Origin of the sequence: Microcoleus sp. S13_C3 (genome assembly GCF_036700905.1) — a bacterium.
GTDB lineage: Bacteria > Cyanobacteriota > Cyanobacteriia > Cyanobacteriales > Microcoleaceae > Microcoleus.
Window position 1 is genome coordinate 1 of sequence record NZ_JAUBPT010000067.1, and the last position, 40,708, is coordinate 40,708.

Annotated in this window: 36 protein-coding genes and 1 pseudogene; 21 read left to right on the top strand and 16 right to left on the bottom strand. The window is 43.7% G+C overall.

Annotation, left to right across the window (positions count from 1 at the left end; all coding sequences use genetic code 11):
- Positions 1 to 672: 672 nt before the first annotated feature.
- Positions 673 to 1,707 carry a histidine kinase gene (locus tag QUA16_RS18855; RefSeq protein WP_333105067.1) on the top strand — a complete coding sequence of 345 codons (1,035 nt, stop codon included), beginning with the start codon at positions 673 to 675 and terminating at the stop codon, positions 1,705 to 1,707.
- 482 nt (positions 1,708 to 2,189) lie between these two features.
- On the opposite strand, the gene QUA16_RS18860 is transcribed toward QUA16_RS18855, so the two are convergent.
- Both QUA16_RS18860 and holA read right to left on the bottom strand, forming a co-directional pair.
- Positions 2,190 to 3,227 (bottom strand): hypothetical protein, encoded by a 1,038-nt coding sequence (locus QUA16_RS18860; RefSeq protein ID WP_333105069.1) that lies wholly within the window; start codon positions 3,225 to 3,227, stop codon positions 2,190 to 2,192.
- Between the two features lie 230 nt (positions 3,228 to 3,457).
- Positions 3,458 to 4,435 (bottom strand): DNA polymerase III subunit delta, encoded by a 978-nt coding sequence (gene holA / locus QUA16_RS18865; RefSeq protein ID WP_333105071.1) that lies wholly within the window; start codon positions 4,433 to 4,435, stop codon positions 3,458 to 3,460.
- A 173-nt stretch (positions 4,436 to 4,608) separates the two neighbouring features.
- Between holA and QUA16_RS18870 the strand changes: the two genes are divergently transcribed.
- On the top strand, positions 4,609 to 5,349 hold the full coding sequence (locus tag QUA16_RS18870) for a DUF1868 domain-containing protein (RefSeq protein WP_333105120.1): 741 nt from the start codon (positions 4,609 to 4,611) through the stop codon (positions 5,347 to 5,349).
- Positions 5,350 to 5,605: 256 nt separating this feature from the next.
- Here QUA16_RS18870 and QUA16_RS18875 read toward each other — a convergent pair whose 3' ends face one another.
- The 3 genes from QUA16_RS18875 to QUA16_RS18885 all read right to left on the bottom strand — a co-directional run bounded on the left by QUA16_RS18875 (position 5,606) and on the right by QUA16_RS18885 (position 7,854).
- On the bottom strand, positions 5,606 to 6,727 hold the full coding sequence (locus QUA16_RS18875; protein ID WP_333105072.1) for a cellulase family glycosylhydrolase: 1,122 nt from the start codon (positions 6,725 to 6,727) through the stop codon (positions 5,606 to 5,608).
- Between the two features lie 198 nt (positions 6,728 to 6,925).
- Positions 6,926 to 7,339, bottom strand: a complete 414-nt coding sequence (locus QUA16_RS18880; RefSeq protein ID WP_333181293.1) for a DUF6006 family protein — start codon at positions 7,337 to 7,339, stop codon at positions 6,926 to 6,928.
- 308 nt (positions 7,340 to 7,647) lie between these two features.
- Positions 7,648 to 7,854 carry a hypothetical protein gene (locus tag QUA16_RS18885; protein WP_333105076.1) on the bottom strand — a complete coding sequence of 69 codons (207 nt, stop codon included), beginning with the start codon at positions 7,852 to 7,854 and terminating at the stop codon, positions 7,648 to 7,650.
- Positions 7,855 to 8,043: 189 nt separating this feature from the next.
- Between QUA16_RS18885 and QUA16_RS18890 the strand changes: the two genes are divergently transcribed.
- The 3 genes from QUA16_RS18890 (at position 8,044) to QUA16_RS18900 (ending at position 9,074) form a co-directional block, all read left to right on the top strand.
- A complete protein-coding gene (locus QUA16_RS18890; protein WP_333105077.1) occupies positions 8,044 to 8,211 on the top strand; it encodes a hypothetical protein in 168 nt (55 codons plus the stop codon).
- A 247-nt stretch (positions 8,212 to 8,458) separates the two neighbouring features.
- Positions 8,459 to 8,674, top strand: coding sequence for a hypothetical protein (locus QUA16_RS18895; RefSeq protein ID WP_333105078.1), 216 nt, complete (start codon positions 8,459 to 8,461; stop codon positions 8,672 to 8,674).
- Between the two features lie 10 nt (positions 8,675 to 8,684).
- Complete coding sequence (locus QUA16_RS18900; RefSeq protein ID WP_333105079.1) at positions 8,685 to 9,074, top strand: putative toxin-antitoxin system toxin component, PIN family; 390 nt, start codon at positions 8,685 to 8,687, stop codon at positions 9,072 to 9,074.
- A 520-nt stretch (positions 9,075 to 9,594) separates the two neighbouring features.
- Here the strand turns inward: QUA16_RS18900 and QUA16_RS18905 are convergent.
- From QUA16_RS18905 to QUA16_RS18920, 4 genes are all read right to left on the bottom strand, one after another.
- Positions 9,595 to 10,473, bottom strand: coding sequence for a peptidoglycan-binding protein (locus QUA16_RS18905; protein ID WP_333105080.1), 879 nt, complete (start codon positions 10,471 to 10,473; stop codon positions 9,595 to 9,597).
- A gap of 220 nt (positions 10,474 to 10,693) precedes the next feature.
- Positions 10,694 to 11,284 carry a C39 family peptidase gene (locus QUA16_RS18910; RefSeq protein WP_333105081.1) on the bottom strand — a complete coding sequence of 197 codons (591 nt, stop codon included), beginning with the start codon at positions 11,282 to 11,284 and terminating at the stop codon, positions 10,694 to 10,696.
- A 153-nt stretch (positions 11,285 to 11,437) separates the two neighbouring features.
- Positions 11,438 to 11,977, bottom strand: coding sequence for a hypothetical protein (locus tag QUA16_RS18915; protein ID WP_333105083.1), 540 nt, complete (start codon positions 11,975 to 11,977; stop codon positions 11,438 to 11,440).
- 238 nt (positions 11,978 to 12,215) lie between these two features.
- Complete coding sequence (locus tag QUA16_RS18920; protein WP_333105085.1) at positions 12,216 to 12,872, bottom strand: hypothetical protein; 657 nt, start codon at positions 12,870 to 12,872, stop codon at positions 12,216 to 12,218.
- Positions 12,873 to 13,260: 388 nt separating this feature from the next.
- Here QUA16_RS18920 and QUA16_RS18925 point away from each other — a divergent pair, with 388 nt between their 5' ends.
- The 6 genes from QUA16_RS18925 to QUA16_RS18950 all read left to right on the top strand — a co-directional run bounded on the left by QUA16_RS18925 (position 13,261) and on the right by QUA16_RS18950 (position 26,557).
- Entirely contained in the window at positions 13,261 to 14,604 is a 1,344-nt protein-coding gene (locus QUA16_RS18925; RefSeq protein ID WP_333105086.1) for an AAA-like domain-containing protein, read from the top strand.
- Between the two features lie 29 nt (positions 14,605 to 14,633).
- Positions 14,634 to 18,152 carry a WD40 domain-containing protein gene (locus tag QUA16_RS18930; RefSeq protein WP_333105087.1) on the top strand — a complete coding sequence of 1,173 codons (3,519 nt, stop codon included), beginning with the start codon at positions 14,634 to 14,636 and terminating at the stop codon, positions 18,150 to 18,152.
- A 213-nt stretch (positions 18,153 to 18,365) separates the two neighbouring features.
- Positions 18,366 to 19,679, top strand: coding sequence for a precorrin-6y C5,15-methyltransferase (decarboxylating) subunit CbiE (gene cbiE / locus QUA16_RS18935; RefSeq protein WP_333105088.1), 1,314 nt, complete (start codon positions 18,366 to 18,368; stop codon positions 19,677 to 19,679).
- A 274-nt stretch (positions 19,680 to 19,953) separates the two neighbouring features.
- Entirely contained in the window at positions 19,954 to 20,652 is a 699-nt protein-coding gene (locus tag QUA16_RS18940; protein ID WP_333181294.1) for a hypothetical protein, read from the top strand.
- A gap of 3 nt (positions 20,653 to 20,655) precedes the next feature.
- Positions 20,656 to 21,498 (top strand): DUF1822 family protein, encoded by an 843-nt coding sequence (locus tag QUA16_RS18945; protein WP_333105091.1) that lies wholly within the window; start codon positions 20,656 to 20,658, stop codon positions 21,496 to 21,498.
- Positions 21,499 to 21,799: 301 nt separating this feature from the next.
- Complete coding sequence (locus tag QUA16_RS18950) at positions 21,800 to 26,557, top strand: CHAT domain-containing protein (protein ID WP_333105093.1); 4,758 nt, start codon at positions 21,800 to 21,802, stop codon at positions 26,555 to 26,557.
- A 9-nt stretch (positions 26,558 to 26,566) separates the two neighbouring features.
- Here QUA16_RS18950 and QUA16_RS18955 read toward each other — a convergent pair whose 3' ends face one another.
- Positions 26,567 to 28,345 carry an SWIM zinc finger domain-containing protein gene (locus QUA16_RS18955; protein WP_333105096.1) on the bottom strand — a complete coding sequence of 593 codons (1,779 nt, stop codon included), beginning with the start codon at positions 28,343 to 28,345 and terminating at the stop codon, positions 26,567 to 26,569.
- 392 nt (positions 28,346 to 28,737) lie between these two features.
- Here QUA16_RS18955 and QUA16_RS18960 point away from each other — a divergent pair, with 392 nt between their 5' ends.
- The gene (locus QUA16_RS18960; RefSeq protein WP_333105099.1) at positions 28,738 to 28,935 is read left to right on the top strand and encodes a hypothetical protein; all 198 of its coding nucleotides are present in this window, start codon (positions 28,738 to 28,740) and stop codon (positions 28,933 to 28,935) included.
- 105 nt (positions 28,936 to 29,040) lie between these two features.
- On the opposite strand, the gene QUA16_RS18965 is transcribed toward QUA16_RS18960, so the two are convergent.
- Positions 29,041 to 31,023, bottom strand: a complete 1,983-nt coding sequence (locus QUA16_RS18965) for an NB-ARC domain-containing protein (protein ID WP_333105100.1) — start codon at positions 31,021 to 31,023, stop codon at positions 29,041 to 29,043.
- Between the two features lie 693 nt (positions 31,024 to 31,716).
- Between QUA16_RS18965 and QUA16_RS18970 the strand changes: the two genes are divergently transcribed.
- The 4 genes from QUA16_RS18970 (at position 31,717) to QUA16_RS18985 (ending at position 33,698) form a co-directional block, all read left to right on the top strand.
- The gene (locus QUA16_RS18970) at positions 31,717 to 32,226 is read left to right on the top strand and encodes a hypothetical protein (RefSeq protein WP_333105102.1); all 510 of its coding nucleotides are present in this window, start codon (positions 31,717 to 31,719) and stop codon (positions 32,224 to 32,226) included.
- A gap of 173 nt (positions 32,227 to 32,399) precedes the next feature.
- Positions 32,400 to 32,738 carry a hypothetical protein gene (locus tag QUA16_RS18975; protein WP_333105103.1) on the top strand — a complete coding sequence of 113 codons (339 nt, stop codon included), beginning with the start codon at positions 32,400 to 32,402 and terminating at the stop codon, positions 32,736 to 32,738.
- 84 nt (positions 32,739 to 32,822) lie between these two features.
- On the top strand, positions 32,823 to 33,185 hold the full coding sequence (locus tag QUA16_RS18980) for a hypothetical protein (protein ID WP_333105105.1): 363 nt from the start codon (positions 32,823 to 32,825) through the stop codon (positions 33,183 to 33,185).
- Between the two features lie 54 nt (positions 33,186 to 33,239).
- Entirely contained in the window at positions 33,240 to 33,698 is a 459-nt protein-coding gene (locus QUA16_RS18985) for a hypothetical protein (protein ID WP_333105107.1), read from the top strand.
- Positions 33,699 to 33,813: 115 nt separating this feature from the next.
- Here the strand turns inward: QUA16_RS18985 and QUA16_RS18990 are convergent, their stop codons facing one another.
- From QUA16_RS18990 to QUA16_RS19010, 5 genes are all read right to left on the bottom strand, one after another.
- Positions 33,814 to 34,059: a hypothetical protein gene (locus tag QUA16_RS18990; protein ID WP_333105109.1), complete on the bottom strand. Its 246-nt coding sequence runs from the start codon at positions 34,057 to 34,059 to the stop codon at positions 33,814 to 33,816.
- Positions 34,060 to 34,110: 51 nt separating this feature from the next.
- Positions 34,111 to 34,974: a CPBP family glutamic-type intramembrane protease gene (locus QUA16_RS18995; protein ID WP_333105110.1), complete on the bottom strand. Its 864-nt coding sequence runs from the start codon at positions 34,972 to 34,974 to the stop codon at positions 34,111 to 34,113.
- A gap of 57 nt (positions 34,975 to 35,031) precedes the next feature.
- Positions 35,032 to 36,072, bottom strand: coding sequence for a UDP-3-O-(3-hydroxymyristoyl)glucosamine N-acyltransferase (gene lpxD, locus QUA16_RS19000; RefSeq protein ID WP_333105111.1), 1,041 nt, complete (start codon positions 36,070 to 36,072; stop codon positions 35,032 to 35,034).
- 146 nt (positions 36,073 to 36,218) lie between these two features.
- Entirely contained in the window at positions 36,219 to 36,533 is a 315-nt protein-coding gene (locus QUA16_RS19005) for a YkvA family protein (protein WP_333105113.1), read from the bottom strand.
- A 561-nt stretch (positions 36,534 to 37,094) separates the two neighbouring features.
- Entirely contained in the window at positions 37,095 to 38,339 is a 1,245-nt protein-coding gene (locus QUA16_RS19010) for an SPFH domain-containing protein (RefSeq protein ID WP_333105114.1), read from the bottom strand.
- Positions 38,340 to 38,527: 188 nt separating this feature from the next.
- Here QUA16_RS19010 and QUA16_RS19015 point away from each other — a divergent pair, with 188 nt between their 5' ends.
- From QUA16_RS19015 to QUA16_RS19030, 5 genes and pseudogenes are all read left to right on the top strand, one after another.
- Entirely contained in the window at positions 38,528 to 39,007 is a 480-nt protein-coding gene (locus QUA16_RS19015; protein ID WP_333105115.1) for a hypothetical protein, read from the top strand.
- A gap of 70 nt (positions 39,008 to 39,077) precedes the next feature.
- Positions 39,078 to 39,167 (top strand): annotated as a pseudogene (locus QUA16_RS36980) (DUF7689 domain-containing protein); the annotation flags it as partial.
- Between the two features lie 193 nt (positions 39,168 to 39,360).
- Positions 39,361 to 39,636 (top strand): hypothetical protein, encoded by a 276-nt coding sequence (locus tag QUA16_RS19020; RefSeq protein ID WP_333105116.1) that lies wholly within the window; start codon positions 39,361 to 39,363, stop codon positions 39,634 to 39,636.
- Positions 39,637 to 39,679: 43 nt separating this feature from the next.
- The gene (locus tag QUA16_RS19025; protein ID WP_333105118.1) at positions 39,680 to 40,045 is read left to right on the top strand and encodes a papain fold toxin domain-containing protein; all 366 of its coding nucleotides are present in this window, start codon (positions 39,680 to 39,682) and stop codon (positions 40,043 to 40,045) included.
- An 18-nt stretch (positions 40,046 to 40,063) separates the two neighbouring features.
- Entirely contained in the window at positions 40,064 to 40,438 is a 375-nt protein-coding gene (locus QUA16_RS19030; RefSeq protein ID WP_333105119.1) for a hypothetical protein, read from the top strand.
- The last annotated feature ends 270 nt before the right edge of the window (positions 40,439 to 40,708 follow it).

Here is a 40,708-nt window from a genome sequence, read left to right on the forward strand (position 1 = left end):
ATAGGGCATAGGGCATAGGGCATAGGGCATAGGGCATAGGGCATAGGGCATACCTCACTTTTTTGAGAACCGCTATACTTACCAATACCTCAAAAACCGGGTTGTTTCTCTGTAAGCAAACCCGGTTTTTGCGTCCAAGACTGAGGAAATTGTACCAATTTTTGATTAATCGGCGTGCGATCGCCACAAAAATTGCAGCTTGAGTTTCAAGGATTTCTGTGAAGATGGCTTACCCAGAAACCGACTTTTATCTACGAAAATGCCCAGTAAAACGCGAGGCATATCCGGTGCAAAACCCCGTTTCTTTTGCTTTGGGGGAGTGATATAAAAAAGCGTTTTTTAAATTATACATCGCCTTTTGTGTCCTTGTGGCCTACCCTAGGGGATAGATTTTTTCTGTAATCTTAATTTCTGTATCCTGCCATACAACCGCTGCATTTGGCGGGCAAATTTTCTACATATTTTAACTAATATCGTTTCCGGTTGTATCGGAATGATTTAACCGCAGAGGGCGCAGAGAACGCAGAGGGAGAGAATACAGAGAGGAATAATTCCGATGCTACCGGATTTGATATAACACTTTGTTGAAAACTCTCCCTAGGATTCCGGATGGCTTAGCGGCCTTAACGATAAATGAAAAAGAGTGTTTGATCTCTGGGAGAGCGTTTTTTAATGTACGATATTACCCTATTTACCCAGCAAGACATGGCGAAATGCAGCTTAGTCCTGCGCCATTTAGGTAGAAATACTCCTAGTATGGAAGCCAGCAGCCAGAAGATTGTTAACTATATTTACAGACATTTTTGCGATTCGCAAACTGGAGAAAATACCTGTGCCTTAGTGCGTTTGTTCAAAACTCATCCCTACGGGGAATTAGAAGACTCATTGCAACAATCCGCGCGCCGCTTGATGAAGGGCAATTCCCCCGCCGCCGACATGAAATGTTGGACTCTGCTAGCAGCCGCAGGCACAGAACCTCAGTGGAATTCTCGGCACACAGCAGCAGAAAATACAGCTATTCCATTAGTTAGCCCAAAATTAGTGGCTCAACTGCCGGCGATTTCGGAAATAATCCGGCAGTTCGGTTTAGACATTCCTACCTTCCTCGGAATTGAGCGAGAAAGGTTCCTGCAATTAGAACCCGCAGTATTAAATATTTTTCACGTATCAGAGGCAAAAGGCAGCCCCTTTATTCCTGAGCAAAATTCCTTAATTATCCCCTACCAAGTCAAGTCTGTCTTGGGATTTGGGGGACTTCTGCCGTCAGGAAGTGTGTTTGCGGTAGTGATGTTCCTCAAAGTTAAAATTCCCCACAGCACGGCTGAAATGTTTAAAGATTTAGCACTTAGTGTCAAAACTGCATTGTCCATGCCCGACAAACAAAGTGTTTTTGACTATTCACAAATTTCTAATAATTTTGTTACTAATAACAATATTTACGAAACCCAATTACTGGAATATCAAGTTGCCAATCTGATGCAATTGCTGGACTTTTCAGAACAAGAAATGCTCAGACAAGCGACTCGTTTTCAACAAACTATTGACAATTTACAGCACGAACTTGCCGAATACAAAAATAAAGGACAAGCTGTGAAAGCAAATCAAGATCAATTGACAGGTATCCTCAATATTCCCAATGATTCTATTGTTATGGTCGAAGAAAGTCAAGTAATTCAGCGCTTTAATCAAGGGGAAGAACACATTTAACCCAAGCTCTGTGTTTAAGCTGTTGTGCATTTAAATTGTATATTTCGAGTCCCGATCAAAAATCGCCAAATCCTCTCCCCCGATCCCCATCGGACCTTCTCCCTCTCTAATACCATAGGCAATCTAGATGCAACACAGCTTAGTAACCCGGTTTCTTTGATAAACCGGTTGTTGCTGTATTTTTTTAGTTATACCAGTTCCCCACAAATATGCTGCAATGATCGGAGAGTTTAAGGATTATTATATCAAAGTAAACTACCAAGAAAGAATTGATTTAACAGTTAATGTCCTATGCGCTTTGGAGAAGTCCCTGAGAAGCCTACACCATAATTTACTTAGTTGGTGTATGAATATGTCACTAAAATTGAAAAAAGTCAAAAGGTAAGAAAGCTTTGAGTAAAAAAAGATTTTTTACTTTTGGCTTTAGACTTTTGACTTTTAGCACATCGAGTATTCAACTCAAAACTCAAAACTTAAAACTCTTAAGGCGCTGCTGCCGCCCTGCGGTTGGCAACAATCAGATTAGCCTGATACTCTGCCGCTTTTTGCTGAGCCTTTTGATAGTTCGGGCTGGTTGACGGTACCGCTCTCATGAGCTTAACCGCTTGCTGCCACTCGCTTGCTACTGCGATCCACTCATTTTGAGACTGAGCCGTCTGGGCGGAAATTGCTGCCTTCTGAGCTGTGTTAACGGCTGCCCTCCAAGAGTCAGGCTTAGGCGCGGCGGGTTTTGGTGCAGGAGAAGCTGCCTTGGGCGCCGGAGATGCAGCTGCAGCTTTGGGTGGTGGAGATGTCGGAGTTGGGCTTGCGGGCGCAACAGCAGTGGGAGCGACTTTTGGTGTAGGAGAGGCTGCCTGTGGGGTACCCGGAGATGCACCCGGAGAGGATGCGGCGGCTTTAGAAGGGGGAGATGCGGGTTTAGGGGAAGGGGAAGCAGCTTCGGGGGCTATCGGTTCTGGGTTCGAGTCGCCGAAGGGGAAAGTTTTAGTAAAGAAAAGCCCTGCGATCGCCGCCAGAGGTACTAAGATACCCACAGGTATTACCCATTTGGGAAATTGTTTTTTCGGAGGCGGGGCTTGATCTTCGTCTTCGTCTTCGTCTTCCTCGTCGTCATCTCGATCGAATTCTCCTTCTTGATAATAGTCTTCCTCTTCGGACTCGACATCATCTAAACCTACAGAGTCGTCAGGCATTCCACTATCCAAGGGGTAAGGCATTGAATCTGCAGGCATCAGATCAATTTCATCTTCCCACGCAGGCTCACCGTCACCTGTTCGACGCCCGTAAACCTTTACAGTGTGAATTGATTCGAGTCCCAGCTTCGTCATGCCGGTGCGGATGAAATCAACCAATACCATTTGATCCGGTACTTTGTCTGCCTCCAGAATTATGTGGAGGCAGCCGTTGTCCCGCGTCACATCGGCGTTGATGCCTTTGGGTTTGAGTGTACGGTTGATGCTAGATGCGATCGCTTTTGGATCGCCTTGCTTGAGCAGTTCCCGCGGGTTCTGTTGTGTCATGGGTAGCGCTCTTTTTTTTGGGGGGGTGGAGAGCCGGCAAATAATATTAACCGATCGGCATTCGGCGCACAATATTTATTTACCACATTAACTTCTACTTTGGCATTCTGAGAATATTTCTAGTATCTATTGACCTTTTGCCCCGCGATCCGGCATCAAGCACATAGCCGAAGAAAGAAATTTGTTGTAAAAATTTACAGTAAGGGGCCGATCCTGTGCCCTGTCGCGCATCAGCGAAACAAGCTAGAAAGTTCTATAACTTTGGTTTGCAGGGTTGAGTTTTCTTCCCGGCCCCGTTTTAAAGAAGCTTCTAAGTCTAGCAGCAAGGGCAAACTTTTTTGCAGTTTTTCTAAGCTGGCGTTCTTGACTTCTTGCCGAAAATAGTATACTCGTTTCGGATTGCCGAGGTCTAGAGCTTGAGCAATTTTATCATCGCGATCGCCCGCTTGGATCATTGCCTTTACCCACAGCCAAATCCGAAACTTACCAGTCAAGCCAGCCACAATCCTCAAACCAGGCTCGCTGCGGCCAGTTAACCCGGCCAATAAATCCAAAGCGGCGGAGGTATTGCCCTCGCGAATCGCATCGGCTAGCTGGAAGGTATTCTGGGCGTGACAGTGCACGAGTGCGGCAACTTCCTCCGGGTTCAGAGGTTGGCTGCGGTTGCCCGCAAACAGCAGCAATTTTTCGAGTTCGCTGTATAGCCCGCGGGTATCGCTGCCAATGGATTCGGCCAAAAGTTCGATCGCTGTGGCTGTCAATTTTACGTTCATTTCGCCCGCGACTTGGCGCACCCGCTGGGCTAATTCTTTGTCATTCCAAGGCGGAATCGGTGAAAATTCCCGCACTTGGGCGGACTGGGAAATTAACTTGGTAGACTTGAGCCGGCTGTCGGGTTTTTTGACGGATGTCAGCAGCAGCACGGTGGTAGGGGGAATCACTGGCAGCGTTCGTTCAAATTGTGCTAACAGTTCAGGAGAGCACTGCTGCGTTACAGTCGTATTTGCCAACCAGACAAAACGGCTGCCGGTACCGAAGGGCGGGGTTAAGGCTCGATCGAGCCCTTCGACCACAGCTCCGGCGGAATCGGCAATAATTTTGTCATAGTTAAAACTAGCCCAGTTGGGGTCGAGGACTGTTTGGCGCAAACTTGTCACAGCCTGCGCCATCGCAAAGTCGTCTTCCCCCCAGAACAGGTAAATTTGCATAAACGCTCAGTAGCCCAAAAAATCAGAGTTGCAGGTTCCGCAAGTCCAACATATCCTGAATAGGGCTGTTGGAAGCCCGCACCATAATATAAAATTTGGTGTGGGAGTTTGTCACCGCGAGGAAATCAAGATTGGATGATACTTATCAAGCTTACGTAAATCGGGTGGCGCGAATGACGCTGCTGGACTCTTACAAGTCCCAGGTGGAACACATTCAGGAATCTCCAAAATTTAAGCCCGACGAAGCAGGCAGGAGATATCCTGTACCTTTTCCAGGTTATTCAGTGATTACGCCCCCTGCGGGGGAAGATGCAGAAAATGCTGCATTTTATAGTAATTTGCACTCGAGCCAACAACGGCTATTGCAGGAAATAGGGGAGGGTGCGCTCGTGGCACTGCCTCCTGATAGCTTCCATTTAACCGTAGCCGATTTGATTTGGAGCAGCGCTTTTCGAGATGCCTCTGATAAAAATCCAGAATTTGAGGAGCAACTGCGCTCGCGCATGGCCGATCGTTTTGCAGCCTGCAAACCCTTGGCGGGCGGCGCTCCCATTCGCTGGATAGTGCTGGGGTTGATGGTGATGACTAGAGCTGTGGGTGTTTGTTTGGCACCGACGGACGAAAACTCTTACAAGCAAATTCTGGAGTTTCGCCGATCGATCTATCAAAATCCCGATTTAATGGCTTTGGGAATCGAACAGCAATATCATTTTACGGCCCACATTACTCTGGCTTATTTTGGGGATGTCGGGCCGAACCTTGACCGCGCTCGCTTGTGCGCTTTGCTGTCAGAGTTAAACGAGCAATGGCTGGACACGCCGCAAGAACAGTCCGTACACCGAGTGGAACTGCGGAAGTTTGACGACATGACCACCTATCTCCGACAACCGGAATGGCCTGTTTTTGAGTTTTGAGCGATCGTCAAGATCGAGTATGAGGCATTTGGCAGAAGAAATATCAAATATTCTGCCAAATACCTAATACTGGTCGATAACAAGATATTTTGTATTACCTAAAAACCTTATTTTTTGCCCAATTTGCAGTAACGGTAGCAAACAATAAAGCAACCCGAACGTCAAAGTTGTCAGAATCATCTCCCCAAGCCCATACTGACCTCGATCGATTCTCAAGCAAAATTGCTGGAAAACTTTGGTCAAGCTAATCAATTGATTATACCCCAAAAGCAGTCGATCGCCGGGCAGTCGCCTTCAAGCCGTAGATAGGATTGTTTACCAGATCGTCGCCGTAGGGCGTAAGACCTGAGAAATTACCGTCCCGAGTCATTTCCCTCCGATCACAACCATCCTTCCACCAACACCAAGCCAGCCAACCAATTTCCTGCTCTTTTAGCACCGTCAAAAGTGCTTGATAGGTAAAATCATTCTGGGGTAAATGATTTTCCTTACTGCCATCGAGATCGTAGTAGCAGTATGCGGTTTTCCCCGCGATCGATTCACCTTGCTTGTTGGCGATTTCACCAAAGACGATGGGTAAATTGGCTGCGATTACGGCATTAAGATGCGACATTCCATCATAACCAGCCCAATAAGCGTGTCCGCTAAACAAAAGATTGCGATTTGGATCGCTATCGACTAATTCCCGACCTATCTTTGCGAACACTTCGATCGAAGTACCGCAATCAGGCGCATCAATCATGATTGGGACTTGCAAGTGTTGTCGAATGCTGGCAATTGCATTCTTGTATGAGGTTTTATACGCCTCCAATGCTTCCACAGAATTGTTCGCCCAACGATAGACACCCAATTCGTTAGCAGGATTAACAATCAGATACCGCTGATGTTTTTTCAATACAGCCAAAACAGGTTCCGAAGTCCACCAAGGAATCACCTGGGTGTTGAGGAGGGTGGCATCGGACTTACAGGTTAAGTCCCACAACCCCAGGAGTGGCACGATTTTGTTCGCCTTGCATTGGGCGAGAAATTTATCCAAGTTTTGCAGCGAATAGGCAGGACGAGTCGGTTGACCGTAATCCTTGTACCATTGGATTCTGACGGCATTGGCTCCTGTTTTTTCCAATTCTGCCAGTCGATCGCTTTGAGGAAAATCCCAGTCATCCAACAGGGGTAGGTTAATTCCTCGCAGGACGATCTTCTGCCCGCTTGAATCATAAAGATACCGTCCCTTTGTATGAAGTGTATTCTTGGTTGGCGAAGCTTGCCTAGCGGGTTGGGCTAAAACGGCGCGATCGCCAAACAGAATTGCACTTGCTCCTCCAGCCATTAAACCGACACCTGCCTTTAAAAATTGACGGCGGCCAAGCTCATCAGACATGATGTTTTCTCCTTAAATAAAACTTCGAGTAATTTAGGGTTTAGCGGGCGATCGCCCGAGCGACAAAAACAATTGGGCTTGTTAGATTAATCAGGAAAACTAACCTAATTAAAATCGGCGATCGCACTAAATGTTTGAAGGTCAGACCTCACCTCATTTCTTGCTCTATAGGGAGCGAAGGAAAGAAACGAGACTGTACTATTTCCAACATGACAGCGGATATCGCTTACCGTTCCACGTCGTCCAACCCGTGGTTCTATTGCCTGTAGGTTTGGGCAAATACCATTGATTGCCATCAGCATGGCGGAAGTACAATCCGCCTCGATTGACCTGGCGTGGATTTGTCAGTGGCACCCAGCGCGATCCATTATCGGAAAAGCTGCCATTCCAGCGCACGCCAGAAGTGGTGCTACAAGTGTCACCGTTACAGGTGGTTTGGCTATCATCAACCACATTCCATCTCATGCGGGCCGATCGCCCGTCGATATTGCAATTCCAATCGCCGCCCCACCAGCCGCCGACTTGGCTGGCGATGCTCGCACCGGAAACGGCAAGGGATAAAGCAATGCCGCAAGATATCGCAATTAGTGAACGTTGCATTATAGTCGTCATGGAATTATTCCTCATTTTGGGAACCTCTCTTTTGACTTTTCATTTACTACTCAGTAGTCTGCACCAGATTTTTTATAAACTTGATTATGGGTAAACAGGCAGAGAAGCAAAGTTCTATGCTGCCCTGTTGATTGCTCCATAAAGTGTCGGGTAGATGTTTTATACGGTATGAGAACTTAGGCAGTTATGGAGCAGCAATCTGTGTTCCATGAGATTCTTCAACTCAACGCTTAAGTTAACCGGACAGTTAATGAATTGATTTTTGATATGCACCTTGAATTTGGGAACTATGATTGATGGGCTTCCCCTTACAAGAAAGTGCGGCGCTCTAGAAAATAATTCTCTTTAACCCGTTGAATTCTCTGATTTATATCAGTCTGAAAGGGGCGGGTTTTCTCATCATTTATATAGTCCGCTTTGTTCAATTCAGAATTTTCCTCTTTACTCTTAAGCTCAATAGCGTTTGTGGTGCTGTTAGCATCGAAAAGTGGCTGGTTGTCGTAAAAGGTAATCATTGCAATATCTCCTACTTAATAAAAATCCGATCCGATCCAAGTCGTACCATCTCGAACAAGAAGCATCAGGATGCCGATCGCTCAACTATATCGGGCTTTCATTTCTCGCTTCATCTTTATATATTGACCGATCGCAACTCGGATGATAACTGGTATAGTTCTGGATTTTACGATCGCTAAATTCAGGTAATGGTTACATTGGCAATCGGAAAAGTTGGGGATAGCAAGTGCGATCGCGCGTCAAAGTTCTGGAAAATTCAGGTGAAGCTACGCGATTGGGGTAAAATCGAAGCGATCGCACCATTCAAGAACGAAGAGCGACGATCTTGTAATATCATGTCCGGTCGATTACCATAATTAACTTTCCCTCTCCTCTCCCCCTCTCCCCCTCCCCCCTCTCCCCCTCCCTCCTCTCAATCCTTAATTCAGGTCGATCTCCCGGACATGATATAACCTATCGTGCAAGTTTACCCATCCCGTCATCGGAGGACTTACAATGAGTTTATGACAGACACTCAAAACGCCCAAAATTCTCTCCCCGCAAGCCTTCCTGCTAGAGGAATAGGTGTTTGTTGCCAATCCAAATTTTCTTGAAAAACTAACTATGACAACGATTACGATTCAAATCGATCCAGACATCGCCGCCGCTTTCCAGGTATCACAACCCGAACAGCAGCAAAAAATTCAAACTTTGATTAATCAATGGATGCGACAGGCTCTAAAAATCTGTACGTTGCAAAACACAATGGATAAACTGAGTGATGAAGCTGAAGCTAATGGGCTAACACCAGAGATTTTGCAATCTATCCTTGAGGAATAAAATCCGAATTGTGCTTGACTCTAACGTCATCTTGAGTGCTGCACTGTTTAAGAACTCTTCTCCCCGTCAAGCCTTTGACAAGGCAATGACAACTGGACAAATTAGGATGTCTACAGCTACACTTGCTGAGCTTCAGGACATTTTCAACCGTCCAAAGTTCGATCGCTATCTCTCAAAATCTTCGCGGACTGACTTTCTCAACGATCTAATCCCAGTCGTGGAAACTCTAGAAATTATTCAATCCTTTTCAGTCTGTCGCGATCCTAAAGACGATAAATTTCTGGAACTTGCTGTGAATGGAAATGCCGATTACATTGTCACTGGCGATCGAGATTTACTTGTCTTAAATCCATTTCAAAATATTGCCATCCTATCTGTATCGGAATTTCTAGCAGTGTAGTTCAGACTATACCGTTTGACACTTTGGTGCTAGAAATGGCGCTAGCTGACTTTCTAGATCCTGATTCATTGACTTTTGTGGACTGTAAACCTCAAACCGGTTTACCCCTGGACGCAGACTAGAATTCATGAAGGTGAGCTTACTCATCAACATTGTAGGTTGGATTGAGACGAGAGCGAAATCCAACAAAACCATCGATTTTTTGATGTTGGGTGTCCTTGCGTCGCAGGATGCCTGTTCCACAATAATTATGGAAGATGTCTATTAGACATCTCCCAAAAATGCTGTTAAGAACAGGCAAGATGCCTGTTCCACAATAATTAAAGACATATGTTTAAAAACTTTAAAGAACTCAAGTTTGAAATAACAATCAGTAAAAGTAAGGTGCGTCGCTACGACAATCTTGGCTATTCGCAACTATACATTAGCGACGCACCTTACCGCATCATCAACAGGATGAATAGCCGGGATTTAGTATCATGTGATTAACCTCCTAAAATGACTACAAATTGTTTAAATCTTAGGCAATCGCTTTGAAATAATACTCAGCAAACTGCGCGATGAGATCGGCTTTGTCCCGTCCATTCACTATTGTCCTGGCGTTGAAGAAATCGCGACTATCGCCCCCAATGAAATCGCTCAAACCTACACCCGTAAAACTACCGTCGCGCATTCCCCGAACTAGAATCAGGGCAGCAATTTCAGGGAGAGCAGCTTTTTCTGGACGATCAATCAAATTAATTCCGAGTTTTTCACTCCAGATTCGATAGTTGCGACGACCTGTAATTTGGACAAAACCTCGGCCTTTGAAACGAGGACCATCGCCCGGTTCAGTATTCCCTAAATCATCGCGATCTTCATAATCCCACCCATCAGCTAATTCCATCATGAAGCGTCCAAAATGGGATTCATGTTCGGCGGTTGCGAAAACATAGGCAATTTGCCCGCGATCGATGACGCCATTATCCAGACATTGATTGAGAACTAAAGGCAAATTTTTCTTAGCAAAGGGGCGAATTTCCGATGGGCATTGAGCAATATCTAAAATATTATCAACGCTAGAGAAACCACCGGGCATATCCCAAATCTTGGGTGTGCGACTAACTATTGTTATTGCTTCGGGTTTCACCTTCAGCAACTCAGCCCAAGTATTACGATCGACTTTGCCTGTTACCTTTAATCCACCTGGGACAAATTTGCTGCGATCGGCGGGGCGCATCCGTTGAAATTGCTCCACTGCTGCCTTAGTAACAGACCCAAAAAGTCCGTCAATTTTGGCATCTTTTGGTAATAATCCCCAATCTTTCAAGCGCCTTTGCAGGATTTCGACATCATCAATCAGGTGAGGGGTATCAATAATCCCGTCATTGATTTGTAACTCAACTTTTTCAATGGCCATATTCAGACCTCCAAGTAGTAATAATGACTTTCTGTAGACTCACCCTGGAAGCAGAATGTCAGATATTGTTCGGTTATATAACCCCCTATGTGTTTGTAGTAAAAACTTCATTCCTTGCTCGCATATTTGGGCGAGATTAGGACTCAAGTCCTCAATATAAACTTTTTTATTGGTAATTAACCGGAGGTTAAATCGATTGCAAACCCAGGATTATTCAGAGCTATTTAGAAATTCGATGCAGCCACATTGTTGCAGTAGATTCGATATTGCTGCTGTCCCAAGTGTCATAAAAAGATAAAGCTTGACGCAAACCAGAAGCATTGCCAGCGGCGGATATCAATTTACGACTGTATATCTTATTGTCGCCCTTGTTATCTGGTGAAAATGGGGAATTTTTCCGATAGCCTGAGTAGAACCATTCTCCGGCTGGATCGTTCACAAAAAAGTCACCGTTGTTGTTGTAACCGCGAATAACTAGAATGTGACCCGAATTTGTCCAAAAACCATGCAATATACAGATCTCGCCAGAATCGAGAGAGCGAGTGATGTCGGAAAGACTTCCCGTCAATGTCAAGTTATCTCTCAACCCTAAACCCTCTAACACTCTTTTGATGCCATCGGGAGAACCGTGATCTATTCCCAGCCGATCGAAACGTTTTTTAACATCATCTTCGTACTGTGCAAAGGGGCCTAAATCTGCAACTTGAAAGTATTTCAAACACATTGCGGCACTTGTAGCACCGCAAGTGCGCCAAGGTTGAATTTCGTTATCTTCTTGACTGAAATACGGAACCTTATGATTGACAGCCATAATTTACCTCAATGTAAGCTTTGTAAACGATGGATTTGACTTCAAATTGGTGCTAGAAATGGCGCTAGCTGACTTTCTAGATCCTGATTCATTGACTTTTGTGGACTGTAAACCTCAAATTGGTTTCCCCCTGAACACAGACTATTCCGATCGTCACAATGGCGTTGGACAGGAAACTACTGCGTCGTCAACCTGAATCCACGAATCTTTTCCATTGCCCCAAAGACCAACGTAGAAAAGAACTTTACTGTTTGAACCGGAGTTGAAGTTGAAGATGTAGCGGTTGTAGTTTCTGTGTTGAGGATTGGGAGAACCTGCACCAACCAACTTAACCTCATTAATTACACTGCCTACACTACCATCACTATTGAGACGGCGTACTGACATATAGCCATCAGTTAGAGTATTGGATGTTCTTAACCATGCAGCCACAGTACATTCACTGTTTGGTTGAACGTTAGCCCAGTTGTTCACTGCATTCCATCCTGACGTATTGCGCACCCATCCGTTACCCTTTCCACTGTGTTCAAGATTTTTACCGTTATCAAGTCCAGCACCACCAGCAAACCACCAGCCTTCTTTTGGACTTTCAAAGTAGAACTGGGTCTGCTTGATTCCTGCAAGTGCAACTGTCGAAATAGCACACAGCAAACTTACTGCTGCAAAATTCACCATTACTTTTTTAGCGTTCATACTAGGATTCCTACAAAATAGATTTTGTCAGTAAATGCACGCTTCAAATGTTCGGTGTGACTCTATGCGTTGACTTGCTAATTTGCTAATCTCGTACATGAGTCATGTCTAGGACTTACGCACAGAAACCGGGTTTCTTTGAAAAATCTCAGATTATCAACGAAAAATTTACGAAGAAACCCGGTTTCTCACCACTCGTCGTGGGTAAGTCCTAATATCGTCTCGATCACCACTGCTGTTAATTAGAGACTGTTATTTTTCCACTTTTATTCCAATAAATTGAACCTCGCTCGAAGTGGCTAACACGATTGCCAGCAGATCCTGAAGGAAGTTCATCCGAAATGGGATAACCAAGGGAACTTTTTTCGCGACCCATACTATCCCATTTCTTTGCAATATCCCCATAAACTGCATAAGCTCCTCGACTAGGATGCCAGTAGATAAAACCAAACTCGAATTGGTTATAACGACCTCCATTCGCTGCTGAACGCTCATCAGAAATGGGATAACCTACAGCACTACGTTCACGCCCTATACTGTTCCACTTCTTCCCAATTTCCCCATAAACTGCATAAGCTCCTTGATTAGGACGCCAGTAGATAAAACCATGTTGAAAGTCGTTGTAGCGACCTCCTTTCGCTGCTGGACGTTCATCGGTCGTAGGATTGCCCAATGGGCTTCGTTCTCCCCCTAGACGTGCCCATTTATCAAAAATGTCTCCGTAGAGCTGTTGTGCAAGAAGGACAGGACTTTTTTCTGCGTTTAATGTCGAAGTAAAAGTCACCGAACGATTTACGGCATCAGCAGCTTTCCCTACAAACTGCAAGCCTATTGTTGGAATAGCACACAGCAAACTTACTGCTGCAAAATTCACTATTGCTTTTTTAGCTTTCATACTAGGATTCCTACAAAATAGATTTCGTAAGTAGAATGCACGCTTCAAATGTTCAGTGTGACTCAATACGTTGATTGGCTAATCTCGTACATTGGTCATGTAGAAGCGTTAGATGAGTGCTAACTTAAAGTTAATAACTAACTTGATTAGGTCTGTTTTCGCGCTTCATCTTTATATATTTGTCCATACCAACTCGGTATGACAACTGGTAAACTTCTGGACTTTACGATCGATATATTGATAAATAAACAGACAAAAAACAGGTAAAATTCAGGATTGCCAATTACATTTAAAGCAAAAAGTCTGCAAAAGTCAGGTGCAGCCACCCAATTGATTCGCCCGTTAATTCGTGATATAACTAAAGCTATTCATCTTGCTACTCTAAGCCATGAATGCTGAAACAGAACTGTCTTGGGAACAAACCCAAAACCTGGTTAATACACTGGTATTAAAACATACTGGAAGACACCTCAGTGATGTTGAGATCCAGGTGCTTCGAGGCGCGTGGGAAGGCAAAAGTTATGGAAAGATTGCCGAACAGTTATTTCTGACTGAGAACTACATCAGTGGAGACGTGGGATATCGCTTGTGGAAAAAACTGTCAGCAGCATTAGGCGAAGAAGTAACAAAGAAGAACTTCCGACAGGCACTCAAGAGGGCATGGCAAAACCAGACTGCTGCTAAAACTTCATCAACACCAACATCAAATTGTGCGATCGCCCTAGAATTTCCAGAAGGACCTTTAGGACTGGATTCTCCTTTTTATGTCGAACGTCCTCCGCTCGAGTCCGACTGTTACAAGGAGATTTTGAAGCCCGGTTCTCTGATTCGCATCAGAGGACCTAGAAAAATGGGAAAAACCTCCTTACTCAATCGAGTGTTGGCTTATGCGACTCAACAAAATTATCAAGTTGTTCGCATGAACCTGCGAAAAGCTGAAAAAACAGTCTTTACAAGCTTAAATAAATTTTTACGATGGTTTTGTTTGAATGTGAGCCGACAACTGAACCTAGAACCAAAGCTTGATGACTACTGGGATGAAGAAATTGGTAGTAAGGTAAGCTGTACGGGATACTTTGAAACCCATTTATTAGAACAGTTAGAGACGGGTTTAGTCCTCAGCTTAGACGAAATTGATACTGTTTTTAACTATCCAGATCTTGCTGAAGATTTTTTAGCTTTGCTGCGAGAATGGCATGAAGAAGCCACACTCCAAGAAAGTTGGCGAAAACTTCGATTAATCATCGCTCACTCAACAGAAGTATATATCTCCTTAAATATCCATCAATCTCCATTTAATGTTGGGCTACCCCTGAGATTGCCGCCATTTAATCAACAGCAAGTCCAGACGCTAGCTCAGTTACATGGCTTAACTTGGACTGTTGAAACGACCCAACCGTTAACGGCGATGATTGGAGGGCATCCCTATCTGATTCGACTGGCCCTGTATCACCTTGCTCGTCAGGATATGACACTTCAGCAATTGCTGCAAGATGCTCCAACCCATGCTGGAGTTTATAGCGACCATTTGCGGTGTTGCTTAGGGAATTTAAAACAGCAACCAGAATTAGCAGCCCCATTAAAACAGGTCATGACTGCTCAAGATCCAGTTCATTTAGAATCTGTAGCTGTCTATCATTTGGACAGTATGGGACTCGTGCAGCTCAAGGGCAATCAAGTGACACCGAGTTGCGAGCTATATCGTCAGTATTTCAGCACCAATCTTGCTTGAGGGTTGAATCTTATAATACGAATAAAATAATGAATACAACCTACAACGAAAATTATGAATACAAAGTTGGGGGAAGCTTACCGCCAAATGCACTCTGTTATGTAACGCGGCAGGCCGATCGAGAACTTTTGGCTGCATTAGAAGCGGGTGAATTCTGTTACGTGTTTAACTCTCGGCAGATGGGTAAGTCGAGCTTAAAAGCAAGAACTATGCAACTGCTAGAAGCGAAAAAAATTGCTTGCGCGGCAGTAGATGTGACCAAATTAGGGTCAAAGCAAATAACGGCCGATCAGTGGTATAAAGGTTTAGTCGTGGAATTGGTCAGAGCTTTCAAGCTTTCAGGAACGTTCGATCTAAAGACTTGGAGAAACGAACAAGCGGAACTTTCTGCAATCCAACAACTCAGCCTGTTTATTGAAGATCTTCTATTGGTTAAAGTTGCGAGTACGAGAGTCTGTATCTTTTTAGAAGAAATTGATAACGTCAAGAGCTTAAATTTTTCAACCGACGATCTATTTGCTTTGATTCGCGCTTGTTACGAGCAACGATCGCACAATCCCATGTATAATCGCTTGACCTTTTGTCTGTTGGGAGTCGCCACACCATGCGACTTGATGGTTGATAAGCAAAGAACTCCCTTTAATATTGGTCGATCGATCGATTTGACAGGATTTAAGCTGGCAGAAGCTAAGTCACCCTTAACTCAGGGATTAGTCGGAAAAGTAGAGAATCCATTAGCCGTTTTACAAGAGATTTTGGATTGGACCGGCGGACAACCTTTTCTCACTCAAAAGTTGTGTAAGTTGGTAGCAGAAAAACCCGAAAATTGCCAGCCTAATATCGAGAAGTTGGTGCAACATTATATCGTTGAGAATTGGGAATCTCAGGATACTCCACCGCATCTGAGGACAATTCGCGATCGCATCCGAGGCAGCGAACAGCGCAGAGGTCGGCTACTTGGGCTTTATCAGCAGATTTTACAATATAACGCGATATTCGTAGATAACAGTCCCGAACAAATGGAATTACAGCTATCAGGATTGGTTGTAAAGCATCAAGGCAAACTTAGCGTTTACAACCGCATTTATCAATCTGTTTTTAATAAGGCTTGGATTGAGCAGGAATTATCCTCTGTACGCCCTGATTTTTATTCGGTAGCGTTAGCAGGTTGGCTGACATCCAACGGTCAGGAGGAATCCTGGCTTTTGCGAGGACAGACGTTACAAAAAGCGCAGCAGTGGGTGGCCGATAAAAGCTTAAGCGACAATGATTACCGCTTCTTAGATGCAAGTCGGGAATTAGAACAACGAGACATTCAAAAGCGGTTGAACGCAGAAACAGAAGCATCCTGGATTTTGGCAGAAGCTAATCAAGTCTTAACCGAAGCCAACCAAACCCTGAATCAGGCAAACCGAAAAGCCCACCGACGAATTCGGCTCGGTTTAGTGATACTCGTTGCATCTCTGATTGTGGCAATATTTGCCGGAACTTGGGCAAGTCTGATGGTCAGAGATACTCAACTGGAGAGGATCAAATCTCTCAGCATTTCTTCAACGGCGTTATTGAACTCAAACAAAGAACTTGATGCTTTGTTAGCTGCATTAAAATCAGCAACTCAATTAAAATCAGCGAATTTGGCAGATATGAATACTAAAAAATTAGTCAAATTAGCATTGCAGCGGTCTAGTTTCATTAGAGAAAAGAATCGCCTAGAAGGACACAATGATGCTGTGAGAAGCGTCAGCTTTAGTCCCGATAATCAAATGATTGCGACTGCTAGCGAAGATAATACGGTCAGGCTTTGGAGCATTGATGGGCGAGAAATTAAACGACTCTCCGGACAGAATCAGTCTTTTAGGCGCGTGAAATTCAGTCCAGATGGCAAGATGATTGTTGCTGTCAGTGCCGACTACACCATCAAAGCTTGGGATATTAATGGGCAAGAAGTCTTCACAGTGAAGGGAAAAGACAATGCAGATAGTTTTATTAGCAGTCTTTGTATTAGTCCTGATAGTAAAGTGATCGCTGCTCCTGAAGGAAATAATGTCAAACTTTGGAGTACAAAGGGACGAGAAATTAAGACACTTACAGGGCATGAGGATAATGTTTGGAACATCAGTTGTAGCCCGGATGGTAAAACAATTGTCACGGGCGATCGAAGCGGTGTTCTAAAACTCTGGAACATGGATGGACGAGAACTCAAAACCTTTAGAGCAAGCCAGTTATCGATTTTCGATGTCAGCTTTAGCCCGGATGGTCAATCCATTGCTACTGCCACCGGGGACACTAAGATTAAACTATGGAATTTAGACGGAAAAGAAATCAGAACGATCGGTAAACATGATAACTATGTTTTCAGCGTTAGTTTTAGTCCGGATGGTAAAACGATCGCTTCTAGCAGTGCTGATAGAACGGTTAAACTATGGAACACTACTGGACAACTTCTGAAAACCTTTAGAGGACATGATGATGCCGTCTTTAACAGCGGTTTTAGCCCAGATGGTAAGTTCATTGCCGCTGCTGTAAAAGACAACACGGTTACGTTATGGGCTGTTGACGATCGACAAAAACTGCATACTTTTGTTGGACATCATGATTCTCTTTGGAGCGTTCGGTTCAGCCCGAATGGCAAAATCATTGCTTCGGCTGGAGATGATAAAACGATTAGACTTTGGAGCATTGAGGGTCAAGCACTTCAAACGATTCAGGCAGACAGCGACAAGGCTTGGAATCGGATTTGGAGCTTGAGCTTTAGCCCGGATGGGAACACAATTGCCGCAAGTAACTACGATACAACGATTAAACTGTGGAACCTCAAGGGTCAAAGTCTTAGAACCTTTAAAGAACACAGCAGTGAAGTCACTGACGTAAGTTTTAGCCCAGATGGCCAAACCCTCGCCAGTGCTAGTTACGATGGAACAGTCAAGCTGTTGCAGATAAATACTCAAGAATCGAAAACTCTCAAGGCTTTGGCTGGTAAGGTTTGGAGTGTTCGGTTCAGTCCAGATGGCAAAACACTTGCCTCTGCTCATCAAGACGGCACAATAAAACTGTGGAATCTTCAAGGTCAGCTACTCAAAACAATCAGAGGACATGGTAACTACGTGACCAGTGTTCGGTTTAGCCCAGATGGTCAGAGTATTGCTTCTAGTAGTGGTGATAAAACCATTAAGCTTTGGAGTTTAGACGGTGAGGAACTCACAACGCTGAAGGGTCATACTGCTGGAGTTACCAGACTTAGCTTCAGCCCTGGCGGTAAAATTCTTGCTTCTGCAAGCGCGGATGGTACAATCCGGCTTTGGAACGTAACGGCTGGTGAAGAGATTAGAACGATCGAAGGACATGGCTATTCTTACTGGGATGTCAGTTTCAGCCCCGATGGCAAACAAATTGCTTCTGTAAGTGATGATGCCTTGGTTGAACTCTGGAATGCTGAAACGTTGAACTTCGAGGAACTCATCGATCGCGGCTGCAATTGGTTGCATGATTATTTGAAGAACAACGTCAGTGTCAACGAGGCAGATAGACGGATCTGCGATGGAGTTTAATGATAGTAGTTAAAGTATGCGACCAAAAGCATTCGATCGCTGGGCAGTCGCTTTTAATCCGTAGTTAGGATTGTTGACCAGATCATTGCCCTTTCTGTGGAAGTTATACATATTCTGCGGAATATTTGACAAGCCCACACCTACCCGTTTCGGCAGGTATGTGGAGCGTTACAAAAAATTAGTAATTCTGACTTTTGGGTTTTAGCTAAAAAAGTGATAATACACGTTGTTGGTATAGGTTTAGATGGAGCTTCTGGGCTGAACGAATCGGCGCTGCAGGTTGTAGAAAGGGCCGCTCTATTAGTAGGGAGCGATCGACATTTGAGCTATTTTCCAGAGCTCTCCTGCGAGCGCTGGGTGCTGGCCGATTTGACGAGCGCCATTGTCGAAATTCGGCGGTGGTTGGCTCAGGATGCGGATTTAGAGCCGGATGCCGGGACGTTGGCAACCCCCATGTCCTCCTCTCAACTAATTGTCATTTTAGTGGCCGGCGACCCGCTGTTCTACGGCTGGGGAAAGTTGTTAATTGCCCAATTGCCGGCCGAAAAATTGACTTTTCACCCCCACGTCAGTTCTGTGCAGTTGGCTTTTAACCGCATGCAAATTCCTTGGCAAGACGCTCATTTTGTGGGTTCTCAAGGACGTTATTTTGAGGAACTGACGGCAAAACTCAAACTCGGTGTCGAGAAAATTGCGGTGCTCGCCGACGAAACTCATACTCCGGCGGTCCTGGCAAATTTGGTGAAAGCTCTAGATTTACCTACACGCTACGAGTTTTGGGTTTGCGAGAATTTGGGTGCTGCTGACGAACGGGTGGGCCTCCGTTCTCTGTCAGCTTTGCTGGGAGAGTCTTTTGCACCGCTGAGCGTGGTTGTGATGCTGCGCGAGTCCCCCGCGAGGGCAGAACCTTTGGATTTGGAAAAGTTGCCTTTGTTGGGAATACCGGATGCAGCTTTTATCGGTTGTGGCGACAAGCCTGGTTTGACGGTTGAACGGGAAGTGCGGGTGTTGGTGCTGGGACAATTGGCTTTGCAACCGGGACAAGTTGTCTGGGATGTGGGTGCTGGTAATGGTTCTGTGTCGATCGAAATTGCTCGTTTATTCCCGCAGTCTGAGGTGTATGCGATCGAACAAACGGTTTCTGGTACTTCTGCGATCGAGTTCAACTATGGCCGTTTTGGGCTGCAAAATGTGTTCTCGATTCACGGAACTGCCCCGGAAATCTTGCACCGCTTGCGTCCTCCGCACCGGATTTTTATTGGCGGTAGTGGCGGAGGGTTGACTAAAATTTTGGGCGTTTGCGCGCTGCGGCTGCTTGCTGGAGGCTCGATCGTGCTGGCTTTGGATGCTTTTGAGGATATTGCTACTGTTTTGAGCTGGATGGGCGATCGGGTGCGCCGGGAACCGCACTGGAGTTACCGAATCGTGCAAGTGCAGTTATCGCGTTCTGTGGCTGGGGGGAATTCAACTCGTTTTGATGCGTTGCGGCCAGTTTCGATTGTGACGATCGATCGACACTTGAATTAATCTGAAATCTGTCAGATCAAATCCGCGCTTCAGCGTCGGGTGTAAAATCGAGTCAACATTCAACACTCAACCATCATTCAGTTGGGCTACCCCAAGTCAACAGTCAACAGTCAACAGTCAACAGTTAACAGTTAACACTCATGAGGAGTGCAACCGGAATTAATATAACTCTAACTTTCGGGTGCACGCAGAACACAGAGCATCCTCTGGTTAGCGGAGAATATCCAAGCGGTGCAACAATGAGTTGACAATTCAAATAATTAATTTAACACCTATGGATCAACTGCTGCGCCAACTAATTGAGGAGGTATGCGAGTATCCCCAAAACAGCTCCCAAAGGCGCAAAGCGATGAACCGATTGCTCGCCGAACTACAGGAACTTCCCGGACTACTGCGATCTGCACATCCCGATTATTTAGAAGCCTTAAATAAAACCTGGGAATGGGTGAACAAAAGCATTTGCTCAAAGTTCAAGCTTAGCGATCCGAATGTTTCAAGACGACTACGACAATGGATAAATAGTTACCTAGAGTGGCGCATTAAGGATTTGAAGTTACCTTCTGAACCGCCCACTTACAGTTTAGATGCCCCTATAGGAGGCTCAGATACTACAACCGCCTTGCTGGATGTGCTTTCAGAAACAAGTTTTTCCACTCCTACCCGCAGTGGTTTGGATGGCTACATAGCACTTTTAGAGCAAGAAAATTATCAGAATATTATTCAAAAGCTAGAACAATACGTCCAAGAAGACCCCGATGGGAAATTTCGCTCCTGTCATCCTAAAAATCATCCAGAGTGTAACTGTCAAGTTCTCACATTAAAGGTGCTTTTTAAAACCACCCCTGACAAGTTTACTGCGATCGCCAAAGAATTTAACATCAACTACCAAACTCTAAAATCACACTGGGAAAGGAACTGTCGCCCCTTGCTCCAAGCGATCGCATTAGAGCTAGGATACACAAGAGAGGATTAAATTATGCAAAGCACAAACCCAACGCTATTGACAGTTCCACTAGGTACTGATGCTCACCGCACCGCTCGAAAATTTGCGACCGAAACTCTGCAATTCGCTCCTGAATTGACAAAGCATGAGGCTGCCAAACGAGTTTATGTGAATACTTTAGCAGTTTATGTTGTCTATAGTTACCTCAAATGGCAAGCCTACGAACCCGATTTAATTCAAGGCGATAGTTGGCATCCAGTCGTCCGTGCCCAGTGGGATATTGCTGATTTGGTGTTACCAGGGATGGGTAAATTAGAATGCCGCCCGGTTTGGTTTGGAGAAAGTGCGATCGTAGTTCCACCAGCAGCCATAGAAGACAGAATCGGCTATGTAATAGTTGAATTTGGCGAAAAATTAGACTCAGGAAAACTGCTAGGATTTACCCCATCACTGGAGAATTCTCCGTTGCCAAGCCAGATCCAGATTGCCCAACTCCAAAACTTAGATGCTCTCATCGATCATCTCTATCGTCTGGAATTAGGAAATCAGTTTTTGAGAAGTGACGATCCAGTAGCCGTAGAAGTGCGACAACTCTTAGAAACACAAAACTTTTCAGAAATTATCGCTCAATTAGAGCGCATTTACCGAACTACTAAGCCCATTAAATGGCGCTATGCAGGAGCAGATGTATTAGTCGCTAGTCTTCCTATTAATCCTCATTATCAAATAGTTGATTTTTTGGCTGAACAACAGGCTTTTATGGGAGAAATTGGTCGAGAAGAAAAAGTTCTCTCCGCAGATTTACACCGCCAACAATTAGCCCAAAAGATTCTAAATAAATTAGCCGGGATTTGGGAGATTGAAACAAAAACTTAAATATTTATTGTTTCCACCAAACTGAGAACATCCCATGTTGTAAAAAGCATTTTTTAGGAATGCGAGTATCATGCTCGCTTGCCTATATATTTGTAACGATACAGATACTTGCACTCCTGTGATATCAAATCCCCTACCATCGGAATTAATATTACCCATAGCTTTCGACACGGCGCAGTGCCCCGTGTCCCCAAAATTAATCCGGGTAGTCCAAGGGGACTGCCGTCTCCTCTATATCATGTCACTCGTGCAACCGGAATTGATATGAAACCAAAACGGATATTAACCCAAAAAATGTAACATGAAAGAACAGCTCAACTCTGCTTATCGTCACCTAATTGAAATGCTACGTACCTGTCCTGATGGTGAAGAACGAGAGATTTTGGATGACTATTCAGACCTCCTTAATAAAGGTTTATTAGAGGTGATGGAAGAGGTAGCAGATGAGTTATTTATTGAGGAAAATGAAGAGGGATCTGACTGGCTGCGAAGTGCGGTGACCAAGATAAAAGACTTAATTCAAATTAGATATGAATTAGCTAATTCTCAAGACTTATTAAATTTTTTCATAGAAGTCTTGGAAGCAATCAAAGCAAGTGAAGGAGATGCAGAAGTTGTGTATCCTATTTTAGAGAAAAATTTAGATAAATTAGATGATAATTTTGATTGGTTTTTGCGAAGTTGGGCAACTGACGTTTTAGCTAAATTAGAGTCTGAAGAAGCTTACGATATAGCCACTGTAATTAGAACTTTTAGTATCCTTATTCAAGAATTTACTCTGGGCTATCGTGTAAACAATATTGAAATTGCGATCGCGGGATATCAACAAGTAGCGACTGCGCTCAATCGGGAAGATTACCATGAGGATTGGTTGATGGCTCAAAACCATTTGGGATTTGCTTATCAAATTCGCCTTGCTGGAAACCGTAGCCGCAATTTAGAAAGGGCAATTGAGTGTTATGAATTAGCTTTACAATGTTGTAATGATACCGATGAACCGGAATTATGGAGTTTGATTCAACATCGCTTAGGTTTAGTTTATTTTGACAGAGTTGAAGGTGATTTAGAAGAAAATCTGGAGAGGGCGATCGCTGCTTTTGAATTAGCATTGAAAGTGTGGAATTGTCAAGAGTCTCCCTTAAAATGGGCGGAAGTTCAGCATGATTTAGGTTTGGCTTATCTCCACCGTGTTAAGGGAGATGAAGCGGAAAATATAGAAGTAGGAATTAAATATTATCAAGCTGCTTGGGCTGTTTATCCAAAAGAGGATAATCCTACAGATTGGGCAAGAATTCAAAATAATTTGGGTCTAGCTTATTATAATCGTATTCAAGGAGAAAAATTAGATAACATTGAAAGGGCGATCGCCGCTTTTCACAATGCCTTAGAAGTTCGTACTTATACGGATTTTCCCATACAGTGGGCAGAAACTCAAGAGAGCTTAGGTAATGCTTATATTACAATTGAAGAGAATCGAGACGACAATCTCCAAAAATCAATTGAGTGTTATCAAGCAGCTTTAACTGTTTATATTCCTGAAGACTTCCCCGAACAATCGAGTACGATCCAATTTTGTATGGGAGATGCTTACCGTCAAAAAATAGAAAATCGTGCTGATAATCTTGAGAAAGCGATTGAGTGTTATCAAACTGCCCTACAAATTTGTAAGAAAGAAGAATTTCCTGAATTATGGGCTTTTATTCATAATGATTTAGGGGCGACATATCTCAGCAGATTCAAGGGAAGTCAAGAACAGAATATAGAACTAGGTAGGAGTTTGATAGAGGCTACTTTACAAGTTTATAATCGTGAGGACTATCCCGACAATTGGGCGAACACTCAAAATAATTTAGGATTTTCCTATTATCTTTCTACAAGCGGGAAATGTTCCGATAACTTGGAACGGGCAATTGCATATTATGAATTAGGATTACAAGTGTATAATTCTGAGACTTTTACAGAAGTGTGGGGACTGATACAACTTAACTTAGGAGTTGCTTATTTAGAAAGACTAAAAGGAGATTTTTCCGAAAATATTGAAGCATCAATTGCTGCTTCTCAAAATGCCTTAACTATTTATGATCCAGAGACTTATTTAGAAAATTGGTTGAAAATTCAGAATAATTTAGGGTATGGCTATCAAAATAGAGTTAAAGGAGAGCGAGTTGATAACCTTGATCGAGCTCTCAGCTATTATAAAATTGCTTTAGATGCTGGCTGTTATAGTAAATTTCCTGAAATTTGGGGTTTGCTCAAAAATAACTTAGGAACTTTTTATTTAAGAAATGCTCAAGGGAATCAAGCTGAAAATGTAGAAGAAGCTATTGTTCTTTATCTTACCTGTCTTGAATATTATCAAAAAGAATTTAATCGTAAACAATGGTCGATGATTCAAAATAATGTAGGGATTGCTTATCTCAATCGCAAATATGGTAGCCGTCTCGAAAATATAGAATTAGCAATCGCAGCTTTTAATAATGCTTTGCAAGTTCGTAATTCTGAAAATTATCCCGAACAGTGGGCGGAAACACAACAGAATTTAGGAGTTGCTCATAGTGAACGAATTTATGGCGATTCCTTACAAAATTTAGAAAATGCTATCAAATGTTATGAAACTGCTTTACTAATATATACTCCTTCAGATTTCCCTGAACAGTGGGCAATGCTGCAAAATAATATTGGTAGTGCTTATAGCGAACGTCTGCTAGGAGATGAGGAGAATAACTTAGAAATAGCTATTAATTACTATCAAATGGCTTTGCAAGTAAATACCCGTCAAATTTCCCCTGAAAATTGGGCAATGATCCAAAATAATTTAGGCAATGCCTATAGGAGGCGCACTATTGAAAATGAAGTTGAAAATTTAGAAAGGGCTATCTTTTACTATAAGTCAGCTTTGGAAGTTTATACTCGGAAAGATTTTCCTGAAGATTGGGCTATGGTGCAATTAAACTTAGGTTATGCTTATAACGATCGCACTCAAGGAAGTTTTGACGAAAATATAAAACTGGCGCGGGACTATTACCAAGCTGCTTTAGAAGTTTATACTCTCAACGATTTTCCTGAAAATTGGGCAACTGTACAAAATAATTTAGGTTATCTCTACCACAATTTAGAGCAGTTTCCCGAAGCAATGCAATACTTGAAGTTAGCATTAAAAGTCAGAACTCCTCAAGCTTTCCCCCAACATTGTCTGATTTCGGGACAAGTTTTAGGTCAAATTGCCTTCAAATTAGGACTATGGAGAGAAGCTATTGAAGGGTATTCTCTTGCTATTGAAGCTTTAGAACAATTGCGAGTTTGGGCTAATACCGATCGACGCCGGCAAGAAATTTTAGGAGCAGATATATATCTTTATGAACATATTGTACAAGCATTAGTTAATACGAAAAATTTTCAACAAGCTTTTGAATATGTAGAACGTTCTCGCTCTCGTCGCTTAGTAGATTTAATTGCCAGTAATGACCTTTACTCTCATGGAGATATACCTTCAGAAGTAGAAGAATATTTAGCAGAATTTGAAGGAATTCAACGACAGATAGATTGCGAACGTTCCGGTTTAAAGAAATCAAGTAAAAAGCAAAAGTTAATTGCAGTTAGAGCTAAGGATCTAATTGATATGGATCATACACGCAATCGAGCAGCTTTAGAAGCCATTAGTGAAAATATCCAAGGTTTAGAAAATGAAAAACAACAAATTTGGGAACAACTAAGACGTTTAGATCCGGTTTTAGCGGGAGAAATTCAAGTCAGTCCCCCTAATTTAACCGCTATCCAAGAACTCATCGCTCGCCCTACTACAGCTATACTTAATTTTTACACTACTGATGAAGATACATATGTATTTGTTTTGCGACAAGCCGAACTAAATTTGTACAAAATAACCAGAAAACGCGGAAAAGACTTACAAAAATGGATTAAGGAAAATTGGCTAAAACCCTACTTGGATTCTGGCGATTCAAGTAAATCAGCCCAAGAGCAATTACAATGTAAAGCTAAGTGGAGAAATCGAATTACGCAATTTTTAGCGAAACTTTCCCGCCGCCTGCAAATCGATAACCTGATTCGTCAGTACCTGAATAATATCGAGGAAGTGATTATTGTTCCTCACCTTTGCCTACACCAAATTCCTTTTGCTGCTTTACCCTTAGAAAATGGTCAATATTTAGGAGATAAATTTCTAATTCGTTACACTCCTAGTTGTCAAGTTTTAGAATTTTGCCACAAACGTCCACCTGTCAACGATCGACTAATGTATGGTATTGTCGAAGATGCAACGGAAGATTTACCCTGTGCAAGTTTTGAGGGTGAACAAATTGCCAAACTGTATAATATTCGCAATGAACAACACTTACGAGGACGTAGCCAAGCAACGGTCAGCAACTATCGGCAACTTTCTCTACAAGTCCAGGGAATTATCTCTAGCCATCATGCTCAATCTCGCCTTGATAATCCGTTAGAATCCAGACTCGAATTGGCAGATGGTAGCATTACTTTGGGGCAGTTAATGACACCGGGCTGGCGGCTTCCTCATTTAGTTGATGTGTTTTTATCCTGTTGTGAAACAGGGTTAGGAAGTACGGAAATTACTGATGATATTTTGACATTATCGACGGGCTTTTTATGTGCGGGTGCTCGGAGTGTTGTGAGCACGCTGTGGGGTGTAGATGATTTAGCAACAGCGTTATTTTCAATTTTTTATCACAAACTTCGGCAGCAAGGAAGTAGCCGCCTAAAAGCCTTGCAGCAAGCACAAATAAATTTGCGATCGCTCTCTGGATCAAAATTTGTCGCTTGCTATTCTCCCCAACTTGCTGATTTATTAGAACGCAAATTTGAAGAGGCGGAGGGCGATCGCCAGTTTGCAGAAAACCAGCGTAATTCCTATTCAGAAGGTTCTGCCGACTACCTGCAATGGCTACAAGAGGAAGAAAAGCGGGCCGAAACAGCAACACGCAATTACAAAACTTTGGCACGACTGGAAATAATTAGTTGCTTAGATTTGCCTTTTGCTGACCCTTTTTATTGGGCCGCTTTCACTTGTTCCGGTTTACGGTAAAATTCAGCCTCAATCTAAATCTGGACTCTTCAGCATCCCCATTAACTTCCGCTTCCGATTGTGTACTTGCATAAGTTGAGAACGATAAGCAGACCACTGAAGATTTTGCCCCATTTGTAAATAAGCAGCGCGGGCTTTTTCCAACCACTTAATTGCACGATCGTAGTCCTCTGATTTCCCCCGATCCATAATCGATTCAGCAAGCCGACAAGCATTGGCGATCACCCAATCGGGGCGGTGGGCGATCGCAGCCCCCATTACTCGGTGAATCAGTGCCGATTCGTAGCCACTCAAGCCATCAGCAACAGCGATGGCATCTTCAATAAGTCCCTCATAGAGAAAAATATCAACCTGTGCTTCAGAAACTCCCCAACTTCTATGGCTTCTGAGAGTTGCTAACAAATTTGCTTTCACACTTGACCAACTGTTTCCGGCAAACTCCTTCACTAAAAGATAATCGGCAAAGGATGGTTTGATTTCAAAAACCCGCATTCGAGAAGTTAATGCAACTTCGTTTTCTCCCAACTCAACAGCCAACTCACTCGTCCAAATTGCCAGTTGATAAAGGCAATTACCTGACAAATTCAACCCAGTCTGAGCAATTTTGAGAGCTTCAGCTTGAGCTTCCTGTGCTTGTAAACTTTGAGCGAGAGCAAAAGCATCTTCCGCTGATTTCATCTTAGTAGCAGCAGCTTCCACTGCTGCTTCTACTCTCCCCAAACGACTTAACATCGTCAAGTATTGTTGAGAGCAGTTTTCGGCTTGGGCTAAGTATAAGTATTCTTGATAGCGTTCCTGGCGATCGAGGATTTGCAAGCGAATTAATGCTAAGCTCTTAGCACATTCGGGTGTGTCATTAGCTCCTATTTCTTGCCCCGTAATATTTCCTTGAAGTACCTGTTGAATTAGGGGGTCATCCCAACCTTGGCGTAAAGCTTTCAAGCTCATGGTGAAATCGCAATCCCATTCATCTTGCCAAGCTTCTAACATCGCCTGGAGATCGATCTCTTCTTCAGCAGTTAGTTCAGCCGTTAAAATAGCTTCTGTCCAAGCTTCATCCAAAGCGTTAGCTATATCAGAACTTTCAGCGCCATATTCTTCTACGTCATCCCAATCTTTAACGCAGGCTTCGGTGATGGCTTGTAAAATTACTAAGGCGTTGTTACCATCTCCCTCTGCAATCAATTCCTGCGCTTGCTGAATCACATCTAAAAGTTCTTCTGTAATGGGGTCTTCTTCCCCCCATCCCTCGTCGAAATAACGCACAGCATTTCGCAAAATTTGTCGTACTTGTTGTCGAAAGGGAGCAGGATTAATGGAGGTGCGACGGGGTGCTTTAGTAGGTTGCTGTGGAGGCGTAGGAATAGCACTTAAGTTAACGTATCGTTCGATCGGATCAATGAGTGAGGGTTCCTTTTCTACTAAATTTTGTATTAATTGCTGGGTTTGTACATCGTTTAGGCGATCGAGTAACTGTTCCAGCGTCGGGCGCTGCTCAATTATTTGTGGTTGTCGCAGACATAATAACAGGGTAGCAACAATATGTTTACACCACCCAAAGCTATCGTAAGCACAAGTACAATTTGATGATGCCACATTAGCGTCATCAAAGTTTATCGTAATACGGTAAGGTTGCACAGCAGAACCCTCCACTATTGCTTGCACGATATTGCCACGCAGGACAGCGCTAGTAACATTACCCGCTAAATAGTAAGTTTCACCACGGTTGAGGGATGTGGCAGATGTATTATGCTGGATCGTCGCTTCACTAAGTTGGGGAATTGGCATGAGACTATGCCTGAGCAATTAAAGGATTTGACTTGATTTTACCTCAGAGATGTACTCTGCCTAGGATTTTATTGCGTCTCAATGTAAGATTTCCAGAAACTTTAATAAGCTGTTCGGCATTTAAAAGACGATAGTAGGGTGCGTCAGTACAGAAGTGTTTCCCGCATCCTTCGCGTAAGTGTTATAACTGACGCACCATACAAGCCTCGTTAGTGGTTTAAATACGTAACAGATTAATCCGTAAAGTAAGCACTGAGAAGGTTTGCAGCTTGATGAGGGGAAAATTTTTCTGAAAATTTTGCATAATTTTCTCCCTACCCGCTGGTTAATAATAGAGCGCAGTTGGCCAACTAGCTTCTCCCTGATCCCTTTCTTTGACGGAGAAACGAGCTGTGATACCTATAATTTCATCTACCCCCCTGACATTATTAGCAATGGGGGTTCCCAATGCTGCGGGAGAAATCATTGCCAATATAGAGGCAAGTTTAGTATCAGCCATTGGTAGTTACCCCTTGATGGAAATTGCCAAAGCTGAGCGCAGAACAAAATGCAGTTCGGGAGAGGACGATCCGATAGTTCCTCCGAACTAAATAACTTTAATTGTTAGCAAGCTTTCAGTAGGGTGGGTCAGCTAGTTAAATGGTGAAGTAGGATCGAAAAACTGAGAACAACTGACGCACCCTACTGTCATTTAATTAATTAGGTTCTCTGCCCGAAGCGCTGAGGCGATCGCGGGCAAAACTCTTCCAAATACTTAATTCTGGAAGTTTCCACGCCACACCTTCTTGTTGTTGGCCTTGTGCAGAGCAATTCAGGCATTTTTGCCAGCAAGAAAGAGCTGCTGTTGTATCCCCTTTTGCTTCGAGAACTTGTGCTAGCAAGCAGTGTGCAATAGGATAGGAGTTATCTAATTCAATTGCTTTTTCCAAGTGAGTCTCTGCATCACTGTAAAGTTGCAGTCCTAGATAAGCCCATCCCAGATTTTTGTGGAGCGTGACTTGCACCATTTTGTCATTAACTTGTGGCAAAATGGAGAGAATGAGTTCTACCGCTACGTCAAAATTTTCGCTGAGAATTTCCAATCGAGCTAAATTATTGACAGCAGCACCGGCAGCGCGACTGTTTTTATATTCTGCTGCTTTTTTGTAGTGCTGGCGAGCGTTGGGCAAATCTTCTAGTTTTTCGTAGGTTGACCCTAAATTGTAGTGAGCTGCTGGCAGTTCTGGATTGTAGCGAATGGTTTGTGTTAAATAACATTTTGCCGTCTGTAACTCACTCTCTAAGTATTTCTTGTAACCAATTTGATTTAGGTATTTAGCAATTAATTGATGGGTGATAAATAGCCTAGCCTGCGGGGTGACTGTCAGGCGTTCTTCCCCAGACTCGGTGAGGAATTGCAGGAGCGATCGCTCGATTAGAATTTCTACAGCCAGTTTCAATTCTGATAAGTCTTCCGCAAATAGTAGACTGGATTGCAACTCGCTAAGGGTGGCGGGCTTATTGCTCGCCAAGCAAGACAACACTTTTACTTCTAATTCATAAAAATCCTGAAAGTGATGCTCAAAAAAATCTCGGACAATCCCCTCAATAACCGAGGGAGTTTTTTTGATGAGTTGTGCTAAATTGCCCGATAACATATCTTGAGCGTGAGTGACGGCTATTTTTAAAAGGAGGGGATTGCCGCCATATAGATAAATGAGTTCTGATAGCAAATTACTCTCTGAAATAGAAACTTTGGGGGCGGATAAAATGATTTGTTTGGCATCCTTTTCTGGTAATTCCCTCAGTTCTAAAGCTCGACAATGTAAGGTTTCTTCTGCTACCTTATAAATTTCTATAGGGTGAGTCCAACTGATGATAAGCAGGCAACTTTGGTGAGGGGTTTGTGCTATTTGTTGGAAGAGTTCCCGGTAACTTGCGTATCCGGGGCGGTAGTGTCCTGGTAGCTGGCCGCTTTCGAGGATAGTTTCGACTTCATCGAAGACTAATAAACAGCGGGTTAAACGCAAATATTCTATTAATTGGGAGATGAGTGAGTGGCTGGGTTTTGGAAGGTCGATTTCTGAATGATGAGATAGGAAGTGCAACAGGTCTGGCAAGAGTTTTTCAAGGGGGCCAGAGGTGGCGATATTTCGCCAGATTATGGTTTGAAATTCCCCTTGAATTTGTTGTAGAGTTTGGGTAGCTAATGCTGTTTTACCAGTCCCTCCCATGCCACAAATGGTGACTACTCGACAACGGTTTGTTACTATCCATTTGTTGAGAGTTTCTATTTCGGAATGCCGCCCGTAGAAAGGTTCTTGAGCTGGGACTTCTCCCCAATCAATACGCGGTGAAAATTGAGGGATAGTTGCGTCTTGAAAGCCGGTATTGTCTAGGGTGGGATCAACTTCGCGGTCTGTTGTAGCATCGTGACGGTTAGTGGCAACTTGTTTCTGGTATTCAGTTACGAGAATTTGCTGGAGTTTTGCTAATTTTCCCGGCCCGGCACCTTGAACTTCAAATTTTTTATACACTTCTCCCAGGCGTTTTTGTAAGGCATCTTTGCGAACACGAAGCTGGTCTGAAATATCCGACATGGATTCGCCTTTGATGGCTCTTGATAAGACTTCAAATTCGTTTTCGGAAATGCCAACTTTAGTGGCTAAAGTTATTAAAAAATCTTCGGGAAGTTTCATACTACGTTGAATACAGGTATTACAAAGCGGGCGGTTCTACTCAAAGATAGCTGGGAAAGGACGGGGCGATCGCGCGAAATAAGCGAACACAGGAATTTTGGCGTCGGAAACAGAGGCTTCTGGGCTGTAACTTGATTATATGGGCTTTTTTCTCACTTAGAGCGAGATAAACGAGATATACCCCAGAAGAAATGAGGGGTGGCGGAAACAGAGGCTTCTGGGCTGTAACTTGATTATATGGGCTTTTTCTCACTTAAAACGAGGTAAACGAGATACAAAACAGAATAGTTGAGGGGCGAGCGGCTGAAAGTTGGAGCCGTTGCTCGGTCGAGATACTTGAGGGGTAGAGGTTTAGAGCTTGTTTCAGTTGCCATTAGTGGGGCTAGAGCCTTTTGAAATCGACTTTTGAGGGTTTTGCCTCATTAAGTGAGATTTTCTGGAGCATTAGCTTGACAAACTAGAACTTCTGTTGATACATTAATCTCAGTTAGGCGCGGTGGATGTTTCAGAAAGTCGGCGCAGCCGGAGAGCTTTCTGAGTTCAGCGAACCTGAATACAGTTTCCCCCTCAGCTTTGCATAATTTTTGGGTTTGACCCTGGTTAATCAGTGGAGGTCGAAACCAGATTTACCTGTGAAAACTGCTGGACTAAAACAACTTACGAGTATCGTTGCTGATTGGAGAGTAAAAGGCCATGTTTAGGTGCGTCAAGTGGATAACCGCTTTACCTACGATCGCGCTTCTGTCTGTTTTCAATCTGTTTCCGAGGGCGATCGCCCAAGAATATCCGGGGTGTTTTCAGTTGAATTCTGAAAGAAAACAGTATGAATCTCTCGATCGGCTTTGTCGATTTCCCAAACCACCTGAAAACACTCGGAAGCCAGACCCTTTTAGGGTTCAGCTTGTGAATGGACTGGAGTTAACTGGATTAGCGATGCAAAATACAGGAACTCAGCGATTTCTGGTAGGGCGGTTGACCAACAAGCAAAGTAAGACGGCAAAAGTTCAGTCTATCAGCGTCCAATTTATCGATAAACGAGATGGGGCTGTCGTCGAATTTTTGACTGTTCCGCTTGGCGGTGTATTAACCCCCAATCAGGGTTATGAATTCAGGAGAATTATGGATAATGCTCTTCAACTAGGCGATCGCAGTAACAATGATTTGTCTATCAAGTTTTTGGAGTGGAAGGAGGTAAGAGACTAGAGATCAAACTTAAACACATACCAAATCCTTCAATAAATTAGGAAAAATTCATGAAATAAGTAATGATTTTTTTGCGCTTGTTTCATTGAATCCCTTTGTTAAACGGAACTCAAGGCTAAAAAACAAAATTCTCTGATTTTTAATTCCTATATATAAAGACTAGGAGCGACATTATGGACGAGTTTGTTAGGAAAGCTGCTGGACTAGGATTGCCTGTAATTTTACTTCTAATTGTGATGGCAACTACAGGTTTTGCAGGAGCGGCCGCAATTACGACGGCTTTGGCAATGTTAGGTGGGCCAGCAGGAATGTTCGGTGGCATTGCTTTGCTGGGCATCACGGGTTTAGCGACAGAAATGTTATCTAAGTACGGTCTTGAAGCGCTGTTAATTGGAATTTACAGGCAGCGCATTCAAAATGGAGAATCTCCTGCTGCAATTTGCAAAGAAATCCGCCAATTACCCATATCTGGAGATTTGAGGCGGAGACTTGGAGAAGAGTTTGGGTCTTAGTAAATATAAGATGAGCAATTTTATTTGTAAATTGCCCAAGATAGATCGCTGCTAATTGCTTAGAGAATCAAATAGGAGGAACAGATGGAGAGCGAATTGATTGGAGAGGTTAGATTACGCAACTGCCACCTCGTCTACCGTGAAGGCTCAAACTATCGAGTAGATGTGATTAAGGCTCAAAGACCTACAATCGTATTTACAAAAAACATTACTTGTGAAGTAGTGGAGTATTTGTACAATCAACTCAAGGGACATCAAGTTAATAAAGATGAAGCAGCAGATGTCCTCAAACCCGTTGCCCGCAAGTTAGATTTACCTTACAGCTATGGGCATCAGCTTGCCTATTATACGCAGGAGGTTTTAGTGGTACTTGTGGCGATAGGGAGAGCAAGTTTGAGTCAACAAATAGGTCGAGGTTGTTGTTATACAATTCTTCCGACGTGCTAAATCCTAAAAGGAGGCGATCTAATAGCTTTTCCGAACCGCCAATAGACAATAAATATGAAATCTAATCAACTCATCCAAATCAGCGGTACGCCTGGTCAAATTGTGGGTATTGTTCCCGTTCAAAGTTATGGCACAATTACGGTTAAATTGGCAGGTGAAATGTTACAAATTAGCTCGGAATCTTTTTTCGGATTAGAAACAAAAGAGGTGTTTATTCCGATTGAGGATGTTAGAGCGATTGAAACAGGAGAGGGTTGTACTTGGTGGCTGTTTTGGTTAGGAATTCCAACTCTCAGTATTTTTATCGGTGTTGTCTTTATTATTCTTGCCTTCATTGTCAAACAGCGCTATCTGACTATTTACAGCAGTCGGGTTAATGTGATAGTATTTCACAGGAAAGGAGAAAAAGTGGCTCAGTTTAGAACTGGTGTTTTAGAGGCTCGCTATTCTAAGTCTCTGGCGATCGCTAAACCGCCAATGCCACCACCGCCATCCCGTCCTTTGAATATTTGAGTCCAGAGAGTAGATATCATATCAAATCCGCGCTTGAACGTCGGGCGTAAAATCGAGTCAACATTCAAAACTCAACCATCATTGAGTTTTGCGATACCCAGTTAACGGTTAACATTCAACTATTATGAGGAGTGCAACCGGAATTGATATCATAATCCAAATCTCCTGAGTTTATGGTGCTCAGCAAAATAAAAATTCTCGTGGTGCGGGCCCCCAGGGCAAACGCATCTAAATTGCCGGGAGAATAGTAGTAGTGTTTTGAGGAATAGCCACCGCTATCGGCAGTCAAATCTCTTTTCAATAAACTACAGCTATCGATAATAGTCGCAACAAGCACGGTAAAATTCCCGCTTGTTGACATGATGCGTTTGCCCTGTGCGGGCCCCCTATCCCGGATGAGGAAGACGCTTATTTAAATTAACAAAAGCAGGGCTGCTGTTGCTAGCAGTAGCAGAATTCCGGCTGCACCGGCTAGGGGTTTTGCTGCTATTCCTGTAATCCATTCTGGTACGCTAGAAGTAGGTTTAATTGCGCCTTCTGTATCTACAGTAGTTATACCCCAAATCCAAGCTGCGTGAATGCCGATCGCCAATCCTAAACTACCATTGTCGGCGATGCGGGCTAATGTTAAAACCATCCCCATCAGCCACAATCCGGGTAGTTGCGGTAGAGTTTCTTTGAGGGCCCAAATTAGGTGGGCGATCGCGAAAATGAAACTGGCGATCGCTGCGGCGATTAGCATTGAGTAATCTTGCTGGAGGATTGTTTGCAAGCAGCCGCGAAAGATTAACTCTTCTGTGGCGCTTATCCACAGTCCTAATAACAGAGTCAGCAGACTAGCAGGGTTAAAAATTAAAGTCCAAAAATTAATTTTTTTTTCGCCTGTTTCGGTAGAACTTTCGCCGCTTTTTAGCTCGATCCAGCCGGCGGTTAATTGCAGACCGAATAAAATTACTAAGCTGATTATTCCTAATCCTAATCCCCGCATTAATGACATCAAAACTGCGGGTTGCCAATCCCAGCCCCAGTTGGCAAAAGATGTGTTTTCGATCCAACTTGTCGCCCATAAAATGAAGGGGACAATCACGTAGAGGGAAGCGAGTAAAGGTAGTTTTTTGTTTCCCAGGGGTTGGGGTGGATGCCATTTGAGGGCGATCGCCAGTACGATCGCTGCGGGAAGCCACACAACAATCCAAGTTGAGAAAAAAACAATTACTTTGAGAATTGCTGGTATTGACTGCGACATCAATCGCAGGTTGTTTAGGTGATGCCACATTTTAATAACTAATAACAACTGCCAACTGCCAACTGCCAACTGACAACTGCCAATTGACTACCGATCGAGCTTGCGCTGAATTTGCCTCAAAGATTGATACATTTCTGGTAGGCGGTTGTAAATAGCTGTGGCTTTCAGAAATAGTTTGTGGGGAATTGCTGGAACGCCCGTCACGATCGCACCTGCGGGCACGTCGCTGTGAATTCCGGCTTTAGCAGTGGCGATCGCCCCATCTCCGATTTTGGCTTGATTGGCAATTCCCACTTGACCTGCCAAAATTACATTGTTGCCAATTTTCACCCCGCCGGCCATGCCAACGTGAGCGGCAAACGCACAATTTTTCCCGACTTGACAGCCGTGACCTACCTGTACTAAATTGTCGATTTTTGTATTCTGGCCGATGCGGGTTTCTCCGACAGCGGGCCTGTCGATCGTACTGTTGCAGCCAACCTCAACGCCCTCTTCTAATACCGTGCAGCCAGACTGCTCCATTTTCACCCATCCTGTGGCTGTCGGCACGAACCCAAAACCTTCGGAACCAATAGCCGCACCGCTGTGAATCACGCAATTTGCCCCGATGCGAGTACGTTCGTGGATGACACAGTTAGCGTGTAAAACAGTGCCTTCGCCTATTTCCGCATCTGGGTAAATTACGACATTTGGGTGAATGCAAACGTTGCTGCCAATTTTGACTTTTGCTTGAATAACGACGTGGGGGCCGATATAGACATTTTCACCAATTTCTGCTGAGGGGTGAACGACGGCTGAGGGATGAATTTCGGATGCTGGGCGAAACGGTTGATAGAAAATGGCGATGGTTTGAGCAAATAACAATCGCGGATCGGGTGCGGCAATCCAAGCAATATTGCGATCGTCACATTGAGCTTGGATGTTTTCATCTAAGGGTAAAATTAAAGCCGAAGCATTTGTAGTGGCTGTATGAGCGGCAAATTTAGCACCTTCTATGTAACTGATTGTGCCCGATGCAGCTTCATCAACAGGAGCCGCGCCTGTAATTTCTGGATCGGTAGCAACCGACGCTGCGAGGGTGCGACTGGTGGCTAAGTTAAGTTTTTGTACTATTTCGCTAAACTTCATCTATAAAAATAATTTGTTGTTAACACAGATTGACCATAGTTAAAATTACCAGCTTTGGAGCACGATCTGAGCAGTTACCATTTAAAAAACAAAAACCCCGATTTCTTGAAGAAGTCGGGGTTGTAGCGCTCGATTATTTTTGGCAATTATTGTACAGAAACTGCATCTACGTCAACAGTGCTGCCTTTGGCTTCAGAAGGGCTGCCGGTGGCTTCGGATGCTGAGGCTGTCTCTGGTTGGCGGGATTTAAAGTAGTCGATCGCCATTTGGGATACTTCGGAAATCAGCAAGACAGCAATTGCCACATCGTCAATTTGTCCGATGACGGGGAGAAAATCTGGGGCTATGTCGATCGGGCTTACCAGATATGCCAGCGTTCCCAGAATAATCCACCAGCGGTACTTGGGGTTGCGGAGGGTGTCGCGGTACCAGTTGTAAACAGATTGTATAGAAAAGTTCATGGGGTTGTCCTCTACTTATATTTTCAATCTTGACAAATTGTCGCTCGAAATGCTTGTGGAGATATCCCCCCTAGGGTTGGCAAGAGACTTCTACCTGGGAGTATAGGGAATTGGGGAGGGAGAAGGTGTCAATCGATTTTAGATTTTAGATTTTAGATTTTAGAATTGAAGCATTGACCCCACGGATAAATTCGGGGGCTCATTTATTGGATACAGGTTTTTTATTTCTGGACGGATGAATCACGTGGCGGGTATCCTGGATGCTTTCGGTCAAGCTGTGTGGGAAGGGCGGGGACTCTTGGTAACGCCCCTATAGAAACCTGACTGATGAAAGCCGATGGAATTTATCTGTGTTTATCTGTGTTTATCTGTGTTTATCTGCGGTTAAAAAAAACATTCATTTTAACGGTATATTCGGCATTTTTTACTTGTATATCCTTTAAAGCAAGTTACTTTGATTGGGGTTTTTTAACCGCAGATGTCAGCAGATAAACACAGATGAACGCTGATGGGATTCATTTGTGTTTATCTGCTGTTTAAAAACATCTTCATATCTTTCACTCACGAATTTTGAAAGATCCATTTTTGGTCGCCGATCGCAATTTCGCAGCCATTTGGCAGCCAAAAAGGCTCGTTAGCCGCCAGCCTCTGCCCGCCCACAAAAGTGCCGTTGGAACTGCCGCTATCGACAAGCTGATACCGCTGTTTGCCAATTTCGTCAGTGGCCCGGCGGATTTGAGCGTGGTAGCGCGAACTTTGCGGATCTTGTAATACTAAAGTGTTGGTTGGTTCGCGTCCAATTGTAAAAGGATTGGCTGTTAGGGCGATCGCTTCTCCAGAAAGTTTGTAGATTAAATATGCGGTTGTTTGGCGATCGCTGCTTGCGAGTACGGTTGGTGCGAGTTGGGGAGGATTTCTCCCTGGTGGGAGGCTGTTTTGAGCAAGTTGTTGTGTTAGTTGTTGTAAATCGCGATCGAACCCTGCTGCTGTGTCTGAAGCTGGAAGACTCGCAGGAGAATTACCTGAAATTAAGTTTAACTGCTGTACGGGAGATTGAGGAACAATCGGACGGCCGGCTTCGGCAATTCTCATTTGCAGGGCGGCGGCATTTTCTGCTTCCTGTCGAGCACTCATTCCCTCAACTTGGCGAATAACTCCGTTGGTTTCGGGAAAGCTGACATCGCCAATTCGCACGTCTTCTAAGTTAAAACCTAGAGTATAAAAATCTTGGACGCGATCGAGCAAATTTTGGCGCAGCAACAGCCGTCCTTGACTGATAAGCTGTTGTAGGGGTATTTGCCCGATCGCTAATCCCATACAATCCTTAACTGCACTTGCTAAAGCACCTATAGGATCGGACAATTCCAAAGCTACCCGTTTCGGATCTATAACTTGATAAATAACAGTCAGAGTGGCATCAATTAAAAATCGATCCTTAGACAAAAAATCTCCGTGCGACTGCACCTCCAAATTGCGGAGTTTGGTGTCTACGAGGACAATTTGAGCCTGTTCCAGCAGGGGAAGGGCAAAGCTGAAATGCCGCCCGGATTTCAGGGTACGCACGGCGCGGCCGTTTTTGACCAACAAACCCGTGTAACCCGCCCCTATAAAGTCCATACTAAACCCGGCCCAGCGTTCTGGAGTCACGGTTTGAATCAGGGGAGAAGCGTTGTTCATGGGAGGGAGTTGAGGGAGGGGAGATTCTATTTTTAGGGTAACAAATTGCTGCGGGCGAGCGATCGGGCGGTGTGCCGGTTCGGCAACCTCTATTCTATACTTCTGGACTCCCCGCGATTCAGGCCGCACTGGATCTAGTTTGCATCTAGTTGATGGTGGGGCGAGAGAGATGCTGTTCCTAGGGTGCGTCTGATCCTTCAAACCTGTTGAACTCGAAAGAATTAATGTCTAACGCACCCTACAATTTGGTGTAACGGTGACTAAAGGTGAGTAATTTATTGGCTATACTTAAGGCATCATGCTAGTTAGTAAATCAGATGAACACGATCGCGATCGCCCTTTCTGATGAGCGACTCCTGAAGTTACAAAAACTCGCCAACGACTTGAATGTATCGATAGAAGAGTTAGTTTTAATAGGCATCGAAAACTTACTCGCACAGCCAGAAAGTCTTTCACCCAATACAGCTCAAAATATTCTCAACGAAAATGCTAAAATTTCCCCTGAGATAGTTGACAAATTTTATGCACTAGCCTCGGATTGGGAGAAAGATGTTGCTGGACTTTCTTCAACTGCCCAAATGTCTCAGCATCCTGCCTATCAGGAAATTATTAGTATGGGAACACAAATCGTGTCGCTGTTGCTATCGGAGCTGAAAAGAAATCCCCTTTACTGGTTATCGGCGTTGAGTGCAATTACGGGTGAAAATCCCATTAAACCCGAACAAAGGGGAAGGGTGAAACAGATGGCATCAGCTTGGATAGATTGGGGGAGAAATCAAGGCTACGCGATTGAATAGAATGTATAGAAGACCAGAATTTGAATTTAAGTAGTCCAATTTTTATCGCACGGATTATCAAGTTACCAGCCCTAAATCTCAAGAATATAACTGCTTTGCATGGGCTGCTGAGGAAGACGATGGTTGGTGGCAACCGATACCGGGAGAGCAATTTTATTAGCCTGACGGTGTGCCGCAAGAGGAGACTCTAGAAGCGTATATTCAGGCTTATCAAACGCTGGGATATGAAATTTGTAAGGGCGATCGCGACAAAATAGTAAAATAAGCTTAACACTTGAAAAGTGAAACTTAGTTTATGTTAAAGTGTAATCAACAAGACCGTTTTTGTACCATAACGCACGGGAATCAGTGCCATGTCCATTTCCAAACCTGAAAAGCCACAGTATTTAAAACCGATTAATCCCCCCGATCGGCAAATGCGAGCGATCGCCTACAGTTTAGATACTTTAATTCCAGGGCTCTACATTTGGCTGGGTGCGCTCAAAATTCGGATTGGGGGTAGCGAGTCCGAAGAAAACTATCCGGGGACTATTCACAGTCCCATTGGCATTGCTTTAGTATTCCCTGGCTACCGCATCTACAGCACTTATCAAGGTAGCTATGACCCTGTGAATAACTATTTAGGGTAAAGCGGAGTTAGGATGGCGCCAAGAGATGGTCAAATAATTAAACATGATCGATGACGAATTACGACAACAAATTTCAGAAATAGCTAGTAAATTTAAGCTGTTTGAATGTAATGCTTGCGCTTTAAGCGTCCAAGAGTTTTTAATTATAAGGGGTATTTCGGGGAAAAAACTAAAAATTTACACTGGCAGTGCCAAGGGAAAATATGGTAATATTTACCATGATGACCTCGGACAAAATATTGCTACAAATGGACGGCATGAAGCTATTGCAGTTAAAATAAATGGGGAGGAACTAATTTTTGATAATATCCACAATGAAGGAATTCCTAAACAAGAGTGGTTGGGAAAATTTTATTGTTTGGCGATCGAGCTGGGCGGTAATTTTGAGATTGCGGAAATTGAATTTTAGCTGAAAGGAGATGAAACAATGTTAGATTTGTATGATTTGCTAGAAAAAATTAAGCAAAGATCGTCTTTATACTTGGGGAAGCGATCGCTCAGTCATCTCCATGTTTTTATAGACGGCTATACCTTTGCGCGCCGTCAACTTGGCATCCCTGTAACAGAACAAGAAACAAAGTTTGAGGAGTTTCAAGAATGGATAGAAAATCGATTTAACCAAGCAGATACTCAATCTTGGAGTCGGATTATTCTTTTTTATTCTGAGGATGAAGCAGATGCACTGAAGCGCTTTTTTGATTTATTTGAAGAATTCTTGAATAGTGAACAGTTACCAAAAATTGATAAAACCAATAATTCCGAAATGTCTGATGAGTTGAGTGTTGTAGGTGTAAATGGTTGAGTCTCATATTGATAGGGATAGTAAAAGTGCGATCGCACTTTCGGAAAATAAGGGCGATTCCCTACGGGATAGCTCCGCTTCACGCACTTTGAAAAAGCAACAATTGCGCTACACCCAAAACATTAGGAAACTGCTTTGAGGTATTGCGTTACAGGCTTCAAATCGATGTCATCGTTGTCAGTCAGTATTTTAACCCACACTCCGCACTTCAATAACACTACATAGTATAGTACATTGCTAGGCCCGAATGAATAAGTAAAAATACTTAGG

Bases quoted from the DNA above. Each gene is read 5' to 3' on its own strand.
- QUA16_RS19005 (WP_333105113.1), bottom strand. From the start codon at position 36,533: ATGAACTTTTCTATACAATCTGTTTACAACTGGTACCGCGACACCCTC.
- QUA16_RS18885 (WP_333105076.1), bottom strand. From the start codon at position 7,854: ATGATTACCTTTTACGACAACCAGCCACTTTTCGATGCTAACAGCACC.
- QUA16_RS18975 (WP_333105103.1), top strand. From the start codon at position 32,400: ATGGACGAGTTTGTTAGGAAAGCTGCTGGACTAGGATTGCCTGTAATT.
- QUA16_RS18980 (WP_333105105.1), top strand. From the start codon at position 32,823: ATGGAGAGCGAATTGATTGGAGAGGTTAGATTACGCAACTGCCACCTC.
- QUA16_RS18945 (WP_333105091.1), top strand. From the start codon at position 20,656: ATGCAAAGCACAAACCCAACGCTATTGACAGTTCCACTAGGTACTGAT.
- QUA16_RS18915 (WP_333105083.1), bottom strand. From the start codon at position 11,977: ATGAACGCTAAAAAAGTAATGGTGAATTTTGCAGCAGTAAGTTTGCTG.
- lpxD (WP_333105111.1), bottom strand. From the start codon at position 36,072: ATGAAGTTTAGCGAAATAGTACAAAAACTTAACTTAGCCACCAGTCGC.
- QUA16_RS18985 (WP_333105107.1), top strand. From the start codon at position 33,240: ATGAAATCTAATCAACTCATCCAAATCAGCGGTACGCCTGGTCAAATT.
- QUA16_RS18965 (WP_333105100.1), bottom strand. From the start codon at position 31,023: ATGAAACTTCCCGAAGATTTTTTAATAACTTTAGCCACTAAAGTTGGC.
- QUA16_RS18950 (WP_333105093.1), top strand. From the start codon at position 21,800: ATGAAAGAACAGCTCAACTCTGCTTATCGTCACCTAATTGAAATGCTA.
- QUA16_RS19020 (WP_333105116.1), top strand. From the start codon at position 39,361: ATGTCCATTTCCAAACCTGAAAAGCCACAGTATTTAAAACCGATTAAT.
- QUA16_RS18870 (WP_333105120.1), top strand. From the start codon at position 4,609: ATGACGCTGCTGGACTCTTACAAGTCCCAGGTGGAACACATTCAGGAA.
- QUA16_RS18890 (WP_333105077.1), top strand. From the start codon at position 8,044: ATGGTTACATTGGCAATCGGAAAAGTTGGGGATAGCAAGTGCGATCGC.
- QUA16_RS18930 (WP_333105087.1), top strand. From the start codon at position 14,634: ATGAATACAACCTACAACGAAAATTATGAATACAAAGTTGGGGGAAGC.
- QUA16_RS19030 (WP_333105119.1), top strand. From the start codon at position 40,064: ATGTTAGATTTGTATGATTTGCTAGAAAAAATTAAGCAAAGATCGTCT.
- QUA16_RS18990 (WP_333105109.1), bottom strand. From the start codon at position 34,059: ATGTCAACAAGCGGGAATTTTACCGTGCTTGTTGCGACTATTATCGAT.
- QUA16_RS18855 (WP_333105067.1), top strand. From the start codon at position 673: ATGTACGATATTACCCTATTTACCCAGCAAGACATGGCGAAATGCAGC.
- QUA16_RS18880 (WP_333181293.1), bottom strand. From the start codon at position 7,339: ATGACGACTATAATGCAACGTTCACTAATTGCGATATCTTGCGGCATT.
- QUA16_RS18955 (WP_333105096.1), bottom strand. From the start codon at position 28,345: ATGCCAATTCCCCAACTTAGTGAAGCGACGATCCAGCATAATACATCT.
- QUA16_RS18925 (WP_333105086.1), top strand. From the start codon at position 13,261: ATGAATGCTGAAACAGAACTGTCTTGGGAACAAACCCAAAACCTGGTT.
- QUA16_RS18970 (WP_333105102.1), top strand. From the start codon at position 31,717: ATGTTTAGGTGCGTCAAGTGGATAACCGCTTTACCTACGATCGCGCTT.
- QUA16_RS18875 (WP_333105072.1), bottom strand. From the start codon at position 6,727: ATGTCTGATGAGCTTGGCCGCCGTCAATTTTTAAAGGCAGGTGTCGGT.
- holA (WP_333105071.1), bottom strand. From the start codon at position 4,435: ATGCAAATTTACCTGTTCTGGGGGGAAGACGACTTTGCGATGGCGCAG.
- QUA16_RS18995 (WP_333105110.1), bottom strand. From the start codon at position 34,974: ATGTGGCATCACCTAAACAACCTGCGATTGATGTCGCAGTCAATACCA.
- QUA16_RS19015 (WP_333105115.1), top strand. From the start codon at position 38,528: ATGAACACGATCGCGATCGCCCTTTCTGATGAGCGACTCCTGAAGTTA.
- QUA16_RS18920 (WP_333105085.1), bottom strand. From the start codon at position 12,872: ATGAAAGCTAAAAAAGCAATAGTGAATTTTGCAGCAGTAAGTTTGCTG.
- QUA16_RS18860 (WP_333105069.1), bottom strand. From the start codon at position 3,227: ATGACACAACAGAACCCGCGGGAACTGCTCAAGCAAGGCGATCCAAAA.
- QUA16_RS18905 (WP_333105080.1), bottom strand. From the start codon at position 10,473: ATGGCCATTGAAAAAGTTGAGTTACAAATCAATGACGGGATTATTGAT.
- QUA16_RS18910 (WP_333105081.1), bottom strand. From the start codon at position 11,284: ATGGCTGTCAATCATAAGGTTCCGTATTTCAGTCAAGAAGATAACGAA.
- QUA16_RS18895 (WP_333105078.1), top strand. From the start codon at position 8,459: ATGACAACGATTACGATTCAAATCGATCCAGACATCGCCGCCGCTTTC.
- QUA16_RS18940 (WP_333181294.1), top strand. From the start codon at position 19,954: ATGGATCAACTGCTGCGCCAACTAATTGAGGAGGTATGCGAGTATCCC.
- QUA16_RS19025 (WP_333105118.1), top strand. From the start codon at position 39,680: ATGATCGATGACGAATTACGACAACAAATTTCAGAAATAGCTAGTAAA.